The 57,671-nt window shown below is 37.5% G+C and carries 56 protein-coding genes (2 of these 56 cut by a window edge); 1 reads left to right on the top strand and 55 read right to left on the bottom strand.

Annotation, left to right across the window (positions count from 1 at the left end; all coding sequences use genetic code 11):
- The 49 genes from ribF to FS802_RS15100 form a co-directional block, all read right to left on the bottom strand.
- Positions 1-820, bottom strand: the 5' portion of a protein-coding gene (ribF, locus tag FS802_RS14860) for a bifunctional riboflavin kinase/FAD synthetase (protein WP_000766716.1). Its footprint begins 152 nt before the window's first position; only the first 820 of its 972 coding nucleotides appear in the window; the start codon lies at positions 818-820; its stop codon lies beyond the left edge, outside the window.
- Positions 821-863: 43 nt separating this feature from the next.
- On the bottom strand, positions 864-1,787 hold the full coding sequence (gene truB, locus FS802_RS14865; RefSeq protein WP_000399354.1) for a tRNA pseudouridine(55) synthase TruB: 924 nt from the start codon (positions 1,785-1,787) through the stop codon (positions 864-866).
- An 86-nt stretch (positions 1,788-1,873) separates the two neighbouring features.
- Positions 1,874-2,230, bottom strand: coding sequence for a 30S ribosome-binding factor RbfA (gene rbfA / locus FS802_RS14870; RefSeq protein ID WP_000776445.1), 357 nt, complete (start codon positions 2,228-2,230; stop codon positions 1,874-1,876).
- A 15-nt stretch (positions 2,231-2,245) separates the two neighbouring features.
- The gene (locus tag FS802_RS14875) at positions 2,246-2,527 is read right to left on the bottom strand and encodes a DUF503 domain-containing protein (RefSeq protein WP_000582364.1); all 282 of its coding nucleotides are present in this window, start codon (positions 2,525-2,527) and stop codon (positions 2,246-2,248) included.
- Complete coding sequence (gene infB, locus FS802_RS14880) at positions 2,524-4,584, bottom strand: translation initiation factor IF-2 (protein WP_000036353.1); 2,061 nt, start codon at positions 4,582-4,584, stop codon at positions 2,524-2,526. Before infB ends, FS802_RS14875 begins: the two co-directional genes overlap by 4 nt.
- Before the next feature lie 4 nt (positions 4,585-4,588).
- Positions 4,589-4,900: a YlxQ family RNA-binding protein gene (locus FS802_RS14885; protein ID WP_001286521.1), complete on the bottom strand. Its 312-nt coding sequence runs from the start codon at positions 4,898-4,900 to the stop codon at positions 4,589-4,591.
- Positions 4,901-5,173 (bottom strand): RNase P modulator RnpM, encoded by a 273-nt coding sequence (gene rnpM / locus FS802_RS14890; protein WP_000071127.1) that lies wholly within the window; start codon positions 5,171-5,173, stop codon positions 4,901-4,903.
- A gap of 11 nt (positions 5,174-5,184) precedes the next feature.
- Positions 5,185-6,291 (bottom strand): transcription termination factor NusA, encoded by a 1,107-nt coding sequence (nusA, locus tag FS802_RS14895; RefSeq protein ID WP_000102596.1) that lies wholly within the window; start codon positions 6,289-6,291, stop codon positions 5,185-5,187.
- 17 nt (positions 6,292-6,308) lie between these two features.
- Positions 6,309-6,779, bottom strand: coding sequence for a ribosome maturation factor RimP (gene rimP, locus FS802_RS14900; RefSeq protein ID WP_000359098.1), 471 nt, complete (start codon positions 6,777-6,779; stop codon positions 6,309-6,311).
- 333 nt (positions 6,780-7,112) lie between these two features.
- Complete coding sequence (locus tag FS802_RS14905; protein WP_098653382.1) at positions 7,113-11,414, bottom strand: PolC-type DNA polymerase III; 4,302 nt, start codon at positions 11,412-11,414, stop codon at positions 7,113-7,115.
- Positions 11,415-11,538: 124 nt separating this feature from the next.
- Entirely contained in the window at positions 11,539-13,239 is a 1,701-nt protein-coding gene (locus FS802_RS14910; protein ID WP_098653381.1) for a proline--tRNA ligase, read from the bottom strand.
- 109 nt (positions 13,240-13,348) lie between these two features.
- Positions 13,349-14,605, bottom strand: coding sequence for an RIP metalloprotease RseP (gene rseP, locus FS802_RS14915; RefSeq protein WP_001090237.1), 1,257 nt, complete (start codon positions 14,603-14,605; stop codon positions 13,349-13,351).
- A 17-nt stretch (positions 14,606-14,622) separates the two neighbouring features.
- Positions 14,623-15,765 (bottom strand): 1-deoxy-D-xylulose-5-phosphate reductoisomerase, encoded by a 1,143-nt coding sequence (dxr, locus tag FS802_RS14920; RefSeq protein ID WP_000790369.1) that lies wholly within the window; start codon positions 15,763-15,765, stop codon positions 14,623-14,625.
- A 23-nt stretch (positions 15,766-15,788) separates the two neighbouring features.
- Positions 15,789-16,580, bottom strand: a complete 792-nt coding sequence (gene cdsA, locus FS802_RS14925; protein ID WP_000813578.1) for a phosphatidate cytidylyltransferase — start codon at positions 16,578-16,580, stop codon at positions 15,789-15,791.
- Between the two features lie 17 nt (positions 16,581-16,597).
- Positions 16,598-17,374 (bottom strand): undecaprenyl pyrophosphate synthase, encoded by a 777-nt coding sequence (gene uppS / locus FS802_RS14930; RefSeq protein WP_000971311.1) that lies wholly within the window; start codon positions 17,372-17,374, stop codon positions 16,598-16,600.
- An 85-nt stretch (positions 17,375-17,459) separates the two neighbouring features.
- Positions 17,460-18,017, bottom strand: coding sequence for a ribosome recycling factor (gene frr / locus FS802_RS14935; RefSeq protein ID WP_000531506.1), 558 nt, complete (start codon positions 18,015-18,017; stop codon positions 17,460-17,462).
- A 2-nt stretch (positions 18,018-18,019) separates the two neighbouring features.
- Complete coding sequence (gene pyrH, locus FS802_RS14940; RefSeq protein WP_000042667.1) at positions 18,020-18,742, bottom strand: UMP kinase; 723 nt, start codon at positions 18,740-18,742, stop codon at positions 18,020-18,022.
- Positions 18,743-18,808: 66 nt separating this feature from the next.
- Positions 18,809-19,696 carry a translation elongation factor Ts gene (gene tsf, locus FS802_RS14945; protein ID WP_001018585.1) on the bottom strand — a complete coding sequence of 296 codons (888 nt, stop codon included), beginning with the start codon at positions 19,694-19,696 and terminating at the stop codon, positions 18,809-18,811.
- Positions 19,697-19,799: 103 nt separating this feature from the next.
- Positions 19,800-20,501: a 30S ribosomal protein S2 gene (rpsB, locus tag FS802_RS14950; protein WP_000111484.1), complete on the bottom strand. Its 702-nt coding sequence runs from the start codon at positions 20,499-20,501 to the stop codon at positions 19,800-19,802.
- 349 nt (positions 20,502-20,850) lie between these two features.
- A complete protein-coding gene (gene codY / locus FS802_RS14955) occupies positions 20,851-21,630 on the bottom strand; it encodes a GTP-sensing pleiotropic transcriptional regulator CodY (RefSeq protein ID WP_000421290.1) in 780 nt (259 codons plus the stop codon).
- 77 nt (positions 21,631-21,707) lie between these two features.
- Complete coding sequence (hslU, locus tag FS802_RS14960; RefSeq protein WP_000550070.1) at positions 21,708-23,099, bottom strand: ATP-dependent protease ATPase subunit HslU; 1,392 nt, start codon at positions 23,097-23,099, stop codon at positions 21,708-21,710.
- Positions 23,100-23,121: 22 nt separating this feature from the next.
- On the bottom strand, positions 23,122-23,664 hold the full coding sequence (hslV, locus tag FS802_RS14965) for an ATP-dependent protease proteolytic subunit HslV (RefSeq protein ID WP_000526271.1): 543 nt from the start codon (positions 23,662-23,664) through the stop codon (positions 23,122-23,124).
- 42 nt (positions 23,665-23,706) lie between these two features.
- Positions 23,707-24,606, bottom strand: coding sequence for a tyrosine recombinase XerC (gene xerC, locus FS802_RS14970; protein WP_001101235.1), 900 nt, complete (start codon positions 24,604-24,606; stop codon positions 23,707-23,709).
- A gap of 65 nt (positions 24,607-24,671) precedes the next feature.
- Positions 24,672-25,976 carry an FADH(2)-oxidizing methylenetetrahydrofolate--tRNA-(uracil(54)-C(5))-methyltransferase TrmFO gene (gene trmFO / locus FS802_RS14975; RefSeq protein WP_000211997.1) on the bottom strand — a complete coding sequence of 435 codons (1,305 nt, stop codon included), beginning with the start codon at positions 25,974-25,976 and terminating at the stop codon, positions 24,672-24,674.
- Between the two features lie 48 nt (positions 25,977-26,024).
- Positions 26,025-28,103, bottom strand: a complete 2,079-nt coding sequence (gene topA / locus FS802_RS14980; protein ID WP_001286953.1) for a type I DNA topoisomerase — start codon at positions 28,101-28,103, stop codon at positions 26,025-26,027.
- 144 nt (positions 28,104-28,247) lie between these two features.
- Positions 28,248-29,117: a DNA-processing protein DprA gene (gene dprA, locus FS802_RS14985; protein WP_098653380.1), complete on the bottom strand. Its 870-nt coding sequence runs from the start codon at positions 29,115-29,117 to the stop codon at positions 28,248-28,250.
- A gap of 87 nt (positions 29,118-29,204) precedes the next feature.
- Positions 29,205-30,107: a succinate--CoA ligase subunit alpha gene (sucD, locus tag FS802_RS14990; RefSeq protein ID WP_000115178.1), complete on the bottom strand. Its 903-nt coding sequence runs from the start codon at positions 30,105-30,107 to the stop codon at positions 29,205-29,207.
- Positions 30,108-30,126: 19 nt separating this feature from the next.
- On the bottom strand, positions 30,127-31,287 hold the full coding sequence (gene sucC, locus FS802_RS14995) for an ADP-forming succinate--CoA ligase subunit beta (RefSeq protein ID WP_001020778.1): 1,161 nt from the start codon (positions 31,285-31,287) through the stop codon (positions 30,127-30,129).
- Between the two features lie 194 nt (positions 31,288-31,481).
- Complete coding sequence (locus FS802_RS15000) at positions 31,482-32,255, bottom strand: ribonuclease HII (protein WP_001174728.1); 774 nt, start codon at positions 32,253-32,255, stop codon at positions 31,482-31,484.
- Between the two features lie 51 nt (positions 32,256-32,306).
- Positions 32,307-33,197: a ribosome biogenesis GTPase YlqF gene (gene ylqF / locus FS802_RS15005; RefSeq protein WP_000236708.1), complete on the bottom strand. Its 891-nt coding sequence runs from the start codon at positions 33,195-33,197 to the stop codon at positions 32,307-32,309.
- Positions 33,198-33,217: 20 nt separating this feature from the next.
- A complete protein-coding gene (gene lepB / locus FS802_RS15010; protein WP_000711857.1) occupies positions 33,218-33,769 on the bottom strand; it encodes a signal peptidase I in 552 nt (183 codons plus the stop codon).
- A 101-nt stretch (positions 33,770-33,870) separates the two neighbouring features.
- Entirely contained in the window at positions 33,871-34,215 is a 345-nt protein-coding gene (gene rplS, locus FS802_RS15015; RefSeq protein WP_001186518.1) for a 50S ribosomal protein L19, read from the bottom strand.
- Between the two features lie 146 nt (positions 34,216-34,361).
- Positions 34,362-35,096: a tRNA (guanosine(37)-N1)-methyltransferase TrmD gene (gene trmD / locus FS802_RS15020; RefSeq protein ID WP_070169093.1), complete on the bottom strand. Its 735-nt coding sequence runs from the start codon at positions 35,094-35,096 to the stop codon at positions 34,362-34,364.
- Positions 35,096-35,611: a ribosome maturation factor RimM gene (rimM, locus tag FS802_RS15025; RefSeq protein ID WP_000170282.1), complete on the bottom strand. Its 516-nt coding sequence runs from the start codon at positions 35,609-35,611 to the stop codon at positions 35,096-35,098. Before rimM ends, trmD begins: the two co-directional genes overlap by 1 nt.
- Before the next feature lie 121 nt (positions 35,612-35,732).
- A complete protein-coding gene (locus FS802_RS15030) occupies positions 35,733-35,960 on the bottom strand; it encodes a KH domain-containing protein (RefSeq protein ID WP_000737397.1) in 228 nt (75 codons plus the stop codon).
- A 14-nt stretch (positions 35,961-35,974) separates the two neighbouring features.
- Entirely contained in the window at positions 35,975-36,247 is a 273-nt protein-coding gene (gene rpsP, locus FS802_RS15035; RefSeq protein WP_000268750.1) for a 30S ribosomal protein S16, read from the bottom strand.
- Positions 36,248-36,347: 100 nt separating this feature from the next.
- Positions 36,348-37,697 carry a signal recognition particle protein gene (ffh, locus tag FS802_RS15040; protein ID WP_000863466.1) on the bottom strand — a complete coding sequence of 450 codons (1,350 nt, stop codon included), beginning with the start codon at positions 37,695-37,697 and terminating at the stop codon, positions 36,348-36,350.
- 12 nt (positions 37,698-37,709) lie between these two features.
- Complete coding sequence (locus FS802_RS15045) at positions 37,710-38,042, bottom strand: putative DNA-binding protein (protein ID WP_000891061.1); 333 nt, start codon at positions 38,040-38,042, stop codon at positions 37,710-37,712.
- Positions 38,043-38,175: 133 nt separating this feature from the next.
- Positions 38,176-39,165 (bottom strand): signal recognition particle-docking protein FtsY, encoded by a 990-nt coding sequence (gene ftsY, locus FS802_RS15050; RefSeq protein WP_000007644.1) that lies wholly within the window; start codon positions 39,163-39,165, stop codon positions 38,176-38,178.
- A gap of 15 nt (positions 39,166-39,180) precedes the next feature.
- Positions 39,181-42,750, bottom strand: coding sequence for a chromosome segregation protein SMC (gene smc, locus FS802_RS15055; RefSeq protein ID WP_098653379.1), 3,570 nt, complete (start codon positions 42,748-42,750; stop codon positions 39,181-39,183).
- Positions 42,751-42,897: 147 nt separating this feature from the next.
- The gene (gene rncS, locus FS802_RS15060) at positions 42,898-43,635 is read right to left on the bottom strand and encodes a ribonuclease III (protein ID WP_001146867.1); all 738 of its coding nucleotides are present in this window, start codon (positions 43,633-43,635) and stop codon (positions 42,898-42,900) included.
- Between the two features lie 58 nt (positions 43,636-43,693).
- Positions 43,694-43,927 (bottom strand): acyl carrier protein, encoded by a 234-nt coding sequence (gene acpP, locus FS802_RS15065; RefSeq protein WP_000786062.1) that lies wholly within the window; start codon positions 43,925-43,927, stop codon positions 43,694-43,696.
- Between the two features lie 69 nt (positions 43,928-43,996).
- Positions 43,997-44,737, bottom strand: coding sequence for a 3-oxoacyl-[acyl-carrier-protein] reductase (gene fabG / locus FS802_RS15070; RefSeq protein ID WP_098653378.1), 741 nt, complete (start codon positions 44,735-44,737; stop codon positions 43,997-43,999).
- Positions 44,737-45,681 carry an ACP S-malonyltransferase gene (gene fabD, locus FS802_RS15075; RefSeq protein WP_000516945.1) on the bottom strand — a complete coding sequence of 315 codons (945 nt, stop codon included), beginning with the start codon at positions 45,679-45,681 and terminating at the stop codon, positions 44,737-44,739. Before fabD ends, fabG begins: the two co-directional genes overlap by 1 nt.
- A 14-nt stretch (positions 45,682-45,695) precedes the next feature.
- Positions 45,696-46,688 carry a phosphate acyltransferase PlsX gene (plsX, locus tag FS802_RS15080; RefSeq protein WP_000684108.1) on the bottom strand — a complete coding sequence of 331 codons (993 nt, stop codon included), beginning with the start codon at positions 46,686-46,688 and terminating at the stop codon, positions 45,696-45,698.
- Positions 46,685-47,278, bottom strand: a complete 594-nt coding sequence (gene fapR, locus FS802_RS15085; RefSeq protein WP_000747354.1) for a transcription factor FapR — start codon at positions 47,276-47,278, stop codon at positions 46,685-46,687. The genes plsX and fapR overlap by 4 nt, the downstream gene beginning before the upstream one ends.
- Before the next feature lie 88 nt (positions 47,279-47,366).
- Positions 47,367-49,415 carry an ATP-dependent DNA helicase RecG gene (gene recG / locus FS802_RS15090; protein ID WP_144525157.1) on the bottom strand — a complete coding sequence of 683 codons (2,049 nt, stop codon included), beginning with the start codon at positions 49,413-49,415 and terminating at the stop codon, positions 47,367-47,369.
- 283 nt (positions 49,416-49,698) lie between these two features.
- Positions 49,699-51,375 carry a DAK2 domain-containing protein gene (locus FS802_RS15095; protein WP_098653377.1) on the bottom strand — a complete coding sequence of 559 codons (1,677 nt, stop codon included), beginning with the start codon at positions 51,373-51,375 and terminating at the stop codon, positions 49,699-49,701.
- Between the two features lie 22 nt (positions 51,376-51,397).
- Positions 51,398-51,760, bottom strand: a complete 363-nt coding sequence (locus FS802_RS15100) for an Asp23/Gls24 family envelope stress response protein (protein WP_000021109.1) — start codon at positions 51,758-51,760, stop codon at positions 51,398-51,400.
- A 375-nt stretch (positions 51,761-52,135) separates the two neighbouring features.
- Between FS802_RS15100 and rpmB the strand changes: the two genes are divergently transcribed.
- Complete coding sequence (gene rpmB, locus FS802_RS15105; protein WP_000124776.1) at positions 52,136-52,324, top strand: 50S ribosomal protein L28; 189 nt, start codon at positions 52,136-52,138, stop codon at positions 52,322-52,324.
- Between the two features lie 73 nt (positions 52,325-52,397).
- Here the strand turns inward: rpmB and spoVM are convergent, their stop codons facing one another.
- The 6 genes from spoVM to FS802_RS15135 form a co-directional block, all read right to left on the bottom strand.
- Positions 52,398-52,478, bottom strand: a complete 81-nt coding sequence (spoVM, locus tag FS802_RS15110) for a stage V sporulation protein SpoVM (protein ID WP_001213599.1) — start codon at positions 52,476-52,478, stop codon at positions 52,398-52,400.
- A 66-nt stretch (positions 52,479-52,544) separates the two neighbouring features.
- A complete protein-coding gene (locus FS802_RS15115; RefSeq protein WP_002096352.1) occupies positions 52,545-53,225 on the bottom strand; it encodes a thiamine diphosphokinase in 681 nt (226 codons plus the stop codon).
- 99 nt (positions 53,226-53,324) lie between these two features.
- Positions 53,325-53,969, bottom strand: a complete 645-nt coding sequence (rpe, locus tag FS802_RS15120; protein ID WP_000589963.1) for a ribulose-phosphate 3-epimerase — start codon at positions 53,967-53,969, stop codon at positions 53,325-53,327.
- 2 nt (positions 53,970-53,971) lie between these two features.
- A complete protein-coding gene (gene rsgA, locus FS802_RS15125; RefSeq protein WP_001113945.1) occupies positions 53,972-54,853 on the bottom strand; it encodes a ribosome small subunit-dependent GTPase A in 882 nt (293 codons plus the stop codon).
- A gap of 268 nt (positions 54,854-55,121) precedes the next feature.
- Positions 55,122-57,095 (bottom strand): serine/threonine protein kinase PrkC, encoded by a 1,974-nt coding sequence (gene prkC / locus FS802_RS15130; RefSeq protein WP_098653376.1) that lies wholly within the window; start codon positions 57,093-57,095, stop codon positions 55,122-55,124.
- Between the two features lie 8 nt (positions 57,096-57,103).
- Positions 57,104-57,671, bottom strand: the 3' portion of a protein-coding gene (locus FS802_RS15135) for a Stp1/IreP family PP2C-type Ser/Thr phosphatase (RefSeq protein ID WP_000648695.1). The gene runs 185 nt beyond the window's last position; 568 of the gene's 753 nt are visible here — the last part of the coding sequence; its start codon lies off the right edge, out of view; the stop codon is at positions 57,104-57,106.

Genomic DNA, 57,671 nt, shown 5'->3' on the forward strand with positions numbered 1-57,671 from the left:
TTTGATCATATATGTCTTTGTTAAATTCAAATAAGTGCACTTCAATAGATAATTGACGCTCATCTTCTTTAAAAGTTGGTTTATATCCAATATTACATACACCATCGTACCATTCATCGTGAACTTTTAATCTCACTGCATAAACACCTACAGGTGGTAATAGATACTCATCACTTAAACCTACATTAGCTGTGGGAAAACCAATTTGGCGTCCACGCTTATCACCGTGTACAACCGTTCCCCCTACTGTATATGCTCTGCCTAAAATAGATGGAATTTGTTCCATTTCGCCATTTCGAATTAACTTTCGTAATGCTGTAGAACTTACTTTCTCTTCTTGAAATTCAACTTTTTCAATCACAGTCTGTGTAAACTCCCCTCTTGCATGAAATGGTAAAGTCTCCATCTTTCCTTTTCCTAAACGTCCATATGAATAATCAAACCCTGCTACTACATGCTTTACATTTAAACCAATAATATAATCATCTACAAATTGTTGTGGCAATAAGCCTGCAAACGATTCATCAAATTTAATAACATATAATATATCGATCCCTAAGTTTTCGACTATTTTTTCTTTATCACACATTGGTGTAATATACTCCGCATGCGCTTCCTTTTTTCCTAAAACAACAGATGGATGCGGATAAAATGTCATAACTGCACTTTTATATCCCCGTTCATCCGCTATTTGTTTCGCAGTTCGAATTACACATTGATGCCCTAAATGAATGCCATCAAAAAATCCTAATGCCATTACAGTAGGTGGTAATTCTAATTTATTTTGTTCATGTGGATGAGTTAAATGAATAAGTTTCACGCTTGAATTCACCTTTTTCTGTAATAATCCTTCCAATAATTCATTATAGCTTTAGTTCTTGATTATTCACAAGTACTTTCATCGGCTTTAGCATACCAGGGTGTTTTGGATGGTGCTCAAAAATTGCAAGGCAGCGATCATTTTTATCAAACACTGTTATAAATGGCGCTGTTATTTGCAATTCATTTTTTAAGAACATACCATTCTTTATTTTCTCTGCTTGCTTTTCATCTACAACCATTTTCGGGAACTTACTTAACGCTTCATCAATTGAAATGAAGATAGACTCTACTGTTCCATTTTGCACGTTTTCTTCAATTTCTTCAAATGATATGCAATCTTCTAATAAAAATTCACCAGAAGCTGTTCTTACAAGGTGAGACATATGTGATGGAAAACCAAGTTTTTCACCAATCATTACTGCTAACGTTCTTACATATGTTCCTTTACTACACGTTACACGGAAACGGAATGAAATATTTTCCCCCTCAAACACTTCACGGTCATCTAGTAATACAAATTCATGAATTGTAATTGTACGAACCGGACGTTCAACTTCTTGTCCTGCTCTTGCATATTCATATAATTTTTTCCCGTTAACTTTTACAGCTGAAAACATCGGAGGCATTTGTTCAATCGTACCTGTTAATGCAGCAAGAGCCCCTTCTACTTCCTTACGAGTAATAACACGATCTACATTTTTCGTTTCAACAACTTCACCAGAAGCATCTTCAGTTGTCGTTGAAAATCCAAGTGTTACTTCACCTTCATATGTTTTCGTCTCACTCGTTAAAAATTGTGCAATCTTCGTTGCTCGCCCCACACAAATAGGTAATACTCCTGTTACATCTGGGTCTAATGTTCCTGTATGACCAATTCGTTTCTCACGCAATATCTTTCTTAATTTAAATACACAATCATGTGATGTCATGCCTTTTGGCTTATGTAATAATACTACACCTTCCATATATGTTCACCTCATCATAATTCTTTCATAGTAATTATCCAAAATTTATTTTGCATTGAAAAAATGGATAGACAAATGTCTATCCATTATTCTTCACGTTTACCGTCTTTATTAATTTGATGTAAAAGTGTATCAATTCGATGACCATATCCGATAGACTCATCAAACTCAAAGGAAATTTCCGGTGTTTTACGAAGACGAATACGCTGACCAATTTCTGAACGAATGAAGCCTTTTGCCTTCGCTAAACCTTTTAATGTACTTTCTTTCTGTTCCTCATCACCTAAAACAGAAATATATACTGTAGCAATTTGTAAATCCCCACTCACTTGTACATCTGTTACTGTAACAAATCCAACACGTGGATCTTTAATTTTACGACTGATGATGTCGCCTAATTCTTTTTTCATTTGCTCGCCTACACGGTTTGCACGTAATTTCATAACTCTTCACCTCATTCAATACCATTCCAATTGTGTTATTGTACGTTCAATTTCAGGAAATGAATCGATGTACTCGAGTACACGATTCATTTCTTTTTCACAAATAACACGATTAGAGGATACAGAAACAATTGCAATTTCTGTACGTTGCCATACATCTTGATGCCCTACTTCTGAAACAGCTACGTTATAACGCTGCTTCACACGAGTTAGCACCCGTTGCAAAATTGCTCGTTTCTCTTTTAAAGAATGCACATCGTAAATCATACACTCGAATGAGAGTGAAGCGATAATCATCGCTTCACTTCTTCCATAATGTACGCTTCAATGATGTCCCCTTCTTTAAGATCATTATATCTCTCAATTGTAATACCACACTCATAGTTTTGTGCAACTTCTTTTACGTCATCTTTGAAACGTTTTAACGTATCAAGTTGTCCTTCGAAAATTACTACGCCATCACGGATAATACGCACGCCACTATCACGTGTAATTTTACCGTCAATTACGTAACAACCTGCGATTGTTCCAACTTTTGTTACTTTGAATGTTTGGCGTACTTCCGCTTGACCGATTACTTTTTCTTCGAATTCTGGATCCAGCATACCTTGCATTGCTGATTCGATTTCTTCGATTACTTTATAGATAATACGGTGTAAACGAACATCAACATTCTCTAATTCAGCTGTACGCTTCGCATTCACATCAGGGCGTACGTTAAATCCAATTACAATTGCATTAGATGCAGAAGCTAAAATAACATCAGATTCTGTAATCGCACCTACGCCTGTATGGATAATTTTAACTTTAACACCTTCAACATCAATTTTACGAAGTGACGCTGCCATTGCTTCTACAGAACCTTGTACGTCTGCTTTCACAATTAAGTTAATTTCTTTTACATCGCCTTCTTGGATTTGTTGGAATAAATCTTCAAGGCTTAATTTAGATTTTTCACCACGCTGAGCAAGTAACGCTTCTTGTGCACGTGATTCACCGATTTGACGAGCTTTCTTCTCATCAGCGAATGCCATGAAACGATCTCCTGCTTGTGGTACTTCGTTTAAACCTGTAATTTCAACAGGAGTTGATGGACCAGCAACTTTTACACGACGACCAATATCACTTACCATTGCACGAACACGTCCGAATGAAGTACCAACAACGATTGGATCTCCAACTCGAAGTGTACCGTTTTGAACAAGTAATGTCGCGATAGTTCCTTTACCTTTATCAAGCTGTGCTTCGATTACAGTACCAGTTGCATAGCGGTTTGGATTTGCTTTATATTCTTCTACTTCACTTACAAGAAGAATCATTTCTAATAAGTTGTCAATTCCTTCACCTTGAATTGCAGAAATTGGTACGAAAATTGTATCTCCGCCCCAAGCTTCTGGAACTAATTCATATTCTGTTAATTCTTGCATTACACGATCAGGATTTGCCGCCGGTTTATCCATTTTATTCACAGCTACAATAATTGGTACTCCAGCTGCTTTCGCATGGCTAATCGCTTCAACTGTTTGTGGCATAACACCATCATCAGCTGCAACAACAAGGATTGTAATATCCGTTACTTGCGCACCACGAGCACGCATCGTTGTAAATGCCGCGTGACCAGGCGTATCTAAGAATGTAATCTTCTTGTCATTTACTTCAACTTGGTATGCACCAATATGCTGAGTAATTCCACCTGCTTCGCCTGCAGTTACTTTTGAATTACGGATAGAGTCAAGTAGAGTTGTTTTACCATGGTCAACGTGCCCCATAATTGTAACTACAGCTGGACGCTCTTTTAAGTTCTCTTCATCATCTTGCTCATCGATGAATGTTTCAAATTCAGTTTCACTTACAACTACTTCTTCTTCTACTTCAATACCATAATCAGTAGCAATTAACTCAATTGTATCTTTATCTAAGTCTTGGTTAATTGTTGCCATAATTCCAAGCATAAAGAGCTTCTTAATAATTTCAGATGGCTCTTTGCTTAATTTTTTAGCAAGCTCACCTACTGTAAGGCTTCCAGAGAAAGTAACTTTATCTGGTGTTTCTACAGTTTGTGTTTGTTGTCTTCCAGCAAAGTTATCTTGACGTTTGTCTTCATTTCCCTTGCCTTTTTTCTTTTTCTTATTGCTGTTCTTTTTACTACGAACAACTTTTTCTTCTACTTCAAACTCATCTGCAACAGAAGGTTTTTCAGTTTGATACGCATTATCTAATTTATTTACTACTTCATCTTCTAACATTGTCATATGATTCGAAACCTCGATATTCATTTCTTTTAGTTTTGTCATAAGATCTTTACTTGAGATATTATGTTGTTTTGCATATTCATGCACTCGAATTTTACTCATACCTTCACCCCCGGTAATTTGTATCGAGCATGCTACGCAGCTTTTTCGCAAAGCCCTCATCTAACACAGCTACAACGACTCGCTCGTCTCTCCCAATCGCATGCCCTAATTGTTGTCGATTTTCGACCTTTCTCATTGGTACGTTGTAATACGTCGCTTTATCCGTGATGCGTTTTGTAGTATTTGCTGACGCATCTTCAGATAGCAATACAAGTTTTGCTTTGCCACTTCGTACTTCTTTTAAAACAAGTTCTTCACCCGAAATAATTTTCCGAGCCCGGTTTGCTAGTCCTAAAAACGATTTCCAATCGGACACTTATTTCGACTCCTTCTCAACAAGCTCAAGAAGCTCTTCGTATAGAGAACCGTCGATTTTCGCTTTTAGATGATGTTCCAAAACATTTTTCTTTTGGGCTTGAAGAATACTTTCTTTATCTTTTGATAAATAAGCACCTCGTCCTGATTTCTTTCCAGTTAAATCAATGGACACTTCTCCCTCTTTGGAACGAACAATGCGAACGAGCTCTCGTTTTGATTTCATTTCTTGCGTTGCAACACATTTTCGTAACGGAACTTTTCGATTGCTCATACTCATCACCTCTATTCGATTTCGTCTTCAACTGAATCGAATCCGAATGCGATTACGCTATCTTCTTCTGTTACAATACCAAGTTGTTTCGCATCAGACTCACTCTTAATATCAATTTTCCAACCTGTTAATTTAGCTGCAAGACGTGCATTTTGTCCACGCTTACCAATAGCTAATGACAGTTGGTGGTCTGGAACAACAACAGTTGTTGCTTTTTCTTCTTCATCTACAAGAACTTTAACAACTTGTGATGGGCTTAAAGCATTTGCAACATATTCTACTGGATCATTTGACCAGCGAACGATGTCAATCTTTTCGCCTTTTAATTCGTCTACAATGCGTTGTACACGTTGTCCTTTCGGTCCTACACAAGAACCTACTGGATCAACATCAATGTTCTCTGCATGTACAGAAATTTTAGAACGATCGCCAGCTTCACGTGCTACAGAACGAATTTCAACAGTTCCATCATAAATTTCAGGAACTTCCATTTCGAATAAACGTTTTAAAAGACCAGGATGTGTACGTGATACGTAAATTTGTGGTCCTTTTGTTGTTTTTTCTACTTTCGTAATGAATACGCGAATACGATCATGTGGTTTGTACTGTTCGTTTGGCATTTGCTCACTTACAGGTAATAAAGCTTCTACTTTCCCTAAGCTTACATAGATAAAACGAGCATCTTGACGTTGTACGATACCCACCATGATATCTTCTTCACGGTCACTAAACTCAGAGTAAATAACACCACGCTCTGCTTCGCGCACTCGTTGTGTTACAACCTGTTTTGCAGTTTGTGCTGCAATACGACCGAAATCTTTTGGTGTTACTTCAATCTCTAGTACGTCACCATCTTGATAGTTTGGATTAATTTGTCTTGCTTCTTCAACAGAAATTTCAAGACGTGGATCAAACACATTATCTACAACGTCTTTACGTGCTAAAACTTGAATTGTTCCCACTTCTGGGTTAAAGCTCACACGAACGTTTTGTGCTTGATTAAAATTGCGTTTATAAGCAGAGATTAACGCTGCTTCAATCGCATCAATAATAATATCTTTGCTGATTCCTTTTTCTGACTCTAATACGAGCAAGGCATCTAACAACTCAGTGCTCATGAAGATCCCCCTTCTAACTAAAACGTAACAGCAAGTCGCGCATTTGCAACTTTATCCATTGGAATTTGGATTTCTTTTTTACGTGTTTTAATTGTTAATAATAATGTAATTGTAGTACCATCGTAGGAAAGTAGCTTTCCTTCAAACATTTTTTCACCATCAATCGGCTCATATGTTTTAATTGCCACTTGTTTTCCTACCGCTTGCTGGAAGTCTTTCTCTTTCTTTAATGGGCGTTCCGCTCCAGGAGATGATACATCCAAAAAGTAAAGATGAGGAATTGGATCCTCTTTATCTAAAGCTTCGCTTAAACGTTCACTTACCGCACCGCATTCTTCAATGTCGACTCCCTTTTCAGAATCGATGAATACGCGTAAGAACCAGTCTTGTCCTTCTTGCACATACTCTACATCTACAAGTTCAAGATTTAACTCTTCAACGATTGGCTGCGCAAATGCTTCTACAACTTCTGTGACTTTCTTATCCATAAACAGCCTCCTTCCTGCCGCCATGTACCATTTACAAGAAAAGACCCCGTCCATAAAAACGGTCCATCTTATTCTTTCTCGTTAGCTAACAAAAGCCCCTGCCGTTAAGCAGGGAATATCTGTCTTAGTATTACCAAATTTAAGAAGTAAAACTTGTAACAAAATATGTATATACGACAGAAATTTCTTACCTCTCCACATCAATAAAACGTAGATAGTAACACGAAAGAGTGGGTTTCCCCACTCTTTTTTTTACACAATATACATGACATGGTTATCTCGGTTAATAGTATACCATAGCAAATGTTGATTTGCAAAGACTTTTCCTACCTATTAGAACAGTGATAACTGGTTTTGATCAGGTAGATCGCCTAAGCAACCTTGACTATCTAAATACTCAATAATTGTTTTCGAAACCTTACTGCGCTGCTGTAAATCTTCTTTTGATAAGAAATCTCCATTTTTGCGTGCTTCTACAATACTTAAAGCTGCATTTGTACCAAGTCCAGGCACTGCATTAAATGGAGGAATTAAAGTATCCCCATCAATAATAAATTCTGTTGCATGCGAACGGTATAAATCAACCTTTTGGAATGAGTATCCACGCTCACACATTTCAAGTGTCATTTCTAGTACTGTTAATAAACTTTTCTCTTTCGGCGCTGCATCCAAACCTTTTTGCGCAATTTCATCAATTCTTGCACGTATAGATGCTGAACCTTTCGCCATCGCCTCTATATCAAAGTCATCTGCACGAACTGTAAAGTATGCCGCATAGAATAGAAGCGCGAAATGTACTTTAAAGTATGCAATACGTACAGCCATAAGTACGTAAGCAGCCGCATGGGCTTTAGGGAACATGTACTTTATTTTCTTACATGAATCAATATACCAACCTGGTACATTATTACTTTTCATGTCATCTTCCCATTCTTCCGGTACACCTTTACCTTTACGAACTGACTCCATGATTTTGAAGGCTAATGATGGGTCTAAACCTTGATAGATTAAATATACCATGATGTCATCACGACAACCGATAACTTCACTCAGCGTACATGTACCGTTATAAATTAACTCGTTTGCATTACCAAGCCATACGTCTGTACCATGTGATAGTCCAGAAATTTGGACTAACTCAGAGAATGTCGTAGGTTTCGTCTCTTCTAACATCTGCCTTACGAATTTCGTACCAAACTCTGGTATACCAAGCGTACCTGTTTTACAGTTAATTTGTTCTTCCGTTACCCCTAACGATTCCGGGCCCGAGAAAATTTTCATTACTTCCGGATCGTCTGTTGGGATTGTTTTCGGATCAATACCACTTAAATCTTGTAACATACGAATAACAGTCGGATCATCGTGTCCTAGTATATCAAGTTTCAATAAATTATCATGAATGGAGTGGAAATCAAAATGTGTCGTTCTCCACTCAGCCCCTATTGAATCTGCCGGAAACTGAATTGGTGAGAAATCAAAGATATCCATGTAATCTGGCACAACGATAATACCACCTGGATGCTGTCCGGTTGTACGTTTTACGCCCGTACATCCTGCTACTAAGCGGTCAATCTCTGCATTTCGAATCGTTAAATTATGATCATTTGCATAACCTTTTACATATCCATAAGCCGTTTTTTCCGCAACTGTACCTATTGTACCCGCACGGTATACATAATCTTCACCGAACAGTACTTTCGTATAGTTATGGGCACGTGGCTGGTATTCCCCGGAGAAGTTCAGATCAATATCGGGTACCTTATCTCCTTTAAATCCAAGGAACGTTTCGAACGGAATATCATGTCCATCTTTCACGTATGGAACATTACATGCAGGACATTCTTTATCCGGCAAGTCAAAACCAGAACCTACAGAACCATCATTAAAGAATTCTGATTGCTTACACTTCGGACATACATAGTGTGGTGGTAATGGGTTTACTTCTGTAATTTCCATCATCGTTGCAACGAATGATGAACCTACCGATCCACGCGAACCTACTAAATATCCGTCTACTAATGATTTTTTTACGAGCTTATGTGAAATTAAATAAATTACGGCGAATCCATGCCCAATAATACTTTTTAATTCTTTTTCTAAACGCGCTTCTACAATTTCAGGTAACTCTTCACCATAAATGCTACGCGCCATTTTATAACTCATGTCACGCGTCTCATCATCTGCACCTTCAATTTTCGGTGTATATAGATCATCTTTCACTGGATGAACATCACCAATTAATGATGCAATCTTCTGTGTATTCGTTACAACAATTTCTTTCGCTACGTCTTCACCTAAGAATGAAAAACACTCTAACATTTCATCCGTTGTACGGAAATGTACAGGTGGTAAAGAATGTCGGTTTAACGGATTGGCTCCGCCCTGCGAACTGACTAAAATTTTGCGATACATCGCATCCTCTGGATCTATATAATGCACGTTTCCTGTAGCAACAACTGGTTTATCTAACGTCTCACCTAGTTTTACTAAGTTAGAAATAATTGTTTTTAATTGTCCCTCATCTCGAACAAGTTCACGTTCTACTAAATGACGTAACACCTCTGGAGGCATTACTTCAATATAATCATAGAACTGCGCAATTTCTTCTACCTCTTCAGGAGCTTTTTGCATCATCGCCTCAAACACTTCACCTTTATCACAAGCCGTTCCTACTAAAATTCCTTCACGATATTTTTTTAATAGTGACCTTGGTACTCGTGGTACACGATAAAAGTAATTTAGGTGAGAATAGGAAACAAGTTTATATAAATTTTTCAACCCTACATCTGATGTGGCAAGTAACGTCATATGACTTGGACGTCCACGCTTATACGCATCCCCTTGCCCCATGCTATCATTTAATTGATCGTGATATTCAAATCCCTTTTCAATCACATCTTTTAACATTTTCACAAGTAAGTATCCCGTTGCTTCTGTATCATAAATCGCACGGTGATGTTGCGTTAATTCAATATCAAGCTTTTTACACATCGTATTTAATCGATGGTTTTTCATTTCCGGGAATAAGAATCTTGCAAGTTCTAACGTATCAATAACAGGATTATTCGTTTTTTCTAGTCCAGCCTTTTTAAAACCTACGTTAATAAAGCCCATATCAAAACTTGCGTTATGAGCAACAAGTGTATGGTCGCCCATCCATTCTTCAAACTTTTTAAACACTTCGTCCACTTCTGGTGCATCCGTTAACATATCATCTGTAATACCTGTTAATTCAATAATCGTCGCAGATAATGGTTGATGTGGATTTGCGAAAGATTCAAAGCGGTCAATAATTTCGCCACCTTTTACTTTTACAGCCGCTAACTCGATAACAGTATCATATACAGCTGATAAACCTGTCGTCTCAACGTCGAAAACAACATACGTTTCCTCAGCAAGTAAACGATGCGCTTCGTTATATGCAATCGGTACACCATCATTAACTAGATTCGCTTCTACACCATATATAACTTTAACCCCAGCCTTTTTACCCGCAGAATATGCCTCTGGGAAAGACTGCGCAACAGCATGGTCTGTAACAGCGATTGCCTCATGTCCCCATTTACCCGCTTGGGCAACAAGTCTAGAAACAGGAGTAACAGCGTCCATTTGGCTCATCGGTGTGTGAAGATGCAGCTCTACACGTTTTTCACCTTCTGGCGCTTTATCTTTACGAGACGGTCCTGTTATTTCATTTATATCATTTGCAATCATTACTAAATCTCGAACGAATGTATCATTTTGAACAGAACCACGCGCTTTCACCCACATTCCTTTTTTCAAGGATTGCAGCATTGGAATATCTTCTTTGTCACGCGAGAACATTTTGATCATAATTGAATCCGTATAGTCTGTTATTTTTAAAGTTAATAACGTACGGCCACTACGCAGCTCTTTCGTTTCTACATGGAAGACGTACCCTTGAACTGTTTTTCTTCTTTCTTCATCTTGAATTTCTCGCATCGGTGTAATCTCTTCATCCGGCTTAATAAGATATCCGAGTACAACCGGTCCTTCATGCACAACGCTACTTTCTTCAGCTTGCTTCTTCGCCATTTCTTCCATAGCTTGTATAACACGTTCACGATCTTCTTGCTGCGTTTGCTCACGAAACTTTTGCATTTCTTCTGTATTTTGCTGTATATGTGTGTCTAACTGAAAACGCGGGAATCCAAAAGTTTCGTATTGATCCCCTACTGGTTTCGCAACGTTTTTCTTTAAAGCAGTAGATTCCAGCTCATTATTCACATTTATTAGCAACTTCACTCCATTCACCTGCGGAAGCTGCTTCTTTAAGTAAGCAAACATAGGTGAAAATGTAATTCGTTCCGTACAAAGCGGCCAATACGCCCTCACTTCTTCTTCTGTAAATTGTTTATTCTCTGTTTCTAATGCAAATGTTGTTCTTGCAATATGAGAAAATGATTGCTTAAGCTTTGTTTCTAGCAATTCATATAATTCTGTAGGCAAAATACGTGGCACTTGTAAATCAAAATGCCAACTTTTATTCGATTTATCAATAACGAGCCTTTCAATACCACCACCTTGTAAATATTGATTTATAAGGTCGTCTGGTATTTGCAACTGCTGGAGCAAAATTTGAAATCGCTCTTGTTGTTCATTTGTTAAAGACATAAGCACTCTCCTTCCATTTGCTATTATAAATTGAAACGTACTACAAAGAAAGATTTCTCCCTACTTCTTTTACAAAATACGTTTACAAAGAAAGAGAAGGTACCTCATTACGAGGTACCTCTTCTTATTTTAAAATATTTGCAATGTATGTTTGAAGTTCTTCTACTTTCACTTCTTCAGACTCGCCTGTAGCACGTACTTTCACTTCTACAATACCTTCGTCTGCTTTTTTACCAACTGTCACGCGAACTGGAAGGCCGAATAAATCTGCATCTGCAAATTTAACACCTGCACGTTCTGCACGATCATCTAGTAATACTTCGTACCCTTGCTCTTGTAATGAGTTGTAGATGTTTTCACCCATTTCACGTTGCGCATCAGATTTCATATTTACTGGAATTACATGCACATGGAATGGTGCTACAGCTTTTGGCCAAACTAAACCGTTCTCATCATTAAACTGCTCTGCGATTGCTGCCACTGTACGAGATACACCGATACCGTAACAACCCATAATAAGTGGTTGTGTTTTTCCGTTTTCATCTAGGAATGTTGCGTTCATTGCTTCACTATAACGTGTTCCTAATTTGAATACATGACCAACTTCAATTCCGCGTGCGAAAAGAATTGTTCCATTTCCGTCTGGAGATCGGTCTCCTTCTTGAATGAAGCGTAAATCTGTATATTGACTTACTTTAAAGTCGCGTTCTGGATTTACATTTACATAATGGAATCCTTCTTCGTTTGCTCCTGAACATCCGTTAACAATTGATGCTACAGCATGGTCAGCGATAATTTCGATATCACCTGTTACACCAATCGGTCCTAAAGAACCAACTTCACAGTTTAATAATTCTTTCACTTCTTCATGAGAAGCAAGCTCAACAACTGAAGCGCCGTATACGTTTTTCACTTTTACATCGTTTACTTCATGATCACCACGAACAAGTACAACTACTAATTTTTCATCTACTTTAAATACCATAGACTTAATGCACTTGTCAGCTTCAATGTTTAAGAATGCAGATACTTCTTCAATTGCTTTTTGATCTGGTGTTGCTACTTTTTCAAGTGCCTTTTCTGCTTCATCACTCTTCGTATACGTAGCTACCACAGGAGCCATTTCGATGTTTGCTGCATAATTAGATGTATCAGAGTATGCAATTGTATCTTCACCAACTTCAGATAATACCATAAATTCATGCGTATCTTTTCCGCCCATTGCTCCAGAGTCAGCAATAACTGCACGGAAATTCAAGCTACAACGAGCAAAAATGTTAGAGTATGCTTTGTATAAGCGATCGTATACTTCATCTAAGCTCTCTTGTGTAGCATGGAAAGAGTATGCATCTTTCATTAGAAACTCTCTTCCACGTAATAAACCAAAACGCGGTCTTTGTTCATCACGGAATTTTGTTTGAATTTGGTACAATGTTAACGGTAATTTTTTATATGATTTCACTTCATCACGTACAAGATCCGTAATTACTTCTTCATGTGTCGCTCCTAATGCGAATTCACGAGCGTTACGATCTTTCATACGCATTAATTCAGATCCGTAAGAATACCAACGGCCTGATTCTTGCCATAATTCTGCAGCTTGCATCGCTGGCATTAATAATTCTACAGCTCCTGCGCGCTCCATTTCTTCTCGAACGATACGTTCTACTTTGTGTAGTACTTTTAATCCAAATGGTAGAAAACTATAAATACCAGAAGCATTTTGACGCATAAAACCTGCACGAAGTAATAACTGATGACTCTTAATCTCCGCATCAGCTGGAACTTCACGTAATGTAGGACTGAATACCATACTTTGTTTCATTTATTCGCACCTCTTCATTTTACTCTTACACGCAGTAAAACCCCTCACCTCGAGTTAGGTGAGGGATTTTATTCTACGAGCTCTATTTCATTATAAGTTTCACTTTATTTTACAAGAAAAACTTACGAATGTCATTCCAAGTTACAACTAACATAAGTAACATTAATAATGCAAAACCAATAAAGTGAACCATTCCTTCTTTTTGGCGGTCAATTGGTTTCCCTCGTAACGCTTCAATTAAGAAGAAGAACAAACGTCCACCGTCTAAAGCAGGGACTGGTAGTAAATTAAATAAACCAAGGTTAATACTTAAAACTGCTGCTAAACTTAATACACGCGTAAATCCATAATCTACAACTTGATCTGTTAGATTATAAATTCCTACTGGACCTGACAACTCATTAATAGAGAATTGACCAGTTACTAATTTCACAAGTGAATCAAAAATTAGTTTTGTCCATTGGTATGTTTGTTCAAATCCTGATTTAATAGAACCCATTACTGTTTTCTCTACTGGAGAGTAAACACCAATTCTACCTACTTCGTCTTTTCCTTCTTTATCGAGCGTTGGCGTTACTTTTACATTAAACTGTTCACTATCACGCTTTACTTGTAACGTAATTTCTTTATTTGGGTTTTCACGTACAATGGTAACAACATCTTTCCATGTACTTGTGTTTTTCCCATCGATTGCTTGAATTGTATCATTTTCTTTTAATCCAGCTTGCTCGGCTGCACTATTTTCCATTATTTTTCCGACCATTGGCTTGTCAACAGGAACACCTTGTACAAATCCAAGAATCACAAAAATAACAAATGCTAAAATGAAGTTCATTGCAGGACCTGCAAAGATTGTTAAGGCACGTTGACCCAATTTCTTGGAGCCGAACTGCCTATTATACGGAGCAATTTGTATTTCTTCACCAGCAGTAATAATACGAGCCTTTTCATTCACTCGGAATGTTTGAAGCTCTTCCTCGTACTCTTCATAGCCCGAAATTGTTAAATTATGCTCTAAATCAGCTTGTTCGACTTCAATGACACGAACATTTGGATACTTTTCATATCCATCAAAAACTAATTTCGCAACCTCGTCTTTTTCATTTAATACAAGGCCAACCTTTTTTCCAGGCTTTAACTCAACTGTGTCTGCATCTTCGCCAGCCATTCTTACATAGCCACCAAGAGGCAGTAATCGAATCGTATACACCGTTTCATTCTTTTCAAATGAGAATATTTTCGGACCAAAACCAATCGCAAACTCACGGCATAAAATACCTGCTCTTTTTGCGAAATATAGATGCCCTAGCTCATGGAAAAATACGAGTGCACCGAAAATTAATATAAAGGCAATCGCTGTATTCAATTCCATAACCACCTTTGCTAAATTTGTTCCATCACAAACCGTCTTGTGGCTGCATCAATTTCCAGAATTTCCTCTAAGCTCGGACGTGCAATGACATTGTGATGGTTCATTGCTTTTTCAATGAGGTCTTCCACTGTTAAGAAACCAATTCTCTTTTGTAAAAAAGCTTCAACAGCTACTTCATTCGCTGCGTTCATTACAGCTGGCATACTTCCACCTGTTTTTCCAGCTTCATACGCAAAACGTAGGCAACGGAATCGTTCTTGGTTCATTTTCTCAAAATGCAACGTCCCTATTTCCCATAAGTTTAACTGTTTTGTGTCTGATAGAGGCAATCGATCAGGATATGTAAGTGCGTATTGAATTGGTACTCGCATATCAGGTGAGCCAAGCTGTGCCATTACACTACGATCTTCAAATTCAACCATAGAATGGATAATACTTTCTTTATGTAAAACAACATCGATTTGCTCATAAGGGATACCAAAAAGCCAATGTGCTTCAATTACTTCTAGCCCCTTATTCATCATTGTAGCAGAATCAATTGTAATTTTCGAACCCATTGACCAGTTTGGATGTCGAAGCGCATCTTCTACGGTCACATGATGCAATTCATCTCTCGTTTTATCACGGAAACTTCCACCGGAAGCCGTTATAATTAGTCGAGAAATTCTTTTTTCATTTTCACCATTCAAACATTGAAAAATAGCTGAATGTTCACTATCTACTGGAAGTAACGAAACATTATGTTTTCGTGCCGCTTCCATTACAAGATGCCCTGCAGTTACTAACGTTTCTTTGTTTGCAATTCCAATTGTTTTTTTCGCCTCAATTGCACGAAGTGTTGGTAACAACCCTACGCTACCTACAACAGCATTTACTACAATCTCCGCATCTGGATGTAATGCTACTTCTAAAAGCCCTTCACTACCATATACAACTTTTGTATTACCAGAGACAGCTTGTAATTTTAAAACATCTTCCTCTCTTTGCACAGAGACGATTTGCGGAGAAAATTCTTGAATTACCTTTACTGCGTAGTCAATATTTTTCCCTACAGAAAAAGCAACGAGACGGAATTGGTCTGGGTGCGAGCGTAATACATCTAAAGTTTGTGTACCAATTGATCCGCTTGCACCTAATAAACTAATGTTTTTCATGACTCCAACCCCTCGTTCATTTATTAATTGTATTGTAATAAGAAGTAGAGAATTGGTAAAACGAATAACCAACTATCTGTTCGATCTAATATACCACCATGTCCAGGTAAAATTGTACCTGAATCCTTTACGCCATAATGACGTTTAAATGCAGATTGTACTAAATCACCAATTTGTCCAAAAATAGAAATGATAATTGTCAACACAATTAAAATCCCTACATTAGCCTCAACTGGGAAGAACATATTGTAAACAAGTGCCACAATAATTCCACAAACGATGCCACCTAACGAACCTTCAATCGTTTTATTTGGACTAATTTCTGGCCACAACTTCCTCTTTCCTAATGCCTTTCCTACGAAATATGCGCCTGAATCAGTAGCCCATATAACAAATAATGCACAAAACACATATTTAATTCCTAATATTCTCGTTTCATTCAAATATAGGAATCCCATTCCAACATATGTTGTTGCCATTAGTAAAAATGAAGCATTGTCAAAAGTAAATGTATTCTTAGAAAGGACTGTATATGATAAAAGTAATAAAACAATCACAAATGTGATTTCTAATTTACCTAATCCAATCTGCGTAAACAGTTCTGATGCACTACTTGGAATTAAAATAATCCATAATAATACTGCAGCTAAAACTGTTGGTATTGAAATAAGCGTAAGCTTATTCATACGAATTAATTCATATAAACCTATAGAAGCAAGTGCATACACTAAAACCGTAAAAGGCACGCCACCGTAAATTACGATGGGAATGAATAGCGCGGCAGCAACCACTCCAGTAATAATTCTCTGTTTCACTACCAAACCCTCTCTTTCTACACGCCTCCGAATCTGCGCCCTCTATGCTGAAAGTCTGTAATCGCATTTAGCAAATGTTCCTCGGTAAAATCTGGCCAATACACATCTGTAAACCAAAATTCCGAATATGCAATTTGCCATAACATGAAATTACTAATACGTAGCTCTCCGCTCGTACGGATTAACAACTCTGGGTCAGGTAAAGAACTCGTCATTAAATAAGAAGAAAGCATTTCTTCACTTACATCTTCAACACGAATTTTTCCTTCCTCACTATCTTTCACCATATGTTGCACAGCAGAAACGATTTCATCTCGACTTCCATAGTTTAACGCGAAATTAAGAATTAATCCCGTATTCTCTTTCGTATCTTCCATGGCCTTTTCCATCGCTCTGCGTGTATGCGTAGGAAGACGATCTTGTTGTCCTATTACTCGGACTTGTACGTTCTCTTCAATCAATTCTGGTAAAAATGTACCTAGAAATTCTTCTGGAAGCCTCATTAAATAGTCAACTTCCTTTTTCGGTCTTTTCCAGTTCTCAGTTGAAAAAGCATAAAGAGTTAATACTTTCACATTAAGTTTGCTTGCAAATTTTGTGATTTTCTTTACAACTTGCATGCCTTCATGATGTCCCGCAATACGAGGCATCGCTCTCCTCTTTGCCCATCTTCCATTACCATCCATAATGATGGCAATATGTTCTGGGATGTATCCTTTTTTCACTTTTTCAACGAGATGATCAAACGATGCGACCTTTTTACTTTTAAAAAAAGGAAAGTTTTTAAACATCATTCATACCCTCCAGCAAGCAGACGTATGCCTAAAAGTGTAAAAAGACCCCCTTAAGAAGAGGGTCATATTTGCGAAGGTATCGCTATTACACTTCCATGATTTCTTTTTCTTTGTTTTTTGCGATTTCGTCAACTTTTGCAATATATTTATCTGTTTCTTTTTGGATATCTTCAGTATATCCTCTTAAATCATCTTCTGTAATATCGCCAGCTTTTTCAAGCTTCTTAAGATCATCGTTACTGTCACGACGTACGTTACGAACAGCAACTTTTGCTTCTTCAGCATATTTTTTCACAACTTTTACAAGATCGCGGCGACGCTCTTCTGTTAATGCAGGGAATGCAATACGAATTACAGTTCCATCATTAGAAGGATTTAAGCCTAAATCTGCTTTTAAGATTGCTTTTTCAATATCACCGATAGAAGTTTTATCATAAGGTTGAATTACAAGTAAACGTGCTTCTGGAACTGTAATGTTCGCTAATTGCACAACAGGTGTTGGTGCACCATAGTAATCAACTTGTACCTTATCTAATACAGACGAGCTTGCACGACCTGCGCGAACTGTTGCCAATTCACGAGAGTAAGCAGCAACTGCTTTTTCCATTTTTTCATTTGAAGACTTCAATACTTGTTGTCCCATATTTATTTCCCCCTTACAACTGTTCCGATATTTTCGCCTAAAACGGCACGTTTAATGTTACCTTTTTCCATAACTGAGAATACAATTAATGGAATATCATTGTCCATACATAAAGAAGAAGCTGTTGAATCCATTACACCTAAACCTTCTTTTAATACATCTAAGTAAGTAAGTGTTTCGTATTTCGTAGCTGTTGGGTCAAGAGATGGATCTGCATTATATACGCCATCTACATTGTTTTTCGCCATTAAGATAACGTCTGCTTCGATTTCCGCTGCACGTAGTGCTGCTGTTGTATCTGTAGAGAAATATGGGTTACCTGTACCTGCTGCAAAGATCACAACACGTTTTTTCTCTAGATGACGAACTGCTTTACGACGAATGTAAGGCTCTGCTACTTGACGCATTTCGATTGAAGTTTGAACACGAGTTTGAATTCCAATGTTCTCCAGGCTATCTTGAAGAGCTAATGAGTTCATAACTGTTGCTAACATACCCATGTAATCCGCTCCAGCACGATCCATTCCCATTTCACTTCCGATTTTTCCACGCCAAATGTTTCCGCCACCAACAACAACAGCAACTTCTACATCAAGTTCTGCAATTTCTTTCACTTGTTCCGCAACTGATTTAATAACAGATGGGTTAATTCCAAATCCTTGTTCGCCAGCTAACGCTTCTCCGCTTAGCTTTAATACGACACGATTATATTTCGGTTTACTCATAATGAACCTCCAATTGCTTACATCTTTATTTTAAAAAAGGGAACACAATGTGTTCCCTAATCTGTATTAGTTACTACCTTTTACTTGGTTCATTACTTCTTCAGCAAAGTTGTCTTCGCGTTTTTCGATACCTTCACCAACAGCGTAGCGAACGAATCCTTTTAATGTTCCGCCTTTTGACTCAACGAACTGACGAACTTTCATATCAGGGTTTTTAACGAATGCTTGGTCAAGTAAGCAAATTTCTTCGAAGAATTTGCCAAGACGGCCTTCAACCATTTTTGCAACGATTTTTTCAGGCTTGCCTTCGTTTAAAGCTTGTTGTGTTAATACTTGACGCTCATGCTCAACTTCTTCAGCTGTTACAGCATCGCGGTCGATGTATTTAGGGTTAACTGCTGCGATGTGCATTGCTACATCTTTAGCAGCAGCTTCGTCAGTAGAACCTTCAAGAACTGTTAATACACCAATACGTCCACCCATGTGTAGGTAAGCGCCGAATGCATCAGCATCAGTTTTTGTTACGATTTCGAAACGACGAAGTGTAAGTTTTTCACCAATTTTAGCGATTGCTTCGTTGATGTGCTCTTCTACTGTTTTGCCGCCTTCAATTGTTTGAGCCATAGCTTCTTCAATGTTAGCTGGTTTGTTAGCTAATAAGTGAGCAGCTAATTCTTTAATTAATGCTTGGAAACCTTCGTTTTTCGCAACGAAATCAGTTTCAGAGTTTAATTCTAAGATTAAACCTTCGTTACCGTTTGTTTCGATGAAAGTTAAACCTTCAGCAGCGATGCGGTCTGCTTTTTTAGCAGCTTTTGCAATACCTTTTTCACGTAAGAAGTCAATTGCTTTCTCCATGTCGCCATTAGTCTCAGTTAAAGCTTTTTTGCAGTCCATCATACCTGCGCCTGTTTTTTCACGAAGTTCTTTTACCATTTGTGCAGTGATTGCCATATTTTTCATCCTCCTAAAATATGTATTTATACCTTTTATAAAGGTGTTTATACCTTAAAAAAGGTGATAAAAGGCCGAACCCCTTATCACCTTTCCAAATTTGTTACGCAGTAACAGTTTCTTCACCTTGTTTTGCTTCAAGGATCGCGTCTGCCATTTTAGATGTAAGAAGTTTTACAGCACGAATTGCATCATCGTTTGCTGGGATAACGTGATCGATTTCGTCTGGATCACAGTTTGTATCAACGATACCGATGATTGGAATGTGTAATTTGCGTGCTTCAGCAACTGCAATACGCTCTTTACGAGGGTCTACTACGAATAATGCACTTGGAAGACCTTTCATATCTTTAATACCGCCTAAGAATTTCTCAAGACGCTCTAACTCTTTTTTAAGTTGAACAACTTCTTTCTTAGGAAGTACTTCGAAAGTACCATCTTCTTGCATTTTTTCAATGTCTTTAAGACGCTTGATACGCTTTTGGATTGTTTGGAAGTTTGTTAAAGTTCCACCTAACCAACGTTGGTTAACGAAGTACATACCAGCACGAGTTGCTTCTTCTTTAATAGCTTCTTGTGCTTGTTTTTTAGTACCTACGAATAAGATGTCACCGCCTTCAGCAGCGATGTCACGCATCGTTCTGTAAGCTTCCTCAACTTTTTTCACAGTTTTTTGTAAGTCGATGATGTAGATACCGTTACGCTCTGTGAAAATGTAACGCTTCATTTTTGGGTTCCAACGACGAGTTTGATGTCCGAAATGAACACCAGCTTCAAGCAATTGCTTCATAGAAATTACTGACATAATATAGTTCCTCCTAAATGGTTTTTGATATCCTCCGTTTACTTCATCTCTAAGCGAAACTACAAACGTAGCACCAACACTTAAATCAGTAAACGTGTGTACTTTGTACTGACACCACTGCTTACTATATCATACTGAAATATTACAATCAAGTCGAAAATGCGAACAATGTAAAACTTTCTTTGTTCACACTCGAATTCTAGTATTACCAACCTGTATTTCCTTTAAGCAAAAAAATAAAATTCAATTCATAGCTTTTCCGAAAAATACGATTATGACGCTATTTACAAACAACATCAATCTTTTATACAAAAAAACTCTCCTCAAAAAATGAGGAGAGTTTTATAAATTAGTTTGTTTTTAATTTAGCAAGTTCCTGTAGAAACTTGTCGTTTAGCACTTTAATGTATGTTCCTTTCATACCTAAAGAGCGAGACTCAATAACACCAGCACTCTCTAATTTACGAAGTGCATTTACGATTACAGAACGAGTAATTCCTACGCGATCAGCAATTTTACTTGCAACAAGTAAACCTTCTGTTCCATTTAATTCTTCGAAGATATGCTCGATTGCTTCTAACTCACTGTAAGATAATGAGCTAATTGCCATTTGAACAACTGCTTTACTACGTGCTTCCTCTTCGATTTCTTCTGCTTTTTCACGTAAGATTTCCATACCTACTACAGTTGAACTGTATTCAGCAAGGATTAAATCATCGTCTAAGAACTCTTGACCAAGACGAGCTAACACTAATGTGCCTAGACGCTCACCGCCACCAACGATTGGTACGATTGTAGTTAAACCTTGACCGAATAATTCTCTATTTTCTACTGGGAATGCTGTGTAAGCACTGTTTACATCTAAGTTTGAAGATGTTTCTGTAATGTTGAATAAGCTTTGCGTGTATTCTTCCGGGAATTGACGCTCTGCAAGCATTTGTTTCATACGCTCATTCTCAATTTGTTGGTGAATTGCATAACCTAGTAATTTACCACGACGGCTTACTACGAATACGTTCGCTTCGATTACTTCACACATTGTGTCAGACATTTCTCTAAAGTTTACAGGCTTTCCTGCTGCGCTCTGTAATAACGCATTTAATTTTCTTGTTTTTGCTAATAATTCCATTTCAAAAGTTCCTCCTACATGTTACTTACATATTTTTTCATCACTTGGAAACTAGGGCGAGTCACCTGATGACACTATTACAAAATAAACTGGCTCACATCTTTATTTTTAGCAATCGTTGCTAATTTCTCCTCAACGTATTGAGGTGTTATCGTTATTTTCTCTAACGTAATTTCAGATGCTTCAAACGATAAATCTTCAAGGAGTTTCTCCATAATCGTATGAAGTCTTCTTGCTCCAATATTATCTGTATCCTGATTAACTTGATAAGCAATCTCAGCAATCTTACGAATAGCTTCGTCTGAAAATTCAATTTCTATACCTTCAGTCGCTAATAAAGCCATATATTGTTTAATTAACGCATTGTCAGGCTCGATTAATATTTTAACAAAATCATCTGTCGATAATTTTGTTAATTCTACTCGAATCGGAAATCTCCCTTGCAGTTCCGGAATTAAATCCGACGGTTTAGACATATGAAACGCTCCAGCTGCAACGAATAAAATATAATCCGTTTTTACTGATCCGTATTTTGTCGCAACATTCGATCCTTCTACAATTGGTAAAATGTCACGTTGCACACCTTCACGTGATACATCTACGCTATTCGACTGCTTACCAGCAATTTTGTCAATTTCATCGATAAAAATAATCCCGAGCTGTTCAGCACGATAAACAGCCTCTTGTGTAACTTCATCCATATCAATTAAGCGCTGTGCTTCCTCATTTGTCAAGAGTTTTCTTGCTTCTTTCACAGAAAGTTTACGTTTTTTTGTTTTTTTCGGCATAAAACTTCCTAATGCATCTTGGAAATTCATTCCCATTTGTTCCATGCCAGTTCCTTGTAACATATCGAACATGGAAGACTGTTGCTCAGTCACTTCAATCGATACAATTTCATCTTCAAGAAGTCCTGCAGCAAGCTTTCTTTCCACATCTTGACGTTTCTTTTCGATTTCAACATCTTCCTGTGCATCCGATGTTTGATTTGAATTTTGAGCACCGCCAAATAGCATTTCTAATGGGTTTTTAAATCCAGATTGTTTCTCCGGACTCGGTACTAAAATTTCAACAAGACGTTGGTTCGCTTGTTCTTCTGCTTTGTCTTGTACTTTAATTACCATTTCTTCTTTCACGATACGAACTGACGTTTCCACAAGGTCACGTACCATCGATTCTACATCTCTACCTACATATCCAACTTCTGTAAATTTGGTAGCTTCAACCTTAATAAAAGGTGCTCCAACGAGTTTCGCCATTCGTCGTGCTACCTCTGTTTTACCAACACCTGTCGGTCCAATCATTAAAATATTTTTAGGTGCAATTTCATCACGTAGATTTTCAGCTAATTTACTTCGACGATATCGATTTCTTAAAGCTACAGCAACCGCTTTCTTCGCATCTTTTTGACCGATAATGTATTGATCTAATTTTTCCACAATTTGACGCGGAGTAAAATGTAAATGCATATAAAATGCCTCCCTTACGATTCTACAATTCTTCCACAATTATATTGTGGTTTGTATAAACACAAATATCGCCAGCAATGTCTAAACTCGCTTTCGCAATTTGCTTCGCTGTTAAATGTTCACTTGCATATTGCTTTAAAGCACGACCTGCAGAAAGCGCATAATTCCCACCAGATCCAATCGCTAAAATACCATCATCCGGTTCAATCACTTCTCCTGTACCTGAAACAAGAAGCATAGTTGTTTTATCCATGACAATGAGCATCGCTTCTAGCTGACGTAACATTTTGTCGCCACGCCATTGTTTTGCCATCTCAACTGCAGCACGCTGCAAGTTCCCATTGTACTCTTCTAATTTCCCTTCAAACATTTCAAAAAGAGTAAATGCGTCAGCAACGGAACCTGCAAAGCCAGCTAAAACTTTCCCTTGGAAAAGTTTACGGACTTTACGAGCTGTATGTTTCATTACAACTGCATTTCCCATTGTCACCTGACCATCTCCAGCCATTGCACATTCTCCATTATGATGAACTGCAAATATCGTTGTAGCGTGGAAATTTCCCATAGAAAAAACTCCTTTATATGTTTTTATAGCTTTAAAAGCAATTTATGCCCGCGGGTGATGCTTCATGTAGACCGAACGCAATCTTTCTTTAGAGACATGCGTATAAATTTGTGTTGTCGACAAATTCTCATGACCAAGTAGCTCCTGTACAGTACGTAAATCTGCCCCTTCATCTAACATGTGTGTAGCAAATGTATGCCTTAACATATGGGGACTTATCCGCATTGTCAGTGAAGCCTTCTTAATGAGTTCGTTTAATACATAACGTACCCCTCGACTTGTTAGCGGCGTGCCTTTCGCATTTAAAAATACCATATGAGAGTGTTCTTCAGTTTTGTGAGCTAACTGTTTTCTCCCGTTCTCTATATAAGTAATTAAAGCATCTTGCGCATAGCTTCCGAACGGAATATACCTTTGTTTTTTTCCTTTTCCCATTACTAAAATTGTTCCCACCGCGAAGTCAATATCGGTAAGTTGTAAATTGACACATTCACTCACACGGATTCCAGTCGCATACATCAACTCTAATAAAGCTTGATTCCTTTGACCTAGCGGCGTTTCCGTATCAGCAACTTCAAATAATTCCTCTAATTCTTCAGCATATAAAAACTTTGGGATTGACAATTCTTTTTTGGGGAGTGACGCAAGTGCAAACGGATTATCTTTCCGATAACCTTCACGCATCAAAAAACGATATAAACTTCGTAAGCTTGATACTTTTCTTGCGACAGATTTACGGGCTAACTTTTCATCGTGCAACGTCGTTAAGTACAAACGAACATCCGCGTATGTAACATCTAAAAAAGAGGATATGCCTTCTCGCTCCATAAATTGCACAAAATGTTCTAAATCATTTTGATAACTTGCAATTGTATATTTTGAATAATTTCTTTCAATTTGTAAATATCCAACGAATAATTGTAACAATTTCTTCACATTCACACAATTCACCTCAATAAAGGCTACTAAATCGTATCACAACTTAGTAGCCTTTGCAAGAAATTTAACTAAATATTTACAAAATTTTGAATTGTTTCTAAAGCGCGTGTTGCATATGCTTCATTTCGTTCTGCTTTCCTCTTAACTTTCTTCTCTAACGGTGCAAACAAACCGAAGTTTGCATTCATTGGCTGGAAGTTTTTCGCGTTTGTCGCAGTAATATAATTCGCCATACTTCCCATTGCAGTTACAGGCGGTAACACAACCGGTTCTTCACCTTTCACAAGTCGAGCAGCGTTAATACCCGCTAGTAATCCTGAAGCCGCTGATTCAACATATCCCTCTACTCCAGTCATTTGACCAGCGAAGAATAAATCATCACGTTGTTTATATTGATATGTTGGACGAAGCAAGTTAGGTGAATTAATAAACGTATTACGATGCATTACACCATAACGTACAATCTCTGCGTTTTCCAGTCCTGGAATCAACTGTAACACTTCTTTTTGTGGTCCCCACTTTAAATGCGTTTGGAAACCTACGATATTGTATAACGTTCCTGCTGCATCATCTTGACGTAACTGAACGACAGCATATGGCGTTTTTCCTGTTTTCGGATCTTCTAATCCAACAGGTTTCATCGGTCCAAATACTAGCGTCTGTCTTCCTCTACTTGCCATAACTTCTACCGGCATACAACCTTCAAAGAAAATTTCTTTTTCAAATTCTTTTAAAGGTACTGTTTCAGCAGCAATTAAAGCCTCGTAAAAACGGTCAAATTCCTCTTCCGTCATTGGGCAGTTTAAATATGCAGCTTCACCTTTATCGTAACGAGACTTTAAATATACTTTATTCATATCAATGCTGTCTTTCTCAACAATCGGTGCTGCAGCATCATAGAAATAAAAATAATCTTCACCTGTTAATTCTTTTAATTGTGCAGCAAGATCAGGAGACGTAAGTGGACCTGTCGCGATAACAGTAGGTCCTTCTGGAATTTCAGTAATTTCTTCATTCATTACAGTTACGTTCGGATGGTTTTTCACATACTCCGTTACCTTTGCCGCAAATTCATGACGATCTACAGCTAAAGCCCCTCCTGCTGGTACAGAGCACTCATCAGCTGCACGAATAATAACAGAGTCCATTAAACGCATTTCTTCTTTAATAACACCAACAGCGTTTGTTAATGTGTTTGCGCGAAGCGAGTTACTGCATACTAACTCTGCAAATTTATCTGTGTGATGAGCTGGCGTTTGCCTTACTGGTCTCATTTCATATAATTTTACTTGGACACCACGTTTTGCAATTTGGTAAGCTGCTTCACTTCCTGCAAGACCTGCGCCAATGACGTTTACTACTTGTGTTGTCATATTTATCACCTTTCCTTTTCTTCCCGAAAAAAATGTGAGCAGTTACGCTCACATTTGTTGTTCTTCTTCATAATCACACGAAATACATTGTACTTGCACGCCTTTTTTCAACTTCTTCTCTACAAGCATACCTTCGCACTTCGGACATTTACGACCAATTGGTTTATCCCAAGATACAAAGTCACACTCTGGATACGTACCGCATCCATAGAAAAGACGTTTCTTTTTATTACTACGGCGTTCAATAATTTGACCTTTATCACACTTCGGACAAGTAACACCGATTTCTTTCACAATCGGTTTTGTATTACGACAATCTGGGAAATTCGAACAAGCCATAAATTTCCCGTATTTACCCATTTTAAAGACCATTGGGTGATCACACAATTCACAGTCTTCCCCAGCTGGTTCATCTTTAATTTCCACTTCACGCATTTCTTTTTCCGCTTTTTCTAAACGCGGTTCAAAGCCTACGTAGAAATCATCAACAATTTTTACCCAATTCGCATTTCCTTCTTCTACTTCATCAAGACTTTGCTCCATGTTAGCAGTAAATTCAATGTTAATAATTTCTGGGAAAAACTCTAAAATAAGTTCAATTACTATTTCACCAAGTTCAGTTGGAACGAAGCGTTTATTATCCAAACCTACGTATCCACGTTTTTGAATCGTTTCAAGTGTCGGCACGTAAGTCGACGGTCTTCCAATTCCAAGCTCTTCAAGTGTTCTTACTAGACGAGCCTCTGTATAGCGCGGCGGAGGTTGTGTAAAATGTTGCTTCGGTTCTAAATCCTTCGAAAATACCGTTTCCCCTACTTCTAAAGGTGGCAACATTTTATCCTTTTCTTCAGCCCCGTCATCTTTCGACTCTACATACACTTTCATAAATCCTGGAAACTTTACAACCGATCCACTTGCACGGAACTGAACATTGTTATTAATGAGTCTAGCTGTCACAGTATCCATTATAGCAGACGCCATTTGACTTGCAACAAATCGCTCCCAAATCAGTTTATACAACCGAAGTTGATCACGACTTAAGAAACTCTTTAGTTCCTCTGGCCTTCTCATTACCGAAGTAGGACGAATTGCCTCATGCGCATCTTGCGCGTTCGACTTTTTCGTTTCTTTCTTCTTTTCTGTCCCTATGTATTCCGCACCAAACGCCTCAGTAATGTAAGTACGCGCCTCTGTTTGAGCTGTTTCTGAGATACGTGTTGAGTCAGTTCTCATATACGTAATAAGACCTACAGTCCCTTGCTTTCCAAGATCTATACCTTCATACAATTGCTGCGCGAGCATCATTGTTTTCTTTGCTCGCATGTTTAACTTACGCGCTGCCTCTTGTTGCAAGGAAGATGTTGTAAACGGTAATGCAGGATTACGTTTTCGCTCTTTTCGCGTTACATTTTCAACTGAAAACGCATTATCTTTCATCTGTTCAATTATTTCATTCACTTGCGTTTCATTCGTTAATTGAACTTTTTCACCATCTACACCGTAAAAGCTTGCTTCAAATGTGTCTTTCCCCTTCACAAATTCTGTCTTAATTGTCCAGAATTCTTCAGGCTCAAAGATTTGAATTTCTTTTTCACGTTCGATAATTAAACGAACTGCTACAGATTGTACGCGTCCTGCACTTAATCCTTTTTTTACTTTCTTCCATAATAAAGGACTAATATTGTAACCAACCAGACGATCTAGTATACGCCTTGCTTGTTGTGCATCTACTAAATCCATATTAATCGCACGAGGGTGTTTAAATGATTCTTTTATTGCATCTTTTGTAATCTCATTAAACACAACTCGACAATCTGATTCAACGTCCACATTTAACGTATTGGCTAAATGCCAAGCAATTGCTTCCCCTTCGCGGTCTGGATCGGCCGCGAGATAGACTTTCTTTGCTTTTTTGGCCGCTGATTTTAAATCTTTTAAGACGGGACCTTTACCACGAATGGTAATATACTTCGGGGTGAAGTTGTTCTTTACTTCTATCCCCATTTGGCTTTTAGGTAAATCGCGAACGTGTCCCATAGACGCGACAACTTTGTATTTTTTCCCTAAATATTTCTCAATGGTCTTCGCCTTAGAAGGCGACTCCACGATTACGAGGTAATCTGACATGCTAGTGCCTCCTTAAGAGGTGGATTCAAGTCTTCATCAATCTTATTGATTTCTCTTGTTTTTGTCAATCAAGAATGAATATACCATACAGTGCCTATCTACCATTTGTCAATAATTGTTTAATAAAAACATAAAAATATAAGGTTAATTTAAAACCTCTTCCAAGATATCTTCTGCATTTCTTACTAGTTTTGCTCCTTGTTGAATCAAATGATTCGTTCCTGATGCACTATCTATAAATATAGGTCCAGGAAGTGCAAATACCTCTCTATTTTGCTCTAAAGCAAGGTCCGCAGTAATAAGTGTTCCACTTCTTGATTTCGCTTCTACAACTAAAACACCCTTACTTATACCACTAATAATCCGGTTCCTTTTTGGAAAATACCATTTTTTCGGTGCATAGTGCGGCGGATACTCTGTTAATAACAATATATATTCATTCCACGTTTCATATAAATGTCTATTCTCTTTTGGATACATATACGATAATCCATGTCCTAGTATTGCAATAGTCGGGCAATGCCGTCTTACTGTAATTTCATGAGACATTGTATCTATCCCTCTTGCAAACCCACTGACAATAAGCCATTCCCTTTCTAATAATGGGTGTAAAATAAGTTTTAAACTCTCATGTCCATATAAAGTCGGTTCTCTCGTTCCAATAACCGCTAATTTATTCGCTTTATTGAGAAAATCCTTCTCTCCTTTTCCATATAACACAAAGGGGGGATCTTGTATTTCACGTAATAATTGTGGATAATCTTCATCCCATATAGTCATATAAAAGATTCGATTTTTTTCTAAATAAGATATATATTGCGGGAGATTTGAACTTTGAAGAAAATTTACTAATTCTGAAGATTTTTTCGAGGATATTCCAGTGTAGTATTCCATTTGCTTTGTATTAAACGTGTATATTCCCTTCAATTCAGGATCGACATATAGTAGTCTTTCCATCGCCTTCCAATGATCCGCTAAAAAATAATGAAGATGTAATAATCGTTCTCTTTTCATCTTAATTCTCCTTACCCATAATTTTTATTATGTAAACAAGAATTGCGTAAAAAGACACCTTCAAGCAAGAAGGTGTCTTTCAACAGATTAGTAGTTTTTACAAGTCTCAAATAGACCTTTTTCTTTTAAGACAGAGATTAGCGTTTCGCCCATAACCGCTGGAGTTTCCGCTACTTTAATACCACAAGCTTCCATCGTTTTAATCTTTTCTGCAGCAGTTCCTTTACCACCAGAAATGATTGCACCAGCATGGCCCATACGTTTGCCAGCAGGCGCTGTTTGGCCACCAATGAAGCCTACAACAGGTTTTGTCATATTAGCTTTCACCCATTCAGCTGCCTCTTCTTCTGCTGTACCACCGATTTCACCAATCATAATTACAGCATGCGTTTCTTCATCTTCATTAAATGCTTTTAACGCATCAATAAAGTCCGTACCGTTAACTGGGTCCCCACCGATACCTACAGCAGTAGATTGGCCAATACCTTCTTGTGTTAACTGATGTACAGCCTCATACGTTAATGTACCAGAGCGAGATACGATACCTACATGACCTTTTTTATGAATGTACCCTGGCATAATACCAATTTTGCATTCATCAGGCGTAATAACACCAGGACAGTTTGGTCCAAGTAAACGTGTATGTTTACCCGCCATATATCTCTTTACATTTACCATATCTAATACAGGAATTCCTTCAGTAATACATACTACTAAATCGATTTCTGCATCAACTGCTTCCATAATTGCATCAGCCGCAAAAGCGGGTGGAACGTATACAACTGAAGCATTTGCGCCTGTTGCTTTCACTGCATCTTCTACAGTATCAAATACTGGTACACCTTCAATATCAGTGCCACCTTTACCTGGCGTTACACCACCGACAATTTTCGTACCGTATTCAATCATTTGTTTTGTGTGGAATAAACCTTGAGAACCTGTAATACCTTGAACAATAACTTTTGTATCTTTATTAACTAATACGCTCATTTTTCTCCCCCGCTTTCTATTAGCCCACTAGTGAAACAATTTTTTGTGCACCGTCTGCCATAGATTCTGCTGCAACAATATTTAAGCCAGACTCATTTAAAATTTTCTTACCTAACTCTACGTTTGTACCTTCAAGACGTACAACTAAAGGCAATTCAAGACCTACTTGTTTCGTCGCTTCAATAACACCTTCTGCGATAACATCACACTTCATAATGCCACCAAAAATGTTAACGAAGATACCTTTTACATTTTTGTCAGAAAGGATAATTTTGAATGCTTCTGTAACTTTTTCAGCTGTTGCACCGCCACCAACATCTAAGAAGTTAGCTGGATCGCCATGGTAATGTTTAATGATATCCATTGTAGCCATCGCTAAACCTGCACCATTAACCATACAACCAATATTTCCATCTAAAGGAATGTAGTTTAAGTCGTATTTAGAAGCTTCAATTTCTTTTGAATCTTCTTCATCAAGATCACGAAGTTCTAAAATGTCTTTATTGCGATATAAAGCATTAGAATCAAAGTTTAATTTCGCATCTAATGCCATAACTTTACCATCACCTGTTGTAACAAGTGGATTGATTTCCGCGATAGAGCAATCTTTTTCGATAAACGCACGGTATAAGCCCATCATAAACTTCACAGCTTGTCCTACAAGCTCTTTTGGAATATTGATGTTAAACGCGATTCGGCGCGCTTGGAAGCCTTGTAAGCCTACTGCTGGATCAATATATTCTTTAAAGATCTTTTCAGGTGTTTGCTCTGCTACTTCTTCAATTTCTGTTCCACCTTCTTCAGATGCCATTAAAACAACTTGAGAAGTTGCACGATCTAAAACTAGACCAACATAATATTCTTTTTTAATATCGCAACCTTCTTCGATAAGTAAGCGTTTTACTTCCTTACCTTCAGGACCTGTTTGATGTGTCACAAGTGTAGTTCCTAAAATGCTCTCTGCATATGTACGAACTTCATCTAAATTTTTTGCAACTTTTACTCCGCCAGCTTTGCCGCGTCCACCAGCGTGAATTTGTGCTTTTACTACACATACATCCGTTCCTAATTCTTTCGCTGCTTCTACAGCTTCTTCTACTGTAAATGCAACCTTCCCGTTCGGAACGCTAACCCCATAGCTTTTAAGGACTGCCTTACCTTGGTACTCATGGATATTCATGGTCCCATCCTCCCCTGTTTTCCTGTTTTACTCGAAAAGTTTTTTAATGTTTAAAAAACATTACATTGCCATTGTATAAGATGATTGGCACGCTGTCTACAATAAAGTGTCAGAAAACTGAAATCGCTTTATTCTTTTTTGAAAATAATAATGTTCATATACCAAAATAAAAAAATAAGCTGCATATTCGCAGCTTATTTTTGAATCGTATCTTTAATTGGTGCAAACGATTTGCGATGTTCTTCTAATACTCCATGCGCTTCAATCGCTTCTAAATGTTGTTTTGTGCCATATCCCATATGTTGTTCAAATCCATATGCAGGATACTTTTCTCCAAGCTCTTTCATCATACGATCTCTCGTTACTTTCGCAATAATGGATGCAGCTGAAATAGAAATACTTTTCGCATCACCTTTAATAATGGATGTTTGCGGAATTGGTGTAGGAAGTTTCATCGCATCAATTAATAAATGTTCTGGTGCACAAGATAAATTCGCGACAGCATCTAACATCGCTTGTTTCGTCGCTTGATAAATATTTATCTCATCAATCATTTGTGGTGATACAATTCCAACTCCAATTGCAATTGCTTGCGCTTTAATTTCATCATAAAAACGCTCTCGCTTCGCCTCACTCAGCTTTTTCGAGTCATTTAACCCTGGAATATAAAAATCTTCCGGAAGGACAACAGCTGCCGTCACGACAGGCCCAGCTAGCGGCCCACGCCCTACTTCATCTATACCCGCGATAAGTGTGAGCCCTTTTTCACGTAATGCAATCTCGTACTTGGACATTTCGAAAAACTTTTCTTTTTCTTTCTGCGTTAACTCTTTTTGTTTATGCCACTTCAAAATGAGCTTTTGTATTCCTTTTCGCTCGTCTTTCATTAATATTTGGAAGCGGTCATCTTCTTCACTCATTATTTCATGCAGTAAACGTTCCGCTTCTTGAATAGTCACTTTTTGCATTCATGCCACTCCCTTTATATACAAAAAAGAAAAGACGTACAAACGCACGTCTTATACTTCTTCTACTTTTTCTGCATCTTCTGTCTGCTCCGCAAACTCTTCAGGTGTTTCAAACGTCATTTTCCCAAGTTTTCCACCACGAAGCTCACGAAGTATAAGCTCAGATGTTTTATCATAATCAATCATTCCGCCGCCCATTAAACAGCCTCTATTTTTTCCAATTGCATCGAATAACTCCACAATATCTTCTGGAATTTCATTTAAATTATATCGATCTTTCAAACGTTCTGGATAATGTTTTTCCATAAAACGTAAAGCGTAAACAGCAACATCTTGTAAATTTAAAATTGAATCTTTAATTGCGCCCGTTGTCGCTAAACGAAGACCCACTAATTGATCTTCAAATTTAGGCCATAAAATACCGGGTGTATCTAACAGTTCCATTTCCTTCCCAACTTTAATCCATTGTTGAGCTGTTGTCACACCAGGACGATCTCCTGTTTTAGCAATATTTTTCTTCGCCAACTTATTAATTAACGTAGATTTACCAACATTCGGTATACCTACAATTAATGCACGAATCGCTCTCGGTCTAATACCTTTTGCAACCATTTTATCAAATTTTTCTTTCACCAACACTTTACAAGCCGCTGCAATTTCTTTCATACCTTGTCCAGCTTGTGCGTTAATTGAAATTGCCATCTGGCCTTTTTCTTTAAAATATGCGATCCATTGCTTTGTTAAACGATCATCTGCCATATCCGCTTTATTTAAAACAACAAGCCTCGGCTTATGTGTAATAATCTCATCGATCATTGGATTTCGAGAAGATAAAGGTAATCGAGCATCTACAAGCTCAATTACAACATCAATTAACTTTAATTTTTCTGTTACTTGGCGTCTAGCCTTTGCCATATGTCCCGGGAACCATTGAATTACCATGTTGCCACCTTCTTTTTCTTTTATTTCACAATACGAGCATCTTTTAACGGCCAATATAGTATATTTGCTTTTCCAATCACTTGGTCCATTGAAATTGTACCAATCGAACGGCTATCTTTACTAAAACGACGATTATCGCCTAAAACAAATAATTGACCTTCTGGAACAGTTTTCTTCCCTGTCATTTCTTCAAGAGTAAAATCATATGTAAGCGGTCCGTCAGCAATTTGTTTTTTTTGCTTGTCTAAATACGGCTCCTCATAAGCCTTTCCGTTAACATATAGTTTATCATTACGATACTCTATTTCATCGCCTGGCAGGCCGATAATGCGCTTAATATAATCTTTATCTTCCGTCGCTCGGAATACGATAATATCAAATCGTTTCGGATCTCCTATGTGATAACCAATTTTATTGACAATCATTCGATCGCGATCATGTAAAGTAGACGCCATCGATACTCCATCTACGAGAATTGGAGCAAAGAAAAACTGTCTAATAACACCCGCTAATACAACAGCAATCAAAATTGCTTTGATCCATTCCCAAAGTGAACTCTTTTCTTTCTTCATGCATTTCCCCTCCACGATTATGTAAGCTGCTCGTATTATATCAAAATTTTATATAGATTGGAAAAAGGGAGCTTGTGTATTTACAAGCTCCCATACATGTCTTATCGAATTTCTTTAATACGTGCTTTTTTACCGCGAAGGTTACGTAAGTAGTATAACTTAGCACGACGTACTTTACCACGGCGAAGTACTTCAAGTTTCGCGATTCTTGGCGTGTGAACTGGGAATGTACGCTCAACACCTACACCGTAAGAAATCTTACGAACTGTGAATGTTTCACTGATTCCGCCACCACGACGTTTAATTACAACACCTTCGAAAAGCTGAATTCTTTCACGAGTTCCCTCAACTACTTTTACGTGTACACGTAAAGTGTCTCCAGGACGGAATGAAGGAAGGTCAGTTTTTAATTGGCCTTGAGTAATTTCTGCGATTAATTGTTGCATATTAAATTCTCTCCTTTAAACAGATGCTCTTATAAAGTCTTAATAAATTACAGCGGAACATCGTTAATACGGCCACTGATTTCAGTAGCACAAGTGTTATAATAGCATATTGCTAGGACTGTTGCAATAGAAAATATATCAAGCCCTTACTTGTCTTCTTTAATCTGTTCTAGCCATTTCGCTTCTTGCTTAGATAATTCTCGTTCTTCCAGTAAATCCGGTCTACGCGTGTACGTACGACGTAGTGATTCTTTGTGTCGCCATTCATCAATATTTTTATGATTTCCTGACATTAGTACATTCGGTACCTTCATACCACGAAAATCAGCTGGACGTGTATAATGAGGATGTTCTAATAAACCTGTACTAAACGAATCCTCGACTTGTGAAGCATGATTTCCTAGCACTCCCGGGAGGAGACGCACGACACTATCCGTAATAACCATAGAAGCTAACTCTCCGCCAGTTAATACGTAGTCACCGATAGAAATCTCATCCGTTACGAGATGCTCACGAATTCGTTCATCGTACCCTTCATAATGACCACACACAAAAATAACATGCTCTTCTTTAGCAAGTTCTTCTGCCTTCTTCTGCGTAAAACGCTCTCCTTGTGGACACATTAGGACAACTCTCGGTTTACGGTCTGTTTCCTTCGTTAACTCTTCCACTGCATCAAAGATAGGCTGGGGGGTTAATACCATCCCAGCGCCACCACCATACGGATAATCATCTACGCTATTATGCTTACTCGTTGTATAATCGCGGAAATTGACAACACGAAGCTCTACCGCTTCTTTTTCTTGTGCTTTCTTTAAAATTGAAGATCCAAACACACCCGTAAACATATCTGGAAACAATGTTAAAATGTCAATTTTCATTATAATAGCCCTTCCATTACATGAATGGTTACTAATTTATTCTCAATGTTAACTTGAAGTACAACATCATCAATATAAGGAATTAATAGATCTTGACCTTTTGGACGTTTAATTACCCAAACATCATTTGCACCAGGAGATAAAATTTCTTTTATTGTTCCTAACGCTTCTCCTTCTTCCGTTACAACACTGCAACCAATAATTTCATGGTAGTAGTATTCACCTTCAGCTAGTTCACCTAACTGCTCTTCTGGTACTTTTATTAAAGAACCTTTAAACTTCTCTGCTTCATCTACATTGTTGTATCCTTCAAATGTTAATAGATCAAATGTCTTATGTTGACGATGAGAAGTTACTTTCACTGGAAGGTAGTCTGTACTTTTCTCATTACTTATGTATAACGTGTTTCCTACTTTATATCGCTCTTCTGGAAAATCAGTACGAGAAATAACACGAATTTCTCCTCTTACGCCATGAGTATTTACAATTTTCCCTACGTTAAACCATTTTGTCATAAATAGTATGTCACCCCTGGTTTCTATATAAATTAAGCATCTCCATTTCACATATGGAACATGCAACTTCTCTTTAAATGTTAAAAAAGGGAGAGGAAATAACTCCTCGCCCTTTTTACGTTTATTGAATTTCCAGTGTTACTTTTTCATCATTATGATGTCCCACTGAATACAAGAGCATTCGAATTGCTTTCGCAACTTTCCCTTGCTTTCCAATGACTTTTCCAACATCCTCAGGATGTACAGTTAATCGATACTTTATCTCTCCGTTGTAAAGTTCCTGTGTAACTTTTACATCTTCAGGATGATCGACAAGAGGCTTGACAATCGTCTCGACTAACTTCTTCATAGTCATTGCCTCAATTACTTACCTTGTTTAGATAAGTGGAATTTCTCCATGATACCTTGGTTAGAGAATAAGTTACGAACTGTATCAGATGGTTTAGCACCATTTCCTAACCATTTTAATGCTGCTTCTTCGTTGATCTTAACTTCAGCTGGTTGAGCAACCGGATTGTAAGTACCGATTTCCTCAATGAAACGTCCGTCACGAGGAGAACGAGAATCTGCAACAACTACACGATAGAAAGGAGTTTTTTTAGCTCCCATACGTTTTAAACGAATTTTAACTGCCATTTATAAAGCACCTCCGAATTTATTTCACACAGATAATTATATTAGCAAAAAGACTATTGCTTTGTAAAGTATTTTTTCTTAACAGAGCCATCTTTTTTCCTTACATGAATGGAAACTTCAATCCACCTAGTCCTTTTTTCTTACCTTTTTGCATTCCCGTCATCGTTTTCATCATCTTTTTCATATCATCAAATTGCTTGATTAAACGATTGATCTCTTGTACCGTTGTACCGCTACCTTTGGCAATGCGCTTTTTGCGACTAGCATTGATTATTTCCGGTTGTTCTCGCTCTAATTTAGTCATAGAACGAATAATTGCCTCAATATGCCCAATTTGTTTTTCATCAACTTGCGCATTTTTCAGCCCTTTAATTTTATTTGCACCAGGAAGCATTCCTAACAATTCATCAAGCGGTCCAAGTTGACGCACTTGTCCAAGCTGTTCTAGGAAATCGTCAAGCGTAAACGAAAGCGTACGCATTTTTTGCTCAAGTTCTTTTGCTTTCTCTTCATCAACTGTAGCTTGCGCTTTTTCAATTAATGTTAAGACGTCTCCCATCCCTAAAATACGGGATGCCATACGCTCTGGATGGAACGCTTCAATCGCATCTAGTTTTTCACCCATACCAGCAAATTTAATCGGTGTATTTGTTACCGCCTTAATAGATAATGCCGCACCACCGCGCGTATCACCATCTAATTTCGTTAATACAACACCTGTTAAACCTAACTGTTCATGGAAACTTTGTGCAACATTTACCGCGTCTTGTCCCGTCATCGCATCGACAACAAGGAAAATTTCATCCGGTTTCGCAACTTCTTTCACTTTCGCTAATTCATCCATTAGTTCTTCATCAATATGCAGGCGACCTGCTGTATCAATTAAAACATAATCGTGATGATCTTCTTTTGCTTTTGCAATCGCTTGTTTCGCAATTTCAACAGGACTTACTTGATCTCCTAAAGAGAATACAGGCATGTCCAATTGCTTCCCTAATGTTTCAAGCTGTTTAATCGCTGCTGGACGGTAAATATCCGCTGCAACAAGCATTGGTTTACGATTATGCTTTTTACGAAGCAAATTCGCAAGCTTACCTGTCGTCGTTGTTTTACCCGCACCTTGCAGACCAACCATCATTATAACAGTCGGTGGCCTATTAGCAACAGCAATTTTGCTTTGCTCTCCGCCCATAAGTTCTGTAAGTTCTTCCTGTACAACTTTAATTACTTGTTGTCCAGGTGTCAAACTTGTCATTACATCTTGTCCGACAGCACGTTCAGACACACGCTTTACAAAATCTTTTACTACTTTAAAGTTAACGTCCGCTTCTAAAAGAGCTAGACGAACTTCTCTCATCATTTCTTTCACATCGGCTTCAGAAACTTTTCCTTTGCCGCGGATTTTTTGCATTGTCTGTTGAAGTCGGTCGGCTAATCCTTCAAATGCCATATTGCCGCCCTCCTAATCTAATTTTTCGATAGCTTCAACAACTTGTTTCATTTCTTCATTCACATGCTCTTCTTCGCTGATTAGCTGTTTTAGCTTTGCAACAAGTCGCTGTCGCTCTTGAAACTTTTGAAGTAATACTAATTTATCTTCATATTCTTCAAGCATCGCTTCAGTCCGTTTAATGTTATCATACACGGCTTGGCGACTTACATCAAATTCTTCCGCAATTTCACCAAGAGATAAATCATCTAGATAATAAAGCGACATATAACTTCTTTGTTTTTGCGTTAACAACGATTGATAAAAATCAAATAAATAGTTCATTCTCGTTGTTTTCTCGAGCATGTTGGATCATCCTTTGTTAAGTGATTTCCCTTTACATGAATTAGTTTACATGGAGTACAAAAGAGTGTCAAGTTTTTTTCTTAACATCACATATTTTTATAGAAAAAGAAGCGGAAAATACCGCTTCTTTCACTTACACTTCTTCTGTTTCTACTAAGTTCGCAAATAAACCATACACATATTGTTCTGGATCAAACTGCTGTAAGTCATCCATTTGCTCTCCTAATCCAACGAATTTCACCGGTACATCCATTTCGTTACGAATCGCTAATACAATACCACCTTTAGCAGTTCCATCTAACTTCGTTAAAACAATACCAGTAACATTCGTTGCTTCACGGAATGTCTTCGCTTGACTTAAACCGTTTTGTCCTGTTGTTGCATCAATAACAAGTAATACTTCGTGAGGAGCCCCCGGTACTTCACGCTCAATTACACGCTTCACTTTCTCTAACTCTTTCATTAAGTTTACTTTATTTTGTAAGCGTCCTGCTGTGTCACATAGTAATACGTCTACTTTACGTGCTTTCGCGGCTTGTACAGCGTCATACATAACCGCCGCTGGATCAGATCCTGACCCTTGTTTAATCACTTCTACACCAACGCGATCGCCCCATACTTCTAATTGTTCAATCGCTCCTGCGCGGAATGTATCTCCTGCCGCCAATAGGACAGACTTACCTTCTGATTTGAATTTATGTGCTAGTTTACCAATCGTCGTCGTTTTCCCTACGCCGTTAACACCGACAAATAAAACAACTGTTAATTGATCCTCTTGCATATTAATTTCGTTACTAAACTCACTGTCGCCTTTGTAAATTCCTACTAACTTTTCTGAAATAACAGCTTGTACTTCTTTTGGATCTTGGATGTTACGACGTTGCACTTCTTCTTTCAATTGATCAATTAATTCCATTACCGTCGAAACTCCGACATCTGCACCAATTAAAATTTCTTCTAATTCCTCAAAGAAATCTTCATCTACTTTACGATAACGATAAACTAAATCATTTACTTTATCTGCAAACGAATTTCTCGTTTTTTCTAATCCATGTTTAAATTTCTCTGTTACCGTATCTGTTTGTTTTGAAATTTTTTCTTTTAATTTTTTAAAAAAACTCATACTGTCCCATCCTTCCTAATTACTTGCAACTAGTTCTTCTCCATCATCTAAACGAACCGAAACAAGTTTAGATACCCCTGACTCTTGCATTGTTACACCGTACAATACGTCAGACTCTTCCATTGTACCTTTTCTATGTGTAATGACAATAAACTGTGTCTCATCACTAAATCTCTTTAAATACTGCGCAAAACGGGCAACATTCGCCTCATCAAGAGCCGCCTCTACCTCATCTAATACACAGAATGGGACTGGGCGCACTTTTAAAATACCGAATAACAGCGCAATTGCTGTTAAAGCACGCTCCCCACCAGAAAGTAAACCTAAGTTTTGCAGTTTCTTCCCTGGCGGTTGCGCTACAATATCAATACCAGTATTTAATAAGTCCTCTGGATTCGTCATGACTAAATCCGCTCTACCGCCTCCAAATAATTCAGAGAATACCGATTGAAACTCCATTCGAATTCCTTCAAACGTAGTAGAAAAACGTTTTTTCATTTCTTCATCCATTTCAGTAATAAGTTGGTGCAATGTCGCTTTCGCTTCTTCTAGGTCATCTTTTTGCTCTAGTAAGAATGTATGACGCTCTGCTACACGCTCATACTCTTCAATTGCCCCTAAGTTCACTGTGCCTAGCTCTTCGATGGATAATTTAATTAGTTTCACCTTTTTACGTGCATCCTCTGCAGGCATCATCATTGTATACTTCAGTTTTGCTGCTTCAAATGAAATCGTATATGTTTCACGTAAATGTTGTAATCTATTTTCTAACTCTACATCAAGTCGGTTTATTTTTACTTCTTGATTTTTCAGCATCTCAAGAATGTATTTATGTTTACCTGTTGTTTCTTTCAGATTACGTTCTAAATGTTCTACTCTCTCTTGTAACGATACGCGTTGTTCACGACGAGAGCGAATTAACTCTGAAGTTTGATTACGATCATATGCTTTCTTCTCAATCATATTCGTAATCTGTTCTTCACCACTTGAATTAGAGGTCATTTCTTGTTTTAAGAATGCTAAATCCTCTTTCGTTTTGACAAGCGTTGCATCCGTTTCTTCTTTTTCCTTCGTCAATCGTTCAACTTTTTCTTTTTGATTAGATAAGCGTTGTTGCTTTTCAGCCGCTAACACTTTTAACTCAGTCATTTCTTTTTGCACTTTTTCTTTCGAAGAATGCTGCTCACTTTTTTGTTTTGTTAAAGCGACAATTTTGCTATCTAATTCCGTAATCTCCGCTTGAAGCATTGCTAAAATCTTTTCTAGCTCTTCTTTACGTCCCTGTATTTTCACTTGATCTTGTAAGAATCCTTCAATCTCTAAATCGTAAATAGATAAACGATCATTAATACGATGTTCTTCTAATTCTAAGCGACTAATTTCTTCTCTTAATTTCTGTTCATCTACACGCTCTGCTTCTACACTTTGCCTTAGTTCCCGTATTTTCACTTCTTTTTCTTGAATCTCTTGCTTTACTGCTTTAACAAAGTTTTCTAACTTTGTCGTTTTTTCTTCCATATCAGTTAACTTGTTCGTCCACTCTTCTAGCTCACGTTGACGTCCTAATAAAGAAGATTTCGCCTGTTTTACCGCTCCACCAGTCATAGAACCACCGGGGTTCACTACATCACCTTCGATTGTTACAATGCGATAACGGTATTGCAGTTGTTTCGCCAACTCATTCGCCCCACGTAAATCTTTCGCAACAATAACAGTACCTAATAAATTTGAAACTACATTTTCATATTTATTGTTATATTGCACAAGTTCTGCCGCCACACCTACAAACGATGGGTGTTGATTTACAATACGTAATTGTTCAAATGATAACGATCTACTTTTAATAACAGCTTGCGGTAAAAACGTTGCTCGTCCATGTTTATTTTGTTTTAAAAACGTAATTGCATTACGAGCATGTTCTTCTTTTTGTACGACAATATGCTGCATCGCTGCACCTAGAGCAATTTCCATTGCAATTTCATATTCTTTCGGTACCGTTAGCAGTTCTGCAACAGCACCCTCGATACCTTGCAACCTATCTTCTCTAGCTTTTAATACTTCACGTACCCCTTGATAGAAACCAGAGTAATCCTCTTGCATCTCTTCTAGCATTTCTTTTCGAGAACGTGCCTGTTGTACAAATTGATACGCTTGATACAGTTTTGTTTCATTTTCACTGTACTGCGTCTTGCATTTCCCAAGTGCCGCTTCTGTCTTTTGTATATTCGAAAGAATACCAGCGACTTTTTCTTTCACTTGTTCATAACTTTCCACAAGTTTCGTCTTTTTCGCTGTAATTTCCATGCGTATTTCTACATATTTCGCATTTTCTTCATCGAGGCGTTCATTTTTTGAGTTTTGTTGTTTAGATTGTTCTTCAATCATAGATAACTCATTACGATGACTAGCTTGTTGATTTAAAAGTTCAATATAGTCACCTTTTAAATTCTCAATTTGTTCCTCTAAATTGTCAGCAAAAGTTGCAAGCAGTAGCTCATTATCATGCAATTTTGTCTCCAACTCTTTTACTTGATTTACAAATTGCATCAACACTTCTGTACTGGATTCAATTTCACCATCATAACTTGTAGCTTTCTCTGTTAATTCAACAATTAACTGTTCGAGTTGTGCACAATGCGTCGTTGCATTTTGTTTTCTCTCTTTTAATAACTCACGCTGTCCTTCTAATTTTTCTAGCTCTTTACTAGAAAGAAGCAGTACTTCTTGTAAGGAATCTACAGACTCATCTACTGCTTGTAATTGTCCTCGTAATTCCTCAAGCTCTTCTTCACCTTTTTGTAAATGCGTTGACATTTTAGCTTCTTCGTTTTTATTATGCCCAAACTGATTTCGAAGCGCTTCCCATTTCTCATGTAATTCTTCAATTTCATGTACAATAAGCGCCGCTTCTACTTTCTCTAATTCTTCTTTTTTCTCGAGATAATCTTTCGCAATAGAAGCTTGTCTTTCTAAAGGTTCTACTTGACTACTTAATTCGTGAATGATATCTTGTACACGATTTAAGTTTTCTTGTGTGTCTGCTAATTTCACTTCAGCTTTCTTTTTACGAAGTTTGTATTTCAGCACTCCCGCAGCTTCTTCAAATACACCACGACGTTCTTCTGATTTACTACTTAAAATCTCTTCAACTTTCCCCTGGCTAATAATCGAAAAAGCTTCTCTTCCCATACCAGAGTCCATAAATAAATCGATAATATCTTTCAATCTACATGATTGTTTATTAATATAAAAATCACTATCACCAGAACGAGATACACGACGCGTTACACACACCTCATTATATTCAATCGGTAAACGTTGATCTTCATTATTTAAAGTTATTGTTACTTCAGCAACATTAACTGCTCTTCTCGTATCACTGCCTGCAAAAATAATATCCTCCATCTTTGCACCACGTAATGATTTTGCAGATTGTTCACCAAGTACCCAGCGAATCGCATCAGTAATATTACTTTTCCCACTTCCATTAGGTCCTACTACGGAAGTTACACCTGGGACAAAATCAACAGATACACGCTCAGCAAAAGACTTAAACCCTGCTATTTCTAATCTTTTTAAAAACACGAAAGGCCTTCCTCCTATTCTCCGTTGTTATAACTGTTGTCTATACAAAAACAAGCTATTATACGGGTTTCCCTTCCCTTTATTCACAAACAAAAAGAAAGTTTCATTCTATGCATAAGGAATCCCCCTCATTCAAAGGGGGATTCCTTATAGTTGTTCTTTTAATTTTTTCAATGCTTCTGCAGCAGCTTGTTGCTCTGCTTCTTTTTTCGACTTGCCACTACCAAGACCTAAAGCCACGTTATTTAACGTAACACGTGACACAAATTCTCGATTGTGGGCCGGTCCTTTTTCCTGCAAAATTTGATACTCAATATTGCCACTACCATCACGCTGAATCAACTCTTGTAATTGACTCTTATAATCCATCACATGAGAAAAAGCACCTTCATTAATTTTAGGGTATACAATTTCTTTTAAGAATCCCCATACTGTTTCTAACCCTTGATCAAGATAAAGGGCACCAATAAACGCTTCAAAGACATCCGCTAATAAAGCTGGTCGTTCACGTCCACCTGTCATTTCTTCACCTTTCCCTAATAAAACAAGGCTACCAAATGACAACTCGTTTGCAAAACGAACAAGAGATGGTTCACATACAATAGCTGCACGTAGTTTTGTTAACTCTCCTTCGCTCATTGTCGGATATTTTTGAAACAGATACTGCGACACAGTAAGTTCCAATACTGCATCTCCAAGGAATTCGAGACGCTCATTGTCTTCATGCGGTTTTTTTCGATGCTCATTCACATACGATGAATGCGTAAATGCTTGAATCAATAATTTTTCATCTGAAAACGTAATACCTATCTCTTCTTGAAATACTTTAAACGCTTCACGATATTTTGTTTCGTATTTTTTTTCTCTATGTTTTCGGTACGGCATAAGTCCCTCCAGATATAAGCCGAGAAGCCCCGCTAAAAAACGGGACTTCACTTAAGCATTATAGATGACTCTCTATGTAAGTCACAGCATCGCCAACAGTAGCAATCTTTTCAGCATCTTCATCAGAAATTTCCATTTCGAATTCATCTTCCAATTGCATTACAAGTTCTACTACATCTAGGGAGTCTGCGCCTAAATCTTCTTTAAAGCTCGCAGCTGGTACTACTTCAGTTTCTTCTACACCTAAACGATCAACGATGATTTTTGTTACACGCTCTAAAACATCTGCCATTCCATTCACCTCCCCTCAAATATTATATTAAATATTGGACAAAAAAACTAGTTGAAATCGATTCTTTTATTACATTACCATTCCGCCATCAACATTTAACGTTTGCCCTGTAATATATTTGCTTTGATCAGAAGCAAAAAACGTTACAGTATTTGCGATATCTTGCGCTTCACCAAACTGAGCTGCAGGAATTAACTTTAACATTTCGACTTTTATATTTTCATCTAATACATCCGTCATATCAGTCGCAATAAACCCAGGAGCAATTGCATTTACAGTAATATTACGGCTCGCTAACTCTTTTGCTGATGTTTTTGTTAATCCAATTACACCCGCTTTAGCAGCAACATAGTTTGCTTGTCCTGGATTACCTGTTACTCCAACAACAGAAGCGATATTAATAATACGTCCATGACGTTGACGCATCATATATCGAGATACTGCCTTCGTACATAAGAATACACCTTTTAGGTTTGTATTAATAACTGTATCCCATTCTTCTTCTTTCATACGCATTAATAAATTATCTTTCGTTACACCTGCATTATTTACAAGAATATCAACTTGTCCAAATGTATCTACAGTTTGTTTCACCATATTCGTAACGTCTTCAGCATTTGCAACATCTGCTCTTACTGCAATTGCATCCGAACCTAATTTCTTTATTTCATCAACTACTTCATTTGCCTTTTGCTCATTACCAGCATAATTTACTACAACATTTGCCCCTTGTTTCGCTAAATCAATCGCAATCGCACGACCAATTCCACGTGAAGCGCCAGTTACTAATGCTACTTTCCCTTTTAACATCAGTTTTCTCCTCTCAAATTTGAAATGGTATCTTTTAACGTCTCTTCATCATATATCGCATATGCTTTCACTGATGAATCAATTGACTTCATAAGTCCAGCAAGTACTTTCCCAGGTCCAATCTCAATAAATGTATCTACCCCTTGATTCACCATGTTTTCAATGGACGGGTACCATAAGACAGGCGAATAGAGCTGTTCAATTAGCTTCTCTTGAATATGTGCACCACTTGTAATAACGTCTGCTGTTACATTTGCGATAACAGGAATATTCGTATCTTGAATTGTAATTTCATTTAAGACACTTTGGAACTTCTCTGCTGCTGGCTTCATAAGCGAAGAGTGGAACGGTCCACTTACCTTAAGCGGAATTGCTCTCTTTGCACCATTTTCTTTCGCTCTTTGAGAAGCAATCTCGACCCCTTGCTTTGTTCCCGAAATCACAATTTGTTTCGTACTATTCATATTAGCGATTTGCACTGCATATCCTTCACTTGTTACTTCTTCTGTAACTTGTTTCAGCATATGTGGATCAGCACCTAAAATAGCCGCCATTGCACCTTCTCCGCCAGGAACAGCTTCTTCCATATATTCCCCACGTTTTCTTACAGCATATACAGCGTCTTCAAAAGTTATTGCACCCGCTGCTACAAGAGCGCTATATTCACCTAAACTATGCCCTGCAACAAAGTCTGGTGTAATATCATACTCTTTCAAAGCTGTCAAAATAGCAAAACTCGTTGTTAATAAGGCAGGCTGCGCATTTGTCGTTAACGTAAGCTTTTCCTGCGGCCCTTCAAAAATCACTTCTGAAAGTGAATCTTGCAACACCTCATCTGCTTTGGCGAACACATTTGCAACCTCTTTATTATTCTCCGCTAACTGTTTACCCATTCCAACTGCCTGTGAACCTTGGCCCGGAAAAAGAAATGCTAGTTTTCCCATTTCAAATCCTCCTCTTATTGGAGTGGCTCTTTCTCCATTACGCTTGAAATAGTAGGAATAACTTCTTTCGCTACCATTTCTCTAGTTTGACGAATCGCACTAAATATTGATTGGTCATTGGAAGAACCGTGAGCCTTAATGACAGGAGCTTTCAATCCAAACAATGCAGCTCCTCCATACTCCGAATAATCCATTTTATCTTTTAATACCATAAGTTTTGGCTTTAATACCGCTGCTGCTAATTTGCTCGTAAACGAACTCATTAACTGCTCTTTTAACATAGAAAATAACGCAAGTGCTGTTCCTTCTAATGATTTTAACGCTACATTCCCTGTAAAACCATCACATACAACAACATCTGCTACACCTTGCAATAAATCTCTTGATTCAACGTTCCCAACGAAATTAATTGGGGCATCCTTAAGCATTGCAAAGACTTGTTTTGAAAGCTCGTTCCCTTTGCCATCCTCTGTTCCAACGTTCAAAAGTCCAACGCGAGGATTTTTAATTCCTCTTACTTTCTCAGCGTATACAGATCCCATTACTGCATATTGATATAAATGAATTGGTTTTGCATCAACGTTCGCTCCAACATCTAACATAACAAAACCTTCTCCATCAACCGTTGGCATTGTAGGGGATAAAGCTGGTCGCTCAATTCCTTCCATACGACCTACAACAAACAATCCAGCCGCCATTAAAGCTCCTGTACTACCAGCTGATATACAAGCATCCGCTACGCCGTCTTTCACTTGCTGCGCTGCTAGTACCATTGAGGCTTGTTTTTTTCGACGAACCGCTCTTACTGGTTCATCTGTCGATTCGATTTTTTCATCTGTATGAAGTATAGTAATTCGTTCTTCACTCGTTAAGTATTGACGAATTTCCTCTTCTTTCCCTACTAACGTAATATGTAAATCAGAATATTCCTTAATAGCTTTCATTGCTCCTAATACGACAGCCTTTGGAGCATGATCGCCGCCCATTGCATCTATTGCGATTTTCATAAGTTGTTACCTTCCTCACTATAATTACTAGATCGATACATTTCAAAAGTGCCTGTAAAAACAAGTTCTTCTCCAACAAAGCTACGCACTTTGACAACGGTCCGTCCTTTATCATTCTCTACATCTTCAACGCGCACTTTTGCAACAACACGCTCTCCTAATTTTACAGGACGAATGTATCGAATGGTAGACTTTGCAGTTAAAGCTAATTCTTCATCAATAACTGCAACAGCTAGTGAGTTTGCTTGTGCAAACAAATGATGCCCACGGGCAATCTGATTTCTTTTAAATACGTGTTCTACCTTCACTTCAAAGATAGAAATCGCATGTCTATCTAATTCTATATCGATAATTTCTCCGACAACCTCTTCTAACGGTAAAGATTTCACATCTTCTTCATGTTGCTTTGTAGCTACATGTTTAATTCTTTCTCTTAATTCAGGAATAGATAATTCCATACGGTCAAGACGTACGGTTTGTATACTCACTTGAAATTTTTCTGCTAAATCTTCATCCGTAATAAAAGGATTCGTTTCTATTGTTTGTTGTAATAATTCTTGTCTTTCTTTTTTACTTCTTCTTTTTTTCATACCGCACCATCCATTTTTATGACTAGGTACTAACAGTAGTATATAATCATTAAAAGTAGAATGCAACAAAAACTTTCGTTGCCTCCCTTTAATCGAGCTTCTCTCCTTGGAACACACCTGTCCCGTCAAGATAAGTACGCAGCGAAGCATACTGATCATTATGCCAAAACGCTTCTGATTCTACTAGTAACGCCGCATCTTGTCTAGCTGTTTCTAAAGCTCGATAATCATGTACCATATCAGCAACCTTGAATTCTGGTAAACCACTTTGCTTACTTCCAAAGAAATCTCCAGGACCTCTTAACTCTAAATCTTTTTCTGACAATACAAATCCATCATTCGTTTCGGTCATAATACGCATTCGCTCTTTTCCCGTTTCCGATTTTGGATCCGCAATTAATAAACAATATGATTGTTCACTACCACGCCCAACACGTCCCCTGAGCTGATGGAGCTGCGATAAACCGAAACGCTCTGCATCATAAATAACCATTACAGTCGCATTCGGTACGTTCACACCTACTTCAACAACTGTTGTCGACACAAGAATTTGCACTTTATTTTCACTAAATTGTCCCATTATCTCTTCTTTTTCTTGAGATGAGAGTCTGCCATGCATTAATCCGACTTGACATTTCCCTTGATAATGATGAGTCAGCATACTATGTAAGTCAATCGCATTTTGTACATCAAGTTTCTCAGATTCTTCAATAAGGGGACAAATAACATATGCTTGTCTTCCTTTTTTTATCTCCTTCTCCACAAAACCGAGAACTCGATCTAACATATCATGTTTTGCCCAGTATGTTTCAATTACCTTTCTACCAGCTGGCATCTCATCGATTATAGAAACATCCATCTCTCCAAATGCAGTAATTGCTAACGTACGCGGAATTGGCGTCGCCGTCATAAATAAAACATCCGGACTTTCACCTTTCTCCCTTAAAACTCGTCGCTGCGCTACACCAAATCGATGTTGTTCATCAGTAATAACGAGACCTAACCTATGAAAGATAACTTCATCTTGAATTAAAGCATGTGTTCCAACAAGGATATCTATTTCTCCTTGTTCTAATTTTACCAAAATCTCTCGACGCCTTACACCTTTAACAGAACTGGTTAACAATTCAACATTCATACCAAAGTGTGAGAACGTCTCTGCAAGCGATTGATAATGTTGCTCTGCTAAAATTTCTGTAGGAACCATTAAAGCACCTTGATAATGTGCTAACTTCGCTGCATAAAGGCCAATCGCTGCAACGACTGTTTTCCCAGAACCTACATCACCTTGCAACAGACGATTCATCCGATAAGGAGATGTCATATCTTTCATAATTTCATCTACTACCCGACGCTGTGCACCAGTTAATGGAAACGGAAGTGCATCAATAAACTCTTGCAATTCTGCTGAAGGAATTTCTTTTTTCGTCCCTTTCGAATTTTCCCTCTCCATTTTCCGTAATGTTTGCATTTTTAGCTGAAATAAGAAAAACTCCTCATATACAAAACGGCGACGTGCTTGTTTTAAATCTTCCTGTCCTGCTGGAAAATGCAACGCCCGAAGTGCTTCATAACGCGGCAATAATTTATATCGACTTAGCAATCCATCAGGTAACACTTCAACTATAGATTCTCCATACTCCTTGAACGCTTGGGCAATAAAACGGCGCATCTGTTTTACTGTAAGTTTCCCTTTCACTGAGTATACAGGCTCTACTTCTTGTTGACGTACAACTGGTCCAAAATGAAGCTCTGATACCGCAATCGTTTGACGGTGCTGATCCCATTTACCAGTAATCGTTACTGTTTCATTTAAATTTAACTTCTGCTTATAGTACGGCCTATTAAAGCATACAGCTGTAATTAAATAACGACCGACGAGGACACGAACCGTAAGACGCGACTTCTTCTTCCCATAATATTGCAGTAAAGGAGCACTATGAACCTTTCCCTCAACTGTTACACGTTCATCATGCTTTACTTCAGCAAGATCTTTCATCGCATAATCTTCATAACGGTACGGAAAATGTTCTAATAGATGAGAAACTGTATAAATCCCCATCTCGTGTAGTAATTCAGATGTTTCTCCTCCGATTCCCTTTACATCCGTAACAGGAACTTGTACAACTTCATTCAAGATTCTCACGCTCCGTCACATTATTTTCTTTGATTCATTCATACTATTGACATCTCTAATCGCTCTCTTTCACCCTATATATTCTATCATAGGCATTCTTAGAGAAACTACTCAAATCCCTCATAAACAATACGAAAGAAAAGAGCCTCACTATTAGCAGCAAGGCTCTTTTTTATCTTCAATATGCTAGCCTTTTGAATAAAAACTAGTAATAAACTTCATATTACTACTTCTTATCCATTAGCAAGTAAGTAATCCATTTATTTTCAAAACGAATTTTTTCTTATTCTACAGAGAAGATGAACGAATACACCGGTTGGTTTCCAGCATGTACTTCTACTTCTGCATCTTCAAAATTCTCTTCTACAAATGCAACTAACTCAGCTACTTCTTCGTCAGTTGCATCTTCACCTTGTAGAATCGTTACAATTTCAGAATCTTCATCAATAAGTGCTTCTAGTAATTGCTTTGCAGCTCCTACTTTTGCAGCATTTGTTGATACGATTTTTCCATCTGCAATACACATGAAATCATCTTTTTGAATCTCTACACCATCAATTTCCGTATCACGTACAGCATACGTAATTTGACCGGTTTTCACATGAGATAATGCTTCTTTCATGTTTTCTTCGTTCTCTTCTAACGTTCCAACTGGATTAAATGCTAACATTGCAGCCATACCTTGAGGAACTGTTTTTGAACGAATTACAATCACTTCTTGATCCACAACTGACGCTGCTTGTTCTGCTGCCATCACGATATTTCCGTTGTTCGGTAAAATAATGATTTTTTCAGCATTCGCTTCTTCAATCGCCTTCACAATATCCTCCGTACTTGGATTCATCGTTTGGCCACCTTCGATAACTTTCGTCGCGCCAATGCTCTCAAATAAAGTTTTAATACCAGATCCCATAGCAACAGTTACGATACCGTACGGTTGTTTCTCTTTAGACTGGCTAGTTGGCTCAGGCATAATAGTAGGCTCATCTAATAAAGCAGTATGCTGTTCACGCATATTTTCTACTTTAATCTTAATTAAACTACCATAGCGTTGTCCATAATTCATAGGATCTCCAGGATGTTCCGCATGAATATGAACCTTAACAACCTCATCATCTGATACAACAAGTAGTGAATCTCCGTACACACTAATATCTTCACGGAACTTTTGTTCAGAGAAATTATGTTCTTTCATTTTTTCAGGCTCTAATTTCACCATGAATTCCGTACAATATCCATACTTAATATCTTCTGTACTCAATTGGCTTTGTACACTACGGTGATGTTCTGCGCGTACCATGTCATTCATAGATGGTTGGGCAGACACATTAGAAGAAATCGTTTCTCCTTTTAAGTCAGCTAAAAATCCTTCGTATACAACAACAAGACCTTTACCACCGCTATCTACAACGCCAACTTGTTTTAATACAGGTAATAAATCCGGCGTACGATTTAACGATGCATTCGCTTCTTTCACAACGTCTTCCATAAACAAAACAAAGTCGCGCTGTTTTTTCGCAACTGTCACTGCATATTTACCCGTTTCTCTTGCAACCGTTAAAATCGTTCCTTCAATCGGTTTCATAACCGCTTTGTAAGCCGCTTCTACCCCAGCATCTAAAGCTGCAGCAAAATCAACTGTTGTTAATTCTTCTTTTTGCTCAATGGATTTAGAGAAACCACGGAACAACTGAGATAAAATAACTCCAGAGTTACCACGTGCTCCCATTAATAATCCTTTGGCTAAACTTACGCCGACTTTACCAGCATGCTGTGAAGGATTTGCTTTCACTTCACGTGCGCCTGAAGTCATTGATAAGTTCATGTTCGTACCGGTATCGCCATCTGGAACTGGAAATACGTTTAATGCATCAACAAGCTGAACATTATTTGTTAAATTATTCGCTCCTTGCATGATCATTTGTGATAAACGTTTCCCATCAATTTTTTGAATTGACACAGATTTTCCTCCTTAATGCACATTACAAGTTTATTACTTTAACTCCTTGTACGTAGATGTTTACAGAATCTACTGCTAGTCCTACAGTTTGATCTAATGTATATTTCACTTTCGTCTGCACGTTATGTGCTACTTCTGAAATTTTCGTACCATAGCTCACAATAATATACATATCAATATGTACTTCATCTTCATCTTTACGAACAATAACACCTCTAGTGAAGTTTTCTTTTCGTAAAATGTCTGTTAAACCATCTTTTAACTGATTTTTTGATGCCATACCTACGATACCGTAGCAATCTACTGCGGCACCTCCAGCAATTGTTGCAATTACATCTGTACTAATATCAATTTGACCATACTTCGTTTTAATTTCAATTGACATCTCGTTTCCCCCTTCATAAATGGTGAAAGTGAGCTAGACTACTTTAGTTACTATCATATAATCTTTTTAAAGAAAATTCCATCGTTCTTTCTTTTCACTCTCATATTTTATGTTTTAAATCACATTTTTTATGATGAGCAAAATAGTCCATTGTTATTATACAACATGTACCACTATAATATGTCAAGTAATTTTTCTTGATTTCAACTTTTCATCATCGACATATGGTGTCAAGTAATTTTTCTTGATTTCTTTTTTCTACGGTGTTGCATTCTCTTTTTAGTTGTGTTAAATTATAGTAGTGTTTTTAGCATCGCAAAAAAGACTAACATTGAAAAATTACGTATGGTAAGGTATCAAGGGAGGGAAATATAAATGGCTCGTGTTTGTGCTATCACTGGAAGAAAAGCTCGTTCTGGTAACTCTCGTTCTCACGCAATGAACGCTACAAAACGTAAATGGGGCGCTAACCTTCAAAAAGTTCGCGTACGCATCGACGGAAAAGTTCAACGTGTTTACGTTTCTGCTAGAGCATTAAAATCTGGCAAAATCGAACGTGTTTAATAATAAAAAAAAGAGCCGATAGGCTCTTTTTTTACTATAAAAATGGAAAAAGCACCGGTAATAGGTGCTTTTTTTAATCTTTTTTGAAGGTATTTAACATGGCACGAACAATTCCACCAAGAAATTTAGGTAACTTAATTGTATAAAATCTCATGGTTTCCCTCCTAATCCCCATTACTCCACTTGTTCACTATATGATGTAAGGAGCAAAATTGTTTCTTTAATCAGTGCTTCTTATCACCATTAATATGCCAGAAGTAAATGAAAAAGTACCTTTTTCCTCAACGAGTTCATTACTAATACAAAGTGTTGATCCCCATTCTATTGTTTTATTAGTTAGAGGATACTTAAAACCAAGTAATGTAATCCCTTCTACTATTTCAGTAACCGGCACAAAAGATACATAAGGGAAATTTTTATTTTCTTCAATTATATGTGTACCCACTTTTTTCACGCTTATTTCATTTTTATTGTCTACAATACACATTTCTATCCCTACTTCTAACCCTCTTAAAAGCATCTGTATATTTGCTAAACCGTGATCCAGCCTTCCACCGGTGGCACCAAAAATACGAATCAATGTCGGATTTTCTTCTAACGCCCAGTTAATCGCAATTTCTAAATCTGTTTGATCTTTTTCACGAGGAACAATATGTAAGTCATTTGTTTGCTGGCCCATCCATACTAATTCCTCTTCAGTAACTGAATCGTAATCTCCAAATGCAACAGCTGGAGTAATCCCTCCTTTTAATAGACGATATACTCCTCTATCAACTGCCGCCCACACTACTTTCTCATTTTCATATCGAGAAAAATCTGCACAATATTCCGCAGGTCCACCCGCTAAAATATGAATAATCATGTTTCCTTCCCCTTCTATTGTAAAAAGGCAATCTGCCATTCGGTAGATTGCCTTTTTACATATTTTTTCTCTATCCTTTATAAATAGTGAAAACTTACTACACTAGCAGTTTCACTAGGATAAAGACTCGTTCATTCATTATCCACGAATGACACGAATTGCTTCACCACGGTCTTTTTGATTGTATACTGCTGATCCAGCTACAAGTACATTTGCTCCTGCTTCAACACAAAGTCGTGCTGTTTCAGTGTTTACACCACCATCAACTTCAATTTCTACTTCTAGATTGCGCTCTTTAACCATTTCTGCCACTTGTTTAATTTTCGGTAATACAGAATGGATGAATTTCTGTCCACCAAATCCAGGGTTTACTGTCATAAGTAATACCATATCGATATCTTCTAATACATGCTCAATCGTCGAAACTGGCGTATGCGGATTTAATACAACTCCCGCTTTAATGCCATGAGACTTAATTAGCTGAATTGTACGATGCAAATGAGGGCACGCCTCTACATGAACAGTAATAATATCCGCTCCCGCTTTTGCGAAAGTCGGGATATAGTTATCAGGATTTTCAATCATTAAATGTACATCTAATGGTAAAGATGTAATTGGACGGATAGCTTCTACAATTAATGGTCCAATCGTAATATTTGGTACGAAATGTCCATCCATTACATCGACGTGAATGTAATCCGCTCCGCCTTTTTCTACATCTTTAATCTCTTCCCCTAATTTTGAAAAATCTGCTGATAAGATCGATGGTGCAATTTTAATCATAACTAATACCTCGGCTTTCTCTCTCTAATTTCTTCTACGAATTGTTTGTAATTTTTATAACGATATTCTGTAATCTTCCCTTCTTCAACTGCTGTCTTCACAGCACATTTCGGTTCCGAAAGATGTGTACACCCTCTAAATTTACAGTATTGGCTCGCTTCTTTCAACTCTGGAAAACAATATGTAAGATCTTCTACCTCTATATCTATGAAATCAAGTGAACTAAAACCAGGTGTATCTGCAACTAGTCCGCTTCCAACCGCAATTAATTCCACGTGTCTTGTCGTATGTTTCCCGCGTCCTAAATGCGAGGAAATATCATTCGTTTTCAGTTCTAACTCTGGACGTAAAACGTTAAGCATAGAAGATTTTCCAACACCAGATTGCCCTGCAACGACAGAAATACAACCTTCTAAGAATGGTTTTAAAATATCAATACTTTCCGATGTATTTATAGAAGTAAATAATACATCATATCCCATCTCACGATAGTCATTTGCATAAGATTCAACAGTCTCTCTCATTTTTTCATCCACTAAATCCATCTTACTAATGCAAATAATCGGCTTAATGTTATGATATTCAATCAGCACTAAAAATCGATCTAATAGTCCCGGATTAAAATCTGGTTCTACTGCAGAGAAAACGAGAATTGCTTGATCAACATTAGCAATAGGAGGCCTAACAAGTTCATTTTTCCGATCAAATACTTCAAGCACATATCCTTCAGTTGGATTATCTGCTTGAAAGACAACTTGGTCTCCTACCAGTGGCGTAATTTTATTTTTTCTGAACACACCACGCCCACGGCATTGTGTAATCCCTTCTTCATGCTGCACATAATAAAATCCACTTAGAGCTTTTACAATTTTTCCTTCTGGCATATAATTCTCCTTTATTTTGTATAAAGTGAAGCTGTCATTAATATTAAATGGTTTAAAATTCTTTAAATACTTATTTCAAAACCCGTCATATATACAAGTTAATATATTTAATCTACCATCAAATTTAAAATATTATTTATAACAGTATCACTTTTATAGCTTTTTGAATCATATATTTTTGCCTGTTATACAGTCCACTATATGTAGACAGCATAACAGGCAAGAGTAATACATTCCATCCCCTCTAGAAAGAAAATGGAAGTCATTATTATTGAGTTGGGTATGGTACTTCTTTGTCGATAATCGTTACACCATCTCGTACAATTTTATAATGTCCTTTTGTACCTTCTTGAATTACAAATTCTAAAGAAATAGTTGCCGACTCTGAAATTGTTCTAGTTTCAATTGGTCTATCCATTTTTTGTTGCATATCCTCTTTATAAATTTCTATTGTTTGCGGTTTTTTCTCACCAATTATAGAAGACTCATACGGAATAGAAATATTATCCACTTTCACTGTTTTCGTTACTTTCGGCTTAGGCCCCTCTGAGATGATAATCGTCACTTTATCTCCTTCTTTTAACGGCGTTCCTGGTTTTGGAAATTGCGAAATTACAAGTCCTTTATCAACAGTATCGGAATACTCTCGTTTTATATCTGGAGTTAGTTTTCTCTCATTCAAATAACCATTTACGCTATTTTCAGTCCATCCTGAAAAATCACCTGGTCTAATTTGATAAGGACCTTTACTTACCCAAATTTTCAGTTCTTGTTCCGCCTCTACTACCATTTGATCAGGCGTCGGAATTTGCTCTACGATTTCACCTTTTGGCCTATCATTTTCAATATAATTTATTGTAACTTGCTTATATTTTTCTTCTAATTCATTCCTTATACTCTCAAAATCTTTTCCTGTGAGATCACTCATCTTACTTTTCTTTTTTCCACCTGATTGATAGATAGTAATTTTAGAGTTTTCTTTCACGACTCTACCTGCCACAGGGTCTGTTTTTATCACATCACCGGTTTCAACATCATCTGTATATACAATATTAGGTTCCGTAACCTCAAAACCCTTTTCAACTAATTTATTTACTGCTGTCGTATACTTCATACCAGCCACATCAGGGACTTTTACATCTTTTGGAATAAAGAATCCTGGAATAACAGTAAGCGCTAACGTTATTCCAATTGCTAAAAGTAAAAATGTCGTAATTAAAACTTTGATCCATTTATTACTTCGTTTTTTCTTCTTATCTAATTCCGTTTCTTCTTTTCTTTTCTGTTCATCCACTTTACTTCCTTTTAAAACAATTGTTTCATCAGTTACATTTTCGAATAATTGTTCTTGTTGAATAATCGGAATCGCTTTTGTCGCTTCCATATCTTCCGGTATGTAAAATGGCTGCTCATTTATCCTCTCTGGATATAGCGCAGTTTCAATATCTCGTTTCATCGCATTGGCAGATTGATATCGGTGAAACGGATCTTTCGCAGTTGCCTTTAATATAATATTTTCGACACTTTGCGGAATATTTTCATTCCATCTCTTTGGAGACGGAATTTCACTTTGTAAATGTTTTAAAGCTATAGCAACAGCAGATTCGCCAGAAAACGGTTGTCTTCCTGTTAACAACTCAAACATAACGATCCCTAGGGAATAAATATCTGATTGTTTATTTGCTATCCCGCCGCGTGCTTGTTCTGGTGATAAGTAATGCACCGAACCGAGTACCGAATTTGTATGTGTAATTGTTGTTGCACTTGTAGCTGTCGCAATTCCAAAATCTGTTACTTTTATTACTCCATCAGCTCGAATTAAAATATTGTGCGGTTTAATATCACGGTGCACAATTTCAAAATGATGGGCGTGTGCCATGGCGGATGTTAACTGCTCCATAATATCAAGAGCTTCTCCTATAGGTAACATCCCTTGCTCAATTATGTATTGCTTCAATGTTTGTCCTGGTACATACTCCATTACAAGATAATATATACCATCTTCTTCTCCGACATCATACATATTCACAATATTTGGATGCGACAACGTTGTAACAGACTGCGCTTCTCGATGGAAACGTTTAATAAACTCTTCATTATTTGAATAGTCGAGTCTTAATATTTTTACCGCTACATCTCGGCCAAGTATATCATCATGAGCTAAATACACATTAGCCATTCCACCACCACCAATCATTTTCAGCAGCTTATAACGGTCATTTAAGCGTTTTCCAATCAGCACGTTGCACTTCACCTACTTTCGTTTGTCGAACCCGCATAATCAATAAGAACAAGGGTGATATTATCTTCCCCGCCACGATCATTCGCCAATTGAATGAGACGTTGTCCCTTAGTTTCAAGCTGTTCATTTACCTGTAAAATTTGTTGCATATCAGCAATAGAAACTTTGTTAGATAACCCATCAGAGCAAAGAAGTAACTGATCATCTTCCTCAAGCACCAATGTTTTAACATCTAATCCGACTTTTTCTTCTGTTCCTAATGCCCTTAACAAAACATTCTTTTTCGGGTGATATTCTGCGTCTTCTTTTGAAATTTCACCATGTCTTACAAGTTCATTTACAAGTGAGTGATCTTCCGTTACAAGCGAGATTTCTCCCTCTGATACCATATAACAACGACTATCTCCTATATGGCCTATTGTCACAAAGTTTGGCGTACAAATCGCTATTATAAGTGTTGTTCCCATACCATTACATTCTACATGTTGCTTAGAGTACTCATATATACGCTCATTAATAATCCCAACACTCGTATGTAACCACTCTTCTACTTTTTTTGGTTCATTCATATTATGC

It is taken from the genome of Bacillus sp. DE0042 (genome assembly GCF_007680225.1).
GTDB classification, from domain to species: Bacteria; Bacillota; Bacilli; order Bacillales; family Bacillaceae_G; genus Bacillus_A; species Bacillus_A wiedmannii.

What these genes read in the sequence shown, in the direction of transcription:
- truB (WP_000399354.1), bottom strand. Translation starts at nt 1,787, where the DNA reads ATGGAAGGTGTAGTATTATTACATAAGCCAAAAGGCATGACATCACAT.
- rbfA (WP_000776445.1), bottom strand. Translation starts at nt 2,230, where the DNA reads ATGAAATTACGTGCAAACCGTGTAGGCGAGCAAATGAAAAAAGAATTA.
- FS802_RS14875 (WP_000582364.1), bottom strand. Translation starts at nt 2,527, where the DNA reads ATGATTATCGCTTCACTCTCATTCGAGTGTATGATTTACGATGTGCAT.
- infB (WP_000036353.1), bottom strand. Translation starts at nt 4,584, where the DNA reads ATGAGTAAAATTCGAGTGCATGAATATGCAAAACAACATAATATCTCA.
- rnpM (WP_000071127.1), bottom strand. Translation starts at nt 5,173, where the DNA reads ATGAGCAATCGAAAAGTTCCGTTACGAAAATGTGTTGCAACGCAAGAA.
- nusA (WP_000102596.1), bottom strand. Translation starts at nt 6,291, where the DNA reads ATGAGCACTGAGTTGTTAGATGCCTTGCTCGTATTAGAGTCAGAAAAA.
- rimP (WP_000359098.1), bottom strand. Translation starts at nt 6,779, where the DNA reads ATGGATAAGAAAGTCACAGAAGTTGTAGAAGCATTTGCGCAGCCAATC.
- FS802_RS14905 (WP_098653382.1), bottom strand. Translation starts at nt 11,414, where the DNA reads ATGTCTTTAACAAATGAACAACAAGAGCGATTTCAAATTTTGCTCCAG.
- FS802_RS14910 (WP_098653381.1), bottom strand. Translation starts at nt 13,239, where the DNA reads ATGAAACAAAGTATGGTATTCAGTCCTACATTACGTGAAGTTCCAGCT.
- dxr (WP_000790369.1), bottom strand. Translation starts at nt 15,765, where the DNA reads ATGAAAAACATTAGTTTATTAGGTGCAAGCGGATCAATTGGTACACAA.
- uppS (WP_000971311.1), bottom strand. Translation starts at nt 17,374, where the DNA reads ATGATGTTTAAAAACTTTCCTTTTTTTAAAAGTAAAAAGGTCGCATCG.
- frr (WP_000531506.1), bottom strand. Translation starts at nt 18,017, where the DNA reads ATGGGACAACAAGTATTGAAGTCTTCAAATGAAAAAATGGAAAAAGCA.
- pyrH (WP_000042667.1), bottom strand. Translation starts at nt 18,742, where the DNA reads ATGAGTAAACCGAAATATAATCGTGTCGTATTAAAGCTAAGCGGAGAA.
- tsf (WP_001018585.1), bottom strand. Translation starts at nt 19,696, where the DNA reads ATGGCAATCACTGCACAAATGGTAAAAGAACTTCGTGAAAAAACAGGC.
- rpsB (WP_000111484.1), bottom strand. Translation starts at nt 20,501, where the DNA reads ATGTCAGTAATTTCTATGAAGCAATTGCTTGAAGCTGGTGTTCATTTC.
- codY (WP_000421290.1), bottom strand. Translation starts at nt 21,630, where the DNA reads ATGGAATTATTAGCAAAAACAAGAAAATTAAATGCGTTATTACAGAGC.
- hslU (WP_000550070.1), bottom strand. Translation starts at nt 23,099, where the DNA reads ATGCATTTACATTTTACTCCGCGTCAAATTGTGGAAAAATTAGATCAA.
- hslV (WP_000526271.1), bottom strand. Translation starts at nt 23,664, where the DNA reads ATGGGAAATTTCCACGCTACAACGATATTTGCAGTTCATCATAATGGA.
- trmFO (WP_000211997.1), bottom strand. Translation starts at nt 25,976, where the DNA reads ATGACAACACAAGTAGTAAACGTCATTGGCGCAGGTCTTGCAGGAAGT.
- topA (WP_001286953.1), bottom strand. Translation starts at nt 28,103, where the DNA reads ATGTCAGATTACCTCGTAATCGTGGAGTCGCCTTCTAAGGCGAAGACC.
- dprA (WP_098653380.1), bottom strand. Translation starts at nt 29,117, where the DNA reads ATGAAAAGAGAACGATTATTACATCTTCATTATTTTTTAGCGGATCAT.
- sucD (WP_000115178.1), bottom strand. Translation starts at nt 30,107, where the DNA reads ATGAGCGTATTAGTTAATAAAGATACAAAAGTTATTGTTCAAGGTATT.
- sucC (WP_001020778.1), bottom strand. Translation starts at nt 31,287, where the DNA reads ATGAATATCCATGAGTACCAAGGTAAGGCAGTCCTTAAAAGCTATGGG.
- FS802_RS15000 (WP_001174728.1), bottom strand. Translation starts at nt 32,255, where the DNA reads ATGCAAAAAGTGACTATTCAAGAAGCGGAACGTTTACTGCATGAAATA.
- ylqF (WP_000236708.1), bottom strand. Translation starts at nt 33,197, where the DNA reads ATGGTAATTCAATGGTTCCCGGGACATATGGCAAAGGCTAGACGCCAA.
- lepB (WP_000711857.1), bottom strand. Translation starts at nt 33,769, where the DNA reads ATGAAGAAAGAAAAGAGTTCACTTTGGGAATGGATCAAAGCAATTTTG.
- rplS (WP_001186518.1), bottom strand. Translation starts at nt 34,215, where the DNA reads ATGCAACAATTAATCGCAGAAATTACTCAAGGCCAATTAAAAACTGAC.
- trmD (WP_070169093.1), bottom strand. Translation starts at nt 35,096, where the DNA reads ATGAAAATTGACATTTTAACATTGTTTCCAGATATGTTTACGGGTGTG.
- rimM (WP_000170282.1), bottom strand. Translation starts at nt 35,611, where the DNA reads ATGACAAAATGGTTTAACGTAGGGAAAATTGTAAATACTCATGGCGTA.
- FS802_RS15030 (WP_000737397.1), bottom strand. Translation starts at nt 35,960, where the DNA reads ATGAAGAAGTTAGTCGAGACGATTGTCAAGCCTCTTGTCGATCATCCT.
- rpsP (WP_000268750.1), bottom strand. Translation starts at nt 36,247, where the DNA reads ATGGCAGTTAAAATTCGTTTAAAACGTATGGGAGCTAAAAAAACTCCT.
- ffh (WP_000863466.1), bottom strand. Translation starts at nt 37,697, where the DNA reads ATGGCATTTGAAGGATTAGCCGACCGACTTCAACAGACAATGCAAAAA.
- FS802_RS15045 (WP_000891061.1), bottom strand. Translation starts at nt 38,042, where the DNA reads ATGCTCGAGAAAACAACGAGAATGAACTATTTATTTGATTTTTATCAA.
- ftsY (WP_000007644.1), bottom strand. Translation starts at nt 39,165, where the DNA reads ATGAGTTTTTTTAAAAAATTAAAAGAAAAAATTTCAAAACAAACAGAT.
- rncS (WP_001146867.1), bottom strand. Translation starts at nt 43,635, where the DNA reads ATGCCGTACCGAAAACATAGAGAAAAAAAATACGAAACAAAATATCGT.
- acpP (WP_000786062.1), bottom strand. Translation starts at nt 43,927, where the DNA reads ATGGCAGATGTTTTAGAGCGTGTAACAAAAATCATCGTTGATCGTTTA.
- fabG (WP_098653378.1), bottom strand. Translation starts at nt 44,737, where the DNA reads ATGTTAAAAGGGAAAGTAGCATTAGTAACTGGCGCTTCACGTGGAATT.
- fabD (WP_000516945.1), bottom strand. Translation starts at nt 45,681, where the DNA reads ATGGGAAAACTAGCATTTCTTTTTCCGGGCCAAGGTTCACAGGCAGTT.
- plsX (WP_000684108.1), bottom strand. Translation starts at nt 46,688, where the DNA reads ATGAAAATCGCAATAGATGCAATGGGCGGCGATCATGCTCCAAAGGCT.
- fapR (WP_000747354.1), bottom strand. Translation starts at nt 47,278, where the DNA reads ATGAAAAAAAGAAGAAGTAAAAAAGAAAGACAAGAATTATTACAACAA.
- FS802_RS15100 (WP_000021109.1), bottom strand. Translation starts at nt 51,760, where the DNA reads ATGTCAATTGAAATTAAAACGAAGTATGGTCAAATTGATATTAGTACA.
- rpmB (WP_000124776.1), top strand. Translation starts at nt 52,136, where the DNA reads ATGGCTCGTGTTTGTGCTATCACTGGAAGAAAAGCTCGTTCTGGTAAC.
- spoVM (WP_001213599.1), bottom strand. Translation starts at nt 52,478, where the DNA reads ATGAGATTTTATACAATTAAGTTACCTAAATTTCTTGGTGGAATTGTT.
- FS802_RS15115 (WP_002096352.1), bottom strand. Translation starts at nt 53,225, where the DNA reads ATGGCAGATTGCCTTTTTACAATAGAAGGGGAAGGAAACATGATTATT.
- rpe (WP_000589963.1), bottom strand. Translation starts at nt 53,969, where the DNA reads ATGATTAAAATTGCACCATCGATCTTATCAGCAGATTTTTCAAAATTA.
- rsgA (WP_001113945.1), bottom strand. Translation starts at nt 54,853, where the DNA reads ATGCCAGAAGGAAAAATTGTAAAAGCTCTAAGTGGATTTTATTATGTG.